Origin of the sequence: Streptomyces sp. NPDC048604, from assembly GCF_043199435.1 — a bacterium.
Taxonomy (GTDB): Bacteria; Actinomycetota; Actinomycetes; order Streptomycetales; family Streptomycetaceae; genus Streptomyces.
The window spans coordinates 246,426-291,690 of the sequence record NZ_JBICVX010000013.1 but is presented as its reverse complement, the minus strand read 5'-3'; the positions used below and the strand labels follow the sequence as shown (position 1 = coordinate 291,690).

39 protein-coding genes and 3 pseudogenes (1 of these 42 running past the window's edge) are annotated in these 45,265 nt (G+C 70.9%); 26 read left to right on the top strand and 16 right to left on the bottom strand.

The window, feature by feature from the left end; genetic code table 11:
• Positions 1–894: pseudogene (locus ACGFMM_RS26630) on the top strand (glycoside hydrolase); the annotation flags it as partial.
• A 73-nt stretch (positions 895–967) separates the two neighbouring features.
• Here ACGFMM_RS26630 and ACGFMM_RS26625 read toward each other — a convergent pair.
• The 3 genes from ACGFMM_RS26625 to ACGFMM_RS26615 form a co-directional block, all read right to left on the bottom strand.
• Positions 968–1,396, bottom strand: coding sequence for a hypothetical protein (locus ACGFMM_RS26625; protein WP_393648950.1), 429 nt, complete (start codon positions 1,394–1,396; stop codon positions 968–970).
• Positions 1,397–1,411: 15 nt separating this feature from the next.
• Positions 1,412–1,921, bottom strand: coding sequence for an ATP-binding protein (locus tag ACGFMM_RS26620; protein ID WP_393648949.1), 510 nt, complete (start codon positions 1,919–1,921; stop codon positions 1,412–1,414).
• 115 nt (positions 1,922–2,036) lie between these two features.
• A complete protein-coding gene (locus ACGFMM_RS26615; protein WP_393648948.1) occupies positions 2,037–4,445 on the bottom strand; it encodes an ATP-binding protein in 2,409 nt (802 codons plus the stop codon).
• 392 nt (positions 4,446–4,837) lie between these two features.
• Between ACGFMM_RS26615 and ACGFMM_RS26610 the strand changes: the two genes are divergently transcribed.
• Positions 4,838–6,130 (top strand): hypothetical protein, encoded by a 1,293-nt coding sequence (locus tag ACGFMM_RS26610; RefSeq protein WP_393648947.1) that lies wholly within the window; start codon positions 4,838–4,840, stop codon positions 6,128–6,130.
• Positions 6,131–6,245: 115 nt separating this feature from the next.
• Positions 6,246–7,427, top strand: a complete 1,182-nt coding sequence (locus ACGFMM_RS26605) for a hypothetical protein (protein WP_393648946.1) — start codon at positions 6,246–6,248, stop codon at positions 7,425–7,427.
• Between the two features lie 69 nt (positions 7,428–7,496).
• On the opposite strand, the gene ACGFMM_RS26600 is transcribed toward ACGFMM_RS26605, so the two are convergent.
• The 3 genes and pseudogenes from ACGFMM_RS26600 to ACGFMM_RS26590 form a co-directional block, all read right to left on the bottom strand.
• On the bottom strand, positions 7,497–8,156 hold the full coding sequence (locus tag ACGFMM_RS26600; RefSeq protein ID WP_393648945.1) for a hypothetical protein: 660 nt from the start codon (positions 8,154–8,156) through the stop codon (positions 7,497–7,499).
• Between the two features lie 134 nt (positions 8,157–8,290).
• Positions 8,291–8,434: pseudogene (locus ACGFMM_RS26595) on the bottom strand (CorA family divalent cation transporter); the annotation flags it as partial.
• Positions 8,435–8,623: 189 nt separating this feature from the next.
• Positions 8,624–10,291 carry an AAA family ATPase gene (locus ACGFMM_RS26590; protein ID WP_393648944.1) on the bottom strand — a complete coding sequence of 556 codons (1,668 nt, stop codon included), beginning with the start codon at positions 10,289–10,291 and terminating at the stop codon, positions 8,624–8,626.
• Between the two features lie 704 nt (positions 10,292–10,995).
• On the opposite strand from ACGFMM_RS26590, the gene ACGFMM_RS26585 reads away from it, so the two are divergent.
• From ACGFMM_RS26585 to ACGFMM_RS26565, 5 genes are all read left to right on the top strand, one after another.
• Positions 10,996–11,760, top strand: coding sequence for a Crp/Fnr family transcriptional regulator (locus ACGFMM_RS26585; protein WP_393648943.1), 765 nt, complete (start codon positions 10,996–10,998; stop codon positions 11,758–11,760).
• Between the two features lie 141 nt (positions 11,761–11,901).
• Positions 11,902–12,789: a hypothetical protein gene (locus ACGFMM_RS26580; protein WP_393648975.1), complete on the top strand. Its 888-nt coding sequence runs from the start codon at positions 11,902–11,904 to the stop codon at positions 12,787–12,789.
• Positions 12,786–14,858 (top strand): hypothetical protein, encoded by a 2,073-nt coding sequence (locus ACGFMM_RS26575; protein WP_393648942.1) that lies wholly within the window; start codon positions 12,786–12,788, stop codon positions 14,856–14,858. The genes ACGFMM_RS26580 and ACGFMM_RS26575 overlap by 4 nt, the downstream gene beginning before the upstream one ends.
• On the top strand, positions 14,855–15,778 hold the full coding sequence (locus ACGFMM_RS26570; protein ID WP_393648941.1) for a hypothetical protein: 924 nt from the start codon (positions 14,855–14,857) through the stop codon (positions 15,776–15,778). The genes ACGFMM_RS26575 and ACGFMM_RS26570 overlap by 4 nt, the downstream gene beginning before the upstream one ends.
• Positions 15,778–16,317, top strand: a complete 540-nt coding sequence (locus ACGFMM_RS26565; RefSeq protein ID WP_393648974.1) for a Pycsar system effector family protein — start codon at positions 15,778–15,780, stop codon at positions 16,315–16,317. The genes ACGFMM_RS26570 and ACGFMM_RS26565 overlap by 1 nt, the downstream gene beginning before the upstream one ends.
• Before the next feature lie 63 nt (positions 16,318–16,380).
• On the opposite strand, the gene ACGFMM_RS26560 is transcribed toward ACGFMM_RS26565, so the two are convergent.
• Both ACGFMM_RS26560 and ACGFMM_RS26555 read right to left on the bottom strand, forming a co-directional pair.
• Entirely contained in the window at positions 16,381–16,806 is a 426-nt protein-coding gene (locus tag ACGFMM_RS26560; RefSeq protein WP_393648940.1) for a hypothetical protein, read from the bottom strand.
• A 746-nt stretch (positions 16,807–17,552) separates the two neighbouring features.
• Positions 17,553–18,707 (bottom strand): magnesium and cobalt transport protein CorA, encoded by a 1,155-nt coding sequence (locus tag ACGFMM_RS26555; RefSeq protein WP_393648939.1) that lies wholly within the window; start codon positions 18,705–18,707, stop codon positions 17,553–17,555.
• 159 nt (positions 18,708–18,866) lie between these two features.
• Here ACGFMM_RS26555 and ACGFMM_RS26550 point away from each other — a divergent pair, with 159 nt between their 5' ends.
• A complete protein-coding gene (locus ACGFMM_RS26550; RefSeq protein WP_393648938.1) occupies positions 18,867–19,976 on the top strand; it encodes a winged helix DNA-binding domain-containing protein in 1,110 nt (369 codons plus the stop codon).
• On the opposite strand, the gene ACGFMM_RS26545 is transcribed toward ACGFMM_RS26550, so the two are convergent.
• The gene (locus ACGFMM_RS26545) at positions 19,969–20,814 is read right to left on the bottom strand and encodes a LuxR C-terminal-related transcriptional regulator (RefSeq protein ID WP_393648937.1); all 846 of its coding nucleotides are present in this window, start codon (positions 20,812–20,814) and stop codon (positions 19,969–19,971) included. The genes ACGFMM_RS26550 and ACGFMM_RS26545 overlap by 8 nt on opposite strands.
• A gap of 116 nt (positions 20,815–20,930) precedes the next feature.
• Here ACGFMM_RS26545 and ACGFMM_RS26540 point away from each other — a divergent pair, with 116 nt between their 5' ends.
• A complete protein-coding gene (locus ACGFMM_RS26540) occupies positions 20,931–22,607 on the top strand; it encodes an AMP-binding protein (protein WP_393648936.1) in 1,677 nt (558 codons plus the stop codon).
• Positions 22,604–24,217, top strand: coding sequence for an AMP-binding protein (locus ACGFMM_RS26535; RefSeq protein WP_393648935.1), 1,614 nt, complete (start codon positions 22,604–22,606; stop codon positions 24,215–24,217). The genes ACGFMM_RS26540 and ACGFMM_RS26535 overlap by 4 nt, the downstream gene beginning before the upstream one ends.
• Before the next feature lie 41 nt (positions 24,218–24,258).
• On the opposite strand, the gene ACGFMM_RS26530 is transcribed toward ACGFMM_RS26535, so the two are convergent.
• The 3 genes from ACGFMM_RS26530 to ACGFMM_RS26520 form a co-directional block, all read right to left on the bottom strand.
• Complete coding sequence (locus ACGFMM_RS26530; protein WP_393648934.1) at positions 24,259–24,822, bottom strand: GNAT family N-acetyltransferase; 564 nt, start codon at positions 24,820–24,822, stop codon at positions 24,259–24,261.
• 119 nt (positions 24,823–24,941) lie between these two features.
• Entirely contained in the window at positions 24,942–25,811 is an 870-nt protein-coding gene (locus ACGFMM_RS26525; RefSeq protein WP_393648933.1) for a TIGR04222 domain-containing membrane protein, read from the bottom strand.
• A gap of 101 nt (positions 25,812–25,912) precedes the next feature.
• Complete coding sequence (locus tag ACGFMM_RS26520) at positions 25,913–26,635, bottom strand: hypothetical protein (RefSeq protein ID WP_393648932.1); 723 nt, start codon at positions 26,633–26,635, stop codon at positions 25,913–25,915.
• Positions 26,636–26,913: 278 nt separating this feature from the next.
• Here ACGFMM_RS26520 and gcl point away from each other — a divergent pair, with 278 nt between their 5' ends.
• Entirely contained in the window at positions 26,914–28,701 is a 1,788-nt protein-coding gene (gene gcl / locus ACGFMM_RS26515; protein ID WP_393648931.1) for a glyoxylate carboligase, read from the top strand.
• A gap of 70 nt (positions 28,702–28,771) precedes the next feature.
• Here the strand turns inward: gcl and ACGFMM_RS26510 are convergent, their stop codons facing one another.
• Positions 28,772–29,743, bottom strand: coding sequence for a transcriptional regulator (locus ACGFMM_RS26510; protein ID WP_393648930.1), 972 nt, complete (start codon positions 29,741–29,743; stop codon positions 28,772–28,774).
• Positions 29,744–29,802: 59 nt separating this feature from the next.
• Between ACGFMM_RS26510 and ACGFMM_RS26505 the strand changes: the two genes are divergently transcribed.
• Entirely contained in the window at positions 29,803–31,065 is a 1,263-nt protein-coding gene (locus ACGFMM_RS26505) for an MFS transporter (RefSeq protein WP_393648929.1), read from the top strand.
• 268 nt (positions 31,066–31,333) lie between these two features.
• Here ACGFMM_RS26505 and ACGFMM_RS26500 read toward each other — a convergent pair whose 3' ends face one another.
• From ACGFMM_RS26500 to ACGFMM_RS26490, 3 genes are all read right to left on the bottom strand, one after another.
• Positions 31,334–32,788: a catalase gene (locus ACGFMM_RS26500; protein WP_393648973.1), complete on the bottom strand. Its 1,455-nt coding sequence runs from the start codon at positions 32,786–32,788 to the stop codon at positions 31,334–31,336.
• A gap of 198 nt (positions 32,789–32,986) precedes the next feature.
• Entirely contained in the window at positions 32,987–33,877 is an 891-nt protein-coding gene (locus tag ACGFMM_RS26495) for a 2-hydroxy-3-oxopropionate reductase (RefSeq protein ID WP_393648928.1), read from the bottom strand.
• 44 nt (positions 33,878–33,921) lie between these two features.
• Positions 33,922–34,755, bottom strand: a complete 834-nt coding sequence (locus ACGFMM_RS26490; RefSeq protein ID WP_393648927.1) for a TIM barrel protein — start codon at positions 34,753–34,755, stop codon at positions 33,922–33,924.
• Positions 34,756–35,207: 452 nt separating this feature from the next.
• On the opposite strand from ACGFMM_RS26490, the gene ACGFMM_RS26485 reads away from it, so the two are divergent.
• The 13 genes and pseudogenes from ACGFMM_RS26485 to ACGFMM_RS26425 form a co-directional block, all read left to right on the top strand.
• Positions 35,208–35,612 (top strand): hypothetical protein, encoded by a 405-nt coding sequence (locus tag ACGFMM_RS26485; protein ID WP_393648926.1) that lies wholly within the window; start codon positions 35,208–35,210, stop codon positions 35,610–35,612.
• Between the two features lie 220 nt (positions 35,613–35,832).
• The gene (locus tag ACGFMM_RS26480; protein ID WP_393648925.1) at positions 35,833–36,330 is read left to right on the top strand and encodes a hypothetical protein; all 498 of its coding nucleotides are present in this window, start codon (positions 35,833–35,835) and stop codon (positions 36,328–36,330) included.
• Positions 36,327–37,550, top strand: coding sequence for a peptidoglycan-binding protein (locus ACGFMM_RS26475; RefSeq protein WP_393648924.1), 1,224 nt, complete (start codon positions 36,327–36,329; stop codon positions 37,548–37,550). The genes ACGFMM_RS26480 and ACGFMM_RS26475 overlap by 4 nt, the downstream gene beginning before the upstream one ends.
• Before the next feature lie 2 nt (positions 37,551–37,552).
• Entirely contained in the window at positions 37,553–38,383 is an 831-nt protein-coding gene (locus ACGFMM_RS26470) for an ABC transporter ATP-binding protein (RefSeq protein ID WP_393648972.1), read from the top strand.
• Positions 38,380–39,588 carry an ABC transporter permease gene (locus ACGFMM_RS26465; RefSeq protein WP_393648923.1) on the top strand — a complete coding sequence of 403 codons (1,209 nt, stop codon included), beginning with the start codon at positions 38,380–38,382 and terminating at the stop codon, positions 39,586–39,588. The genes ACGFMM_RS26470 and ACGFMM_RS26465 overlap by 4 nt, the downstream gene beginning before the upstream one ends.
• 56 nt (positions 39,589–39,644) lie before the next feature.
• Entirely contained in the window at positions 39,645–39,896 is a 252-nt protein-coding gene (locus ACGFMM_RS26460; protein WP_393648971.1) for a thiamine-binding protein, read from the top strand.
• A 44-nt stretch (positions 39,897–39,940) separates the two neighbouring features.
• Entirely contained in the window at positions 39,941–40,279 is a 339-nt protein-coding gene (locus ACGFMM_RS26455) for a helix-turn-helix domain-containing protein (RefSeq protein WP_393648970.1), read from the top strand.
• A 156-nt stretch (positions 40,280–40,435) separates the two neighbouring features.
• Complete coding sequence (gene uraD / locus ACGFMM_RS26450; protein WP_393648922.1) at positions 40,436–40,945, top strand: 2-oxo-4-hydroxy-4-carboxy-5-ureidoimidazoline decarboxylase; 510 nt, start codon at positions 40,436–40,438, stop codon at positions 40,943–40,945.
• Positions 40,945–41,343 carry a hydroxyisourate hydrolase gene (uraH, locus tag ACGFMM_RS26445; RefSeq protein ID WP_393648921.1) on the top strand — a complete coding sequence of 133 codons (399 nt, stop codon included), beginning with the start codon at positions 40,945–40,947 and terminating at the stop codon, positions 41,341–41,343. Before uraD ends, uraH begins: the two co-directional genes overlap by 1 nt.
• 5 nt (positions 41,344–41,348) lie before the next feature.
• Positions 41,349–42,272 carry a factor-independent urate hydroxylase gene (gene pucL / locus ACGFMM_RS26440; protein ID WP_393648920.1) on the top strand — a complete coding sequence of 308 codons (924 nt, stop codon included), beginning with the start codon at positions 41,349–41,351 and terminating at the stop codon, positions 42,270–42,272.
• Positions 42,273–42,509: 237 nt separating this feature from the next.
• Positions 42,510–43,037: pseudogene (locus tag ACGFMM_RS26435) on the top strand (amidohydrolase family protein); the annotation flags it as partial.
• 425 nt (positions 43,038–43,462) lie between these two features.
• Positions 43,463–44,812 carry a nucleobase:cation symporter-2 family protein gene (locus ACGFMM_RS26430; RefSeq protein ID WP_393648969.1) on the top strand — a complete coding sequence of 450 codons (1,350 nt, stop codon included), beginning with the start codon at positions 43,463–43,465 and terminating at the stop codon, positions 44,810–44,812.
• Positions 44,813–44,877: 65 nt separating this feature from the next.
• Positions 44,878–45,265 carry the 5' portion of an aspartate/glutamate racemase family protein gene (locus tag ACGFMM_RS26425; protein WP_393648919.1) on the top strand. Its footprint extends 281 nt past the window's final position, so only the first 388 of its 669 coding nucleotides appear in the window; its start codon is at positions 44,878–44,880; its stop codon lies beyond the right edge, outside the window.

The following is a 45,265-nucleotide window of genomic DNA, read 5'->3' as shown; positions in this document are numbered from 1 at the left end:
AGGGTCGTCAACGACCAGGCCCTGTTCGTCACCCAGTCCGGCCAGCACTTCACGGCGCCGGTGTGGGTCAGCGAGTTCGGCACCGGTGGCCGCGGCCAGACGGACGCCAAGGAGAAGGACTGGTTCAACCGGTTCGTCGACATCCTGGTGGCGAACGACACCGACTTCGCGCAGTGGCCGCTGGTCGGCTGGGAGACGAACGGCAAGATCAACGACAACTGGGCGCTGATCAACTACGACGAGGACGGCAACCGGCAGGCGGTCAACGACGGCGGCGACTGGCGCGCCACCGCCTGGAACAAGCTGGTCAACGCCTCCGGCAAGACCGGCCAGGTCGCCAAGGTCAACCACTGGAACATGCTCAACCTCGACTACGGCGACCAGCAGTTCTCCCGCTTCCTGGGCCGGAACACGGACTGGAGCGTCGGCAACCGCAAGGGCGTCTGCCCCGACGGCCAGCGCGTCGTCGGCCTCGCCCGCAGCAACAACCGCGGCCTGTGCACGGACGCCAACCAGCCCGGCAGGACCGACGAAGAGTGGATCACCGTCGTCGACGAGCGTCACGTCAAGAACGGCGACTGGGCGAGCGGCTACAACAAGCTCGAATGCCCCGAGAACACCTTCGCCGTCGGCTACAGCGTCAACGGCAACGCGATGGCCGCCCTGCTCTGCGAGCCCTCCGCACGGTCGCTGCCCACAACGAACCTGCCTCTGCGCTGGTTCGACCACGGCGACAACCGGCCCGCGTCCGGCGGCTCGGTGAAGAGCGACTGGGCCCCCGGCGCCTACAAGGGCCAGTGCAGGGACGACGAGTACCTCGCCGGCGTCGCCTACACCTGGAAGTGGCAGCACGGCGGAGCCCCCGACGCCCTCCTCTGCCGCCCGCTGAACTGACCGACAGCCCTGCACCGACCCCTGGGAGCACCACGACCTGCCCGGCCGCGACGCGCGGCCGGGCAGGTCCGGTTCAGGGCAGGCGGCCCGGCCGTACCGGGGCCCAGGCGGGCCCGGCGTCGTTGCGTCCCCGGCCGTGGACCGGCCGGACGGGCGGGGGGAGCATGAGGATGCGGCCGCAGCCGGCCGCGGTGAGCAGGCGGATGGCGGCGCGGACGCGGGCCTCCGTGCCGGCGAGCGCCCACGGGCCGGGAAGCAGCAACAGACGGTGGGAGCCGTCCAGCACGGCACGGGTGAGGGCCTCGAACCGGGGCGGGGTCCGGTCGGGGTCGGCGCCGGGGTCGAGGTAGTCCTCGTAGAAGACCGGCGTCGGGACGCCGAGGCGGGCGGCGAAACGCCGCAGGGCCTCGCGCCGGCCGTGCAGGGCCGCCGCCGCGCCGAGCGGACAGCGCAGGTAGGCGGCGGGCGGAAGGGCGTCCGGTCTGCGGGGAGCAGTGGTCATGGTTCTGTCCTCTCCTCAGGTGAGGGGTGCTTCGGCGGCGGACAGCTCGGCCCAGTAGGTCGTACCGGCAGGGCGGCGGTGGCTGCCGTGCGCGGAGGCGATCAGGGCGATGATCGCGATGCCCCGGCCGTGTTCCTCCGGATCGCTGCCGACTGTCCGGGCGCCCTCCCGCTCGGTGGGGCCGCCGTCGTCGACCTCGATCCGCAGCGTGGCATCGTCGAGGTGGTGCAGGCGCAGGGCGAGGGGCGGCCGGGCATGCCGGACGGCGTTGGTGACCAGCTCGGAGACGACGAGCTCGGCCCGGTCGACGGTGTCGTCGTCGGCGCCCCGGCGGCGCAGCGCGGCCCGGACGGTGTGGCGGGCGATGCGGACGGATCGTGGGCAGTGGGGGAGCACCCACGTGCCCGGCCGCTCGGCGGTCGGCACGCCGCGATGGTGCAGCAGGGGCAGGAGAGTCACGAGGGGCGCCGTCGTCGGCTCTTTGAGGCCGGTGTTCGGCGGCGGGACCGTTGCGATGGCGTCCATGGGGGGACTCCCGGGAGCAGTGGTGTGGAGCGGATGCCTCCACATTCCTCGGCCGGGCCCCGGGGAACCACGGGGGAACTACTCAATGCGCTGACAGGCCACTACGTACGCCCGATTACGTACGTCCTGTCGGGTTCTGCGACGCCCACAGGGCGATCTGGGTCCGGGAGGAGAAGCCGAGCTTGGTGAGCAGGTGCTCGACGTGGTTCTCGGCGGTCCGCAGCGAGATCACCAGGGTCGCGGAGATCTCCTTGTTGCTCATGCCCTGGGCGACCAGCCCTGCGACCTGCAGTTCCCGCTGGGTCAGCCGGACCCCGGGTGGAGCGGCGGCGGCCGGAGTCTTCTCGGTCCGCAGGATGTCCTCGACGGTCTGCTCGGGGGTGAGCCGGGCGCCGCGGTCGACGGCCGCCTGGAAGGCCCGCTGACCCAGGGCGCCGCGCACCTGTGCCACGTACCGCTCGTGCGCCTCGATCATGAACGGGACGGACTCCTCCAGTGAGGCGCCGAGCCCTTTCCACAAGGCGTGCAGGACTCCCAGGAGGTGTGCGGCGCGGTCGTGGTCCCCGTCCTCGGCGGCGGTCCAGAAGGTCAGCTCGACGCAGAGCGCCAGCCCCCACCGGTCGTGGAACGACTTCTTGAGCCTGACCGCTTCGCGTACCAGTTCGGTGGCGGTCGCCCGGTCCCCGCTCCGCCAGGTGGCCAGGGCCATGGAGAAGATCGCGTAGGAGCGGACGAACGACTCGCCCGCGCCGTCCGAGATCGACACCGCCTCACGACTCAGGTCCAGTGCCCGGCCGACGTCCCCGATCAGGGACTCGGCGATCGCCTGCATGAAGAGATCCGAGCTGAGCCCCTCCATGTCGCCGAGGTCCCGGTGGCCCGATGCCGCCTCGCCGAAGATCGCGATCGCCCCCGTGTCCGACGGATCCGAGAAACCCAGGGCGGCCCCCACGTACTGCAGCGCCCAGGCCGTCTCGGAGGTGTCGCCCAGCCGCTCGGCACGCTCGTAGTGCTGCCTGAGCAGCGGCTCGGCCTCGGATTCGTTGCCCTGCAGGACCGCGAACCACGCGTTCAGCCCCATGGCCCGGGTGCGCACCGGGGCGTCGTCGTCCGGGGCGGCGGCCAGCAGCCGCGCCAGCCACTGCCGGCCCTCGGAGAGCGAGCCGATGGCGATCCAGTAGTCGCGCGGCCGCCCCACCATCGCCAGCCCGGTGCCCGCCTCGCCCGGCTCGGTGACGCAGAACTCCAGGGCTGCCCGCAGATTGGCGTGGTCGGCGCGCAGCCGGTCGCACCACGCCACCTGATCGGGCCCGAACCAATGAGCGTCGGCCTCTTCGGTCAGCTGCGCGAAGTGGTCCCGGTGCCGTCGGCGCGCCCTCGTACTCCCGTCCAGCCCCTCCAGCCGGTCGTGGCCGTACTCGCGGACCGTCTCCAGCAACTGGTACCGCACATCGCCGGCGGTCTCCTGCCGGATCAGGACGGACTTGTCCACCAGGCCGGCCACCAGCGCGAGGACGGCCGACTCCGGGATGCCGTCGCCGGAGCACACCGCCTCGGCCGCGGCCAGGTCGAAGCCGCCGGAGAACACCGACATCCGTGCCCAGAGCAGCTGCTCCTGCGGCGCGCAGAGCTCGAAACTCCAGTCCATCAGCTCCCGCAGGGTCCGCCGGGCGGGCTGCGGTCCGGCCGGCGTGCCGGTGTCGAGCAGGGCGAACCTGTCGGTCAGGCGGTGCAGCACGTCGTCCACGGGGAGCACCCGCAGCCAGGACGCCGCGAGTTCGATCGCCAGCGGGAGTCCGTCGAGGGCGGCGACCAACCCGGCCACGGAGTCGGCGTTGGAGTCCGTGACGGCGAATCCCGGCAGCACGGCGGCGGCCCGCTGCTCGAACAGGCTCACCGCCTCGTACCGCCCGAGCGCGCGCGGGCCGGGCGACCGGTCCTCGGCCGGCACCCGCATCGGGGGGACGGTGAAGATCTGCTCGCCGACCACGCCCAGGGGCTGCCTGCTGGTGGCGAGGACCGTGAGGCCGGGTGCCGCCCGCAGCAGGGTCTCCACGAGTCGCGCGCTGGGGTCGGCCAGGTGCTCGCAGTTGTCGAGCACCACCAGCACCTCGCGGTCGGCCAGGTGGGCCGCCAGGACGTCGGCCGCCTGCCGGTCGGACCGGTCCTCGATGTCCAGGACGTCGACGACGCTCTGCGCCAGCAGCAGCGGGTCCCGCAGCTGTGCCAGCTCGACGAGCCGGACGCCGTCCGGGAACGACGCCTCCGCGGCGGCCGCCGCGCGCAGGGCCAGCCTGGTCTTGCCGACGCCGCCCGGGCCGACCAGCGTCAACAGCCGCGATGCCGAGAGCAGCCGTCCGATCTCGCTCAGCTCGGCCCGCCGGCCCACGAAGCTGGCCACCTCGGCGGGCAGCCGGGCCGTACCGGCGGAGGGAGCGGCCACGGGGATCGTGGCCTGCCCTCGGCCGGTCGCGGGCCGGTCGGCGGAGGGCGTCGGGTTGCCCATGTCCGGGATCGCCTCCATCGGAACGAGTCATTCCACTTCAGTATGGGCGCCGGACCGGTCTCCGGGACCAGGCCCGGGCCGGGCGTGTCCCGGCGGGCCCGGCCGAGGCGGCAGCTCTCGGCGACCTGGTGCGGGCCGCCTGCCCGGTCGGCTACCGACCGGTAGGCGTAGTGGGTACGCGCACCGATTTCTGCGTAGTCCGCGAAACGGCCTACGGATAGAAACCCTGATCGTTCGCCGCCCATGATGCGCTCGGCGGTGCGACGGACACGGGCGGCGGGCCCGCCCGGCAGTGACGCTCGAAGGCCGGACCGGACGCTCGAAGGCCGGATCGGGAACGTCGATGTGATGAACCGTCAGTTCCCCGCAACGCCGTTTCCCTGCCCCCCACCAGAAGGCGGCCCTACCTCATGTCCATATGCAAGAAGACCGCTTCCGTCCTGGCGGTCACCTCGGTGCTCGCGCTCGGCGGCCTGGGCGCGGCGCCGACGGCGAGCGCCGCCACGGCGGCCCCGATCGTCGCCCCCCTCATCACCGGCGCGGGCGGAATCCAGCTGCTCTCGTACGACGAGGAGACCGGCGACGCCGTGCTCTCCGCCGGCGCCGCGTCCGCCGCCGTCAAGGTCGGCCAGGTGATCGACAGCCTGCCGTGCGACGCGGCTCCGGACGGCGCGCTGCTCGTGGTCACGGGCGTCCGGAAGGCCGCTGACGGCAAGGTGTCCGTCAGCACCCGCCCGGGCGCCATCAACGAGCTGCTGGGCACCAAGACCGCCTCCGTGCGGACTGCGGTGTCCCCGTCGAGCTTCGCCGTCACTCCTGAGGTGTCCGGGCTCCACGTCAGCTACGTGCCCCGGATCGACGGCGCCTCGGCCTCGGCCGGGATGGCCCTGAAGATCAGCGCCGACACCGACATCGAGCTGCCCAACGGCTCGTCGGCCGAATTCTCCGGCTCCATGGAGGTCGCCCCTTCCATCGACTTCGACTACACCGGCGCCGTCTTCGACGTCCAGAAGGCCCACGTCGGCTTCAGCGCCGACACCGAGGCGAACTGGCACGTCAAGGGCCGGTTCACGGCGGACGACACCTCGATCAAGGTTCCGATCGCGTCCCTCAGCGCCTCTCCGGTGGTCAAGGCGGCCGGGCTGCCGGTCGTCGTGAACCTGGACCTCACGCTCTACGCCCACATCACGGCCAACGGCAGGGTCACCGTCGACGTCGAGCAGAGCTACGCCGACGACTGGGGCGTGTACGCCGACTACAAGAAGGGACAGGGCTGGAGCAGGAGCACCGACTCCGGCAGCACCACGGAAGCCCCGGTCACGGGGGCGATCTCCGGTGAGGGCGACATCCGCACCGGCCTCCTCACCGAGGGCACCGTGGCGATCTTCGACAGCCTGGGTGTCAGGGCCGGCATCGAGCCGTACGTGCGCACGGTGGTCAGCGGCAGCGTCGTCTTCGACGGCGAGGGCGGCGTGAAGTCCCAGACCGGTCCGGTCGAGCTGTACGGCGGCCTGGACATCGACGGCGCGCTGATCGCCCGCCTCCGGATCGCGGGCACCACCCTGTTCGAGCGGGACCTGCCGTTCACCATCTACCGCGAGGAGTGGCCGCTGCTGAGCATCCCGGGCACCTCCGTCGAGGAGGAGACCTCCGAGGAGGAGTACGCCGAAGACGAGTCCGGCGACGACGTGTTCCTGGACTGACCGACGCAACGCACCTGTGCGGACCGCTTCCCGAGCGGTCCGCACCCCGTCCCTCCCCCTCCACTTCGTGCCTCGCTGTGTCAGGCAGCCGAGGCGGTTCGCAGGAGCTCCCCCCATGACAGAACGCAAGGCCCGAGCCGCGTCCACCGGCCGATCCAGGCGGCTCTCCGCCGTCGCACTCACCCTCCCCCTCGTCGCCGCAGGCCTGCTGCCGGCGGTGACGTCCGCGGCCCACGCCGCCACAAGCGATGACCCCGGCATCGCCGTGGCGATGGGCGACAGTTACATCTCCGGAGAGGCCGGCCGCTGGATGGGCAACAGCGTCACCTTCACCGGTTCCCGCGCCGGTACCGACCGCGCCTGGACCGGCATCGGCTACAGCACGAGCAAGGTCTACGGCACCAGCGCGAAGAACGGGTGCGACCGTTCCGACTCCTCCGAGGTGATCAGCGCCTTCAGCGTCTACCAGGCCGTGAACATCGCCTGCGCCGGCGCCCACACCGAGGACGTCTTCCGGGCGAGCAGCGGTGGCGAGTCGTTCAAGGGCGAGGCCCCGCAGGCCGATCAGCTCGCCGAGATCGCGGCGCAGGACCGGGTCGGGCTGATCGCGCTCTCCGTCGGCGGCAACGACCTGGGCTTCACCGACCTCATCGCCGACTGCGTGAAGAGCTACGAACTCTCGGGCCCCGACTGCGTCCCCGACGCGCAGGAGGCGATCGACGCGAAGATCGACACGGCGATGGAGAACGTCGGGACGGCCGTCGACGAGATCCGCGCGGTCATGTCCGCCGCCGGCTACTCCGACTCCGACTACCGGATCGTGCTCCAGTCGTACCCGTCGCCCGTACCGCGCAGCTCGGAGGCCCGCTACCCGGAGAGCGGATGGAGCCGCACCAACACCGGGGGATGCCCGGCCACGGACAACGCCCTGGACTGGGCCCGCGACGGCATGGTCCCGCAGGTCGCCGAGCGGCTCTCGAAGGTCGCCGCCGACCGCGGCGTGCAGTTCCTCGACGTCCAGGACCTCCTGCAGGGCCACGAGGTCTGCTCGACGTCGTCCCGCCTGGCCACCTCCTCGCAGAAGCCCTCGGCCGCCACGAGCGAGTGGGCCCGCTTCCTCACCACCGGCCTCACGCAGGGAACCCTGCGGGAGTCCTTCCACCCCAACTACTACGGGCAGTTGGCCCTCGGCCGCTGCCTCAGCCTGATCGCAGACGAGCCCGCCGACCGCAACTACACCTGCCGCAACACGCCGGGCGAGGGCACGTCCGGGGTGTACCTGAACGAGACCTCCTGAGCCCGGATCCCCAACCTGCCGCAGGCGGACGCCTGTTCCGCCTGCGGCAGTTCCCGGTGCCGCGCCGCTCTAGCCGGCGAAGGGCGGCGCCAGGAACTTGGCCGGAGCCAGCTCGAGGAACTTCGACATCGCGAGGTCCAGCCGGGTCGCCTCGGGGGTGCCGGGTTCGGTCGCCAAGCTGCGGAACGTCAGTTCCAGCGCCCGGTCACCGTCGCGGACCAGGAGAGTGGTGATCTGGGCCTGCTGTCCGACCGGACCGGCGAGCATCGTGCGCATCAATGCCTCGTCGCCGAACCTCTGCTCCACCTGGAGCGGCTTGCTCGGGTCATCGGCCGGATCCACCACCTGAACGGGAATCTCCTGATCGCCGAAGCTGATCGTCCAAGCGGCGCACAGGGCGTACACCTCTCGCATCTCGGCCATCCAGACGGCGGCGCCTCCCGCTTCCCGCTCCGAGACCCCCTCGTCCACGACGATCGAGGAGTCGGTGCTCGCGAACGAAGTCCTGACCTCTCTCGCGGGCTTGTCGTTGAACGCCCGGTTCAGAAGAGCCGTGCCCTCCGGGGTCGGGCCGGTCATCGGCGGCGGGTCCTCGTCGGACGAAGGCGAGGCCAGCTCGGTGAAATCGTCCAGGCCCGCCTTGGGCAGATCCGCGGCCCCGACCAGCAGCCGCTCAAGGTCCCCGGACCGGGCGGTCGAGGACGACAGCGAATCCTCAGATGTGCTCACAAGTCTCCCTTTTCAAGCGACAGATCCCAGGCCCGACGCTTCGCGCGTCCAGCACGATGATCAACAAGGTGATCATGGCACTCGGGTAGGCGCGGACGCGCGCCTTCCGCTCGGTGGCGCCGGCCAAGGAGCCTCTAAAGCCAGTCGCGCTTCTTGAAGATCACGTACAGGCTCGTGCACACCACTGCCATCAGCACGATCGCGAACGGATACCCGCCCACCCAGTGCAGCTCCGGCATGTTGTCGAAGTTCATGCCGTAGATCGCAGCGGAAGCTGTAGCGGAATTCCAGGGGTGCCAGGACCGCTGAGCGCACCCGGCCGTACCAAGGGGGACTTTGGCCGGCCCCACGATCGGGGTCCCGCAGCCGCGATGTGCTGCGCTCGAGTCGTATGACCTCGTGGAAGGCCGTGGGGTCCAGCAGCTGCGGTCTCACCGAGATGGATCCGAGCAGGTGAAGTCACGGCGTCACTCCGGTACTGCCACAGCCACTAGCTTTCCGTCGCCGAGATGCAGCCAACCCCGGCCGGGGGCGATGGGCCGGCCGATGACGGAGTCGCCGACCCTGACGCCGATCACATCGCCGGCGCTCCGCTCCTGTGGGGACAACAGAAGGCCACGATGGGCTTTCACCGCTTCTCCGAGCCAGCCGAGGCGGAGACGGCGTGTGTCTTCGCGGACGGCCACGACCAAGGCCGTACCCTCCTGGAATCCGTGCTGCACCATGCTCTCCAGTAGACGCCTCGCTTCGCACTCGGCGAGGACGTCCGCGTCGTCGATCAGCACGACGACCGGTTCATCGAGGGACGCCGACGCCAGAACTTCCTCCAGATCCTCGCTCCCGAGTTCGTCGCGTACCCAGCAAGCCAATACGCCGCTCCGGTCAGCCAGTTCTCGCAAAGGAGATGCTTTGGGTGCAGCCAGTGCGACTCGGGTACCGGCCTCGAGCAGCGAGAGTGCAATGTTCACCAGCGCAGTCGACCGTCCAGATCCCGGCGGTCCTGTCACGACGAAAGCCGGCGCAGTTCCGGTCGCCAGGTCGGGGCCGCAGACTCGTTGCTCTTCTCCCGCGACGCCCGCGAGCACCCATGTTCGCGGGGTCGCCGACTCCCGCATCGACCACGCCTCTTCGAAGCTGACTCGTGTCGGCAGAGCATCGAAGCGACGCTGTGCGTCCAGTGCTTCATGGGCAGCTTCCCAAAGGCCGAGAAGGAGGATGTGGTCTTCAAGCGTCAAGCGCGCTACGTGAGAGAAGGCCACGATCGCGTCACGACGTGGTAGCTCATCGTGGGTGTACCAACGGATCCACTCGTCAGACGAGACAGCAGTCCGATTCCCCAACTCGGTGAACGACAGGCCCAGCTTCATCCTGTGTTCATTGAGAAGACGGTGCAGCATGACAAGCTCGTGTCGTGCCGGAGAGGGATCAACCTCGAACTCCCTGCTCCTGACCCCGTAGAACGTTGCGTTCGCCGGCCGGCGCTCGGCCACTGCGTCAGCCATCCTGACGAACCCCTCACTGCGACGCACGATGCCGAGGAAGACCCGCAATGCATCCTTGTCGTCCCATAGGGCCTGCGCCGCGTTGATGATCAACCCCTTGAGGGACTCCTCGGCGTAGTTGACGCGTGCAGCCGATTCGTCGATGTCAGGAGGCGTCTCCTCATCGGCTGATGCGCCTTGCGTACCTTGCTGATGTGTTCCTTCGGCATCCTGGTCGGGTGCATCCACAGGATCGGTGGGGATTCTCGCTTCGTCGCTGACGCCCGAAGCAGCGGCTTCAGTCGGCGGTTGCACGGATGCTTGCGCGACCGTCTCGTCGCACGCCTGCTTCCATAGCCCCTTGAAGCCTTTGACTTCGCTCTCGGGGTCGTCGCGACCCGCGTCCTCGGACAGGACGGCGACGATGAGCTCTAGGCGGCCCAGCTTGGGGAGGTCCGGCCTCTGGAAGGTGTCCAGCACTGCCTGGTGGTTCACGATCCAGTAGTCCTGCGCGTCCTTCCCGATCCGGTCGCGGATGCTTCGTGCAGACGGGAGCCCAGCGTCCAGTCGTAGGCCGTGCAGGCCGTCGTTGAGCTTCTTGAGCACGGGACGTTCGTGTAGGTCCGGCTTCCTCCAAGACTGGACGCCCGCCATGCGATTCCCCCTGTCGGCCTGTGTCAGATCCTGTCAATCAGACGGGCCGACAGGTATGCACGAGATCTTCGATTCTCGGCCGAGATCATGTCAGGCGTCGGGAAAATTTGGCCGAAGTTGTCAGGTGGCGTCTCAGGTCGTCAAGGTCATCCGTGAGGGACACACGCTGGATGTACATCCCGTTCTCTCTCGTACGGAAGGCGAATGTCCATGGAACCCGCAAGTGTGCGTGTTGCTCTCCTGTTGCTGGTCGGTGTGCTCGTCACCACCCTCGCTCTGTACACACCAGAGGCTGGTGCCGCTGTCGTGGGAGCCGCCACGGTTGTGGCCCTCCTCGCCGAGCTCACAGCCCGCAAGTGAAATCCGGGCCGAGCGATCGGAACGCCCAGGAGTCCTTGTTCCATGGAGCGCCCGGAGACGGCCATGGCGAGCCTTTGGGCCGGATTTCGTGGTCCTCAAGGCAGACACCTCAACCAGTCGGCCCGCGGACGCCCCGGAGCCAGCCGCTGGGCGAGGACGGGTATCCGTCATGAACAGACTTGCCTGGCCGCCGCGCCGGCAGTGTGGTGCGAGCCTCGATTGGGGCAGATTCGGCGCGCGGCCGAAGCTCCGCTCGAGAAGCATGGCGGGTCGCCGGGGGGCTACGACGAGCCGTTTTGGCCTTTATCGAGAACAGGTGCTGGCGCTCGCCGCCAAGCAGCGAGTTGAGCTGGGCCGCCGCGATCGCTTTCGGCCAACGTCACCTGATCGTCGATGCCGCCCGCAACATCGGCGTACAACTCGTGGGTCCGATGTGCACCGGTGTGGTCGTGATGGGAAGGCGACGCGTGCTGTCCGATGACGTCTGGCGCGACCTGCGCAGTCAAGGCGTGACCAGGATGTTTCCGGAGCGCAGCGTGATGCTGCGGCAAGGTTCTCCCGGGACACACCTCCTGGCCCTCACGTCCGGGTTGGCCAAAGTAGTGTGCCGTGAGCCCAACGGTGCCAAGACCTGGCTCGCGTTCCGAGGGCCGGGGGATCTACTTGGCGAGGTCTCGGTCTTCAACGGAACTTCACGCACGGCAGACGTTGTCGCGTTGACGCCCTGTGTAGCGGTCGTCTTGGATGCCGAGCGCTTCGTGCGGTTCGTCGAGGAGCGCGGACTGGTCATCCATCTGATGCGCCAGGCACTCGCCAGGATGCGCGAGTCAGACCTCCACCGAGGTGAACTGCAGACCTTGCCCTTGGTCGTGCGGCTGGCGCGCACGCTGCTGAGGCTGGCCGTGCTCACCGATCAGATGGCGGAGAGCAACGCGGTTCGTCTGACGGGGCTGAACCAGGAAGAGGTGGCGCAGGCGATCGGCGTCACACGCAATGCGGTCATCAGCGGGTTGAGGCAGCTGCGGGCCGTCGGGCTGGTCGAAACGGCGCGGCGGGTGATCGTCATCAGGGACGTGGAGGCTCTGCAGCGCTGGGCGGCGGCCGACTGAGGACGGCGGCCTGCGACCCGCGCCACACCCCATGCGCCCAGCGCTGTGCACTCGGCGGAGCGGCACGGATGGAACCTCGAAGCAGCCCGACTACGGCTGTTTGACGGACCATTCGTGAGGAGATTCCGCGTGCCCGTACCCATGTCCCATCCGTACGCCGAAAGCCGACCGCTCCCGCCGTACCGTGCTCTGTTCGCCGTCGACGCAAAGGACTTCACCGGTCTGCCGGCTGCTCAACACGGCCCGGTCAGCCAGCTCATTCCCCAGCTGGTGGACCAGGCCCTGGAGCGGGCCGGCCTGCACCAGTTGCGCGATGCCCAGCGGTTTCCCGCCAATACGGGGGACGGCGTCGTCTTCGGGTGCGATCCGGTGCACCTGCCCTACGTGCTCTGGCCCTTCCTGGGCGTTCTGGACGACGTGCTCGGTTCGTACAACCGGCAGGCCGTCGGCCCGCGGATCAGGCTCCGGGCCAGCGTCCACGTCGGCCCGCTGCCCGACGGGGGCGAGCCCGGGGACGGCAACGGCACGGCCCGCAACGACATGCACCGACTCCTGGATTCGCGTCCGGTCAAGGCGATCCTTGCCGCGGCGAGCGAGGAGGTGACCCACCTTGCTGCAATTATCTCGGAACGGGTCTTCGAGGACGTCGTGTTGGGCGCCTACACGGGGCTCCACCCCGACCGGTGTGTCGAAGTGTCGGCCACCGTCGAAGGCAAGAACTTCTCGCAGCGGGCCTGGCTGTATGTTCCTTCGCCTTCCGGGAACCTCGTGAAGGCGGGTATCCAGCCGCGTGAGGAACCCGTAGATGCGGTGCCGACGGCACCTGCCGTGGCACCGGACAAGGGTTCCGGCACGGAGTTCAGCGGAAACTCCCAGCATGTCGGGGAAGGCGCCGCGGTGATGGGCAACGTCGGTCGTGACTTCACCTATACCGCGCCCGCGACCACGTACCGCGGAACCAACCAACACTGGGGCAGCGGAGACAACGTTGCGGGTGACAAGCGGGCCGGCGACGGGGACCACCGGTGAACGCCGGACCCGGCCCCGCCGCCCAGCCGGACTTCCAGCCGGACAACGACCAGCCTGATCCGTCGGTTGGCCTGGGGGCCGGTCAGCACAGTTCCCTCCGTGAGGGCCATCAACGGGTGGACAGTGGGGTCGCGTTGATGGGGAACGTCGGCGGCGACTTCACGTACCTGAACATCAGTGCGTGGAACGACGAAGCCACCGAGCGAATTCTCAAGCCGCGCCTGCGTGAGGGGCCTTATCCGGAGGAAGAGGTGCGTGGCCGGCTGTACGGATTCGTCGAACCGCCGTCGTTCGCACGCTGCCGGAAGGCGCTGGACAGCCGGATCGTGCTGCTCAGGGCTAGGGCCGGAACGGGCGCCGGCACGGCGGCGTTCGCCCTTCTCGTCGAAAGGCACGGCGAGAGCGGTGTCACGGGCCTGGACGCGATGGCGGATCTGTCGGCGTGGCGGCCGAAGGCCGGCCGCGGGTACCTCCTACAGGGTTTGCCGGCGGCATCCGCCCGGTCTCTCGACGGCGTGCGGCTGGCGGGCCTGGCCGAGGTCTTGCACGGTGCCGGGGCGCACCTGGTCGTCACCATGGCGCAGGATGCCCGGTTGCCGCCAGACACCAGTCGGTGGGAAGAGGCGCATGCCGCGCCCGGACCGCACGAGGTCGCAGAGAGGCGACTACGGCTCATGGCGGCTGAAGGGAGGCTCGACAACTCACAACTGGATGTTGCACTGGGGCACCTGGCCTCCCCCGAGTTCGCCGAATGCCTCTCGACGCATCCGCTGCCCGGCGACGCCGTCGACCTATCGGACGGGTTGCGGCAGTCTGCGGAGGCGTCGACACCGACCGGGTTCGTGCTCGAGGACCTCTTGACCGGCACCGAGGCCGCCGCCCGGTCCGCGCTCGCTCAGGCCCGGCACAGTGCTGACAAGGTCTCCTTGATGGCGGCCGTCGCTCTGCTCCCTGGACAGGACCGCACGGTGATCGAGCAGTTCGCCACAGCAGCGCGCCGCTTACTCGGTGCGCGTGCTGCCAAGACGGGACAGAACGAGGCCCCGGAGGATCAGTCGCCGGATGTCCTCGGCCCCTCGTTCGAGGACCGACTCGAAGCCATCGGCGCACGCCCGCTGGCACCTCGTAGCTCTTCCGCCGACCGGTACCGTTACCCCGTGCAGCCGATCGTCTTCTCCGGCAGGCACCGCTCGGCGACACTCCTGCGCCACCTGTGGCTGGACTTCGAAGGTGCGCCGGAAGTGCTGTGGGGAGCGCTCGAGCAGTTGCGCTATCAGCCGGGCCTCGATCTGGCCGCCGGAGAGGCGATCGGCAGGGTGCTCGCACACGCCACCGGCCCCGGCGCGCTGACTCAGCTGCAACGCTTCGCCTCCTCAGGCGACCGCTGGCGCCGACGTCTGGTCGCAGTCGCGCTGGGAGAGATCGTCCAGCACCCGCTGGTGTCGGGTGCGGTCAAGGAGCAGATGCGCCGGTGGAGCCGGTCATCTGCCGTTCTCCGCTGCACGGTCGCCGAGACCTGTGCGGGTAGCTACGGTCTCGCCAGGCCGGCAGCGGCCCTCAAGCTTCTGGACACCGTCCTCGACGGCTCCTCTCCGGAGTTGGACGCGAAGCTGCGTGCCGCTGTCTCCTTCGCGCTGGGTGCCCTCCTGACCGAGGAGGCGAACCACATCGAGGTCCTGGACACGGTGACGAGGTGGCTGGAAGCCGGCCGGGGAACACCCCGTCACACGCTGGCGGTGCACGTGATCCACTCCATGTCACTCTCGACGTTCCCCCAGCCGGGCGCACCGGGTGCCGTCCGTATGAGTCTGGCCCGGACTCTGGAGCGCCTTCCCGCGCAGGGCTTCGCACTCGTCGTGCTCGGTCTTGATGACCCGGCCACGTACGACGCGGTGGCCCAGGGGCTTGGGCGGGTCGAAGCCGACCCCGACATGTTCCAGAGGGCGGCCTTCGACCACGTGTTGAGCGAGCTCTCCCGTACCGCTCGCCATCGTCGGGGGGTCATGCGTTTCCTACTGGGGCGCCACCGAGATCACACGAACGCATCGCGAAGGAGGAGTGCGTCATGAGCAGGCCACTGTTTACGCCGGTGAGGTCTTCGCCGGTTCGGCAGCTGCTGAGGCAACGGTTCGGTTCGTCTTCGGATCGCGCGCTCGTCTTCCTCTCGGACGATGAATCGGACCGCCTCGAGCCGCCCCGAGGTGGAGACATCTGGGGATACCCCCGACCGTCGATCGGGGAGGCCTTCCGGAGGGAGTTCGACTCGATCGGGTGGGTCTCGCTGTCGGAGCGCCGGACCGTGGTGGAGGTGTCACGCCGGGGCCCTGCGACATCAACGCCTTCGCGAGCACGCTACGAAGTCGCCTGGAACGTCAGCAACCCGGTGGTCGCGGCGCGCAGCCGCCTCACGGAGGACACCGCGCGCCGGCTGATCGACCAGGCCGTCCGCGGAAGTGCCGCGCTGCCGGGTGTCTCTGATCCCCTTCGACAGCCGCCGATCCTGTACGGGACCGCTCAGATCGAGCCCCCCGGTCAGCCACGGAGCATCGACGGGACGGGCCTGACCTACTGGTTCCTGGACCCTCCAGCCGGCCTTTTGCCGGCTTCAAGCCATCCTGCCGAACTCGTCCTTCCGCCGGGCTTCGGCGAGGCCCACCGCGAGGCGTACCGCTTCTACCGCGAGGTGGTTGCCGGTGGCCCCGTCGGTCTGGCGGCGCTCTGGCTCCTTCACCATCCCGACCAGGGCAGGGAGGTGCTCGACTGGACGGTCGCACACGGCGACCTGCTCACCGAGCGGGACGGATGGGAGCGGACGCTGGCGGCAACGCTTCAGGGACTGACGAAGGAGGACCGGGGCTTCGTCGGGGTGAACCTGGCGCGCCTCCTCAGCGAAGTCGGCGTACCCCAGGGCGATGAGGTCTTGCGCAGGATAGGTGACTCGGGTGTACCGCACAGGCGCATGAACGGTTTCCACGGAGGGGCGCCGTGATGTGGCATCTACCGTCTCGTCTTGCCCAGTTGAGAACCCGGCCCGAACGCCATGCGTCGGACGCGGACCACGTGGTGGTTCTGTCGCGAGAACTCATTGCGCAGAACTATTCGGAGATCGGCCGGGCTGACGGCAAGGCAGCCATTCTTCTGGCTACTGGGGGAACTCTCTTCGGGCTCCTTCTCGTACGGCGTCCCGTCGATGCCTTGTGGGCCGTCCCTTTGTGGTGGACGGCAGCGGCCACGACGACCGGGGCGTTGGTCTTCCTGCTCCTGGCTCTCGCCCCGCGCCGTGGGACACGAGCCAGCGAGAGGCACGGCCTCCTCGCATACTACGAAGACGTGGTGCGTGCAGAGACGCGCGCCGATTTGTCGGCTGGGCTCAGGCGGGACGGCTCGGATCCCCAGCCCCGGCTACTCCGTGCGCTGAGGGAGACCAGCAGGATCGCCCGAGCCAAGAACCGCTGTGTGCGGTACGCCATTGTCATGCTGCTGCCGGCGATCACCGCGGCCTTCCTGGCCATTGCGCTCGGTCGCTGACCGGCTCAGCGACCAGCCTCGAGTGGGAGGTTCGGTGAGTAGGGCAGCCCGTTCAGGCCCGGTTCAGCAGTCGTAGCGGTGGGTGTAGGGGGTGTTTGGGCAGGTGCGGCAGACGAAGAAGTACATGCCACCGAGGTCACCCAGGCCCATGTGGTGCCCGAATGTGTCAAGGGCGGCGGGGTCCGCCTCGGCTCGCCAGGACGGGGTCGCGGCCTGGTCCTGGTTGGGGTTCCGCTCGTCCAGGGGGAGCCATCGGCCCATGCCCGCCTCGGTTGCGGTGACGCTGAGCAGGTGTTCCATGCGTGTGCCGCAGCCGGCGCAGTTGGGCCAGTCCGGCGGCTGGGTCCAGCTCGGATAGCCGCCGACCTTGCTCTGCTGGGTCGTGGCCACCTCGAAGTAGTCGAAGCCGCGTTCCTGCTGCAGGGCCTCGAAGCGTTCGCCGAGCTGCTCCCTGACTTCGTCCGGCAGGTGCCAGTTCGGGTACTCCACGGCTGGTGTGGGGGACACCGTGCACGGCCGGGGGCAGGTAGTCCTCCTCCGCGGTGTGCGGGCGGGGTGGTTTGTCGGCAGAGGCGTCGGAGGCTGTCAGCGCAGTGTTGCGCCAGTGGAGGCGAGGGCTGGCCGCGTACTGATCGTCCTCGTGCCCGAGCGGGCACCACAGGATTTGCAACAGGTCGGTGCCGGTAGGGAAGGCGAGGTCAGGCACGTCGCGTGCGTACAGCTGGACCACCGGGACCATCGCGACCGGCTCGGGCCCGACGGGTCCGTCGAGCGGCTTGTAGCGGTCCGGTTCGGCGCACATCGGCCAGGGTTCGCCACCCGGCCACAGCAGGGGCCCGCCGATGGAGCTGTCGCCGGGGCCCGGTTGCCCGGCCCGGGAGTAGAGAAGGGTGACCTCGCGGGCCGTACCGGCCAGCTCCGGAAAGACCGACTCGACCTCGAAGGGGATCGGCGCCAGCAGCCGCGGTCCGGTCGGCCGAGCCTGAGCGGTGTCCTGCTGTATGTGCCTGACCGCATGGAGTCTCCTACTGCTGGTAGCCGTACGCCGCCGACCCTGGCCCCTGTCCCTGAGCGCGGTCCTGCCCGTCTCTCCCGCCTGGCATCCGGCCAGTGGGCGACGGGCTGCATGCACTCGGATTGCCGGGCGCATTCTTCCCAGAATCTCCCCAGGGGCCCGGCGGGCTACCTCTCGTCGTTCGCGATAGCGAAGTAGATCAACCATCGCGATACGCCCTCTAGAGCCAGTCGCGCTTCTTGAAGATGAGGTACAGGCTCACGCAGACCACTGCCATCAGGAGAATGGCGAAGGGGTAGCCTCCTGCCCACTTCAGCTCCGGCATGTCCTCGAAGTTCATGCCGTAGATGGTTCCCACGAGTGTGGGTGCAAACAAGATGGCGGCCCAGGCGGAGATCTTCTTGATCTCTTCGTTCTGTTCGAAGCCGGCCTCTGCCAGGGCGCGCATTTCGGCGTTCTGTTGCTGGGTGACCAGGGTGGCGTTGACGGTGAGGATTTCGCTGAGGGCCTGGCGGAAGCCGTCGACGCGTTCGCTGGTGTGGGTGACGTGGTCGGCCACGTCGCGGAGGTAGCGCTGGAGTTCCTCGTCCGTGCCGTACTTCGCGAAGCCGGCCATCAGGCCGTGCAGCATGCCCACCAGGGGGCGGGTGGCACGCTGGAACTCGACTATTTCGCGGGATAGTTCGTAGATGCGGCGGGACACCGACGGGTCGCCGCCGAAGACCTCGGTCTCGATCTCGTCGATGTCGTTCTGGACGCCGGCGACCACGGGGGCGTACCCGTCGACGACCGCGTCCAGGATCGCGTACAGGACCGCCTCCGGGCCCAGCGCCAGCAGCTCCGGGGTCTCCTCCATGCGGCGGCGGACCGCGGAGAGGTCGGGGGCCGCGCCGTGTCGGACCGTGATGACGAAGTCGGGGCCGACGAAGACGTGGAGTTCGCCGAAGTCGACCTCCTCCTGGGCGTCCAGGTAGCGGGCCGCGCGCAGGACCACGAACAGGGTCTCCCCGTAGCGCTCCAGCTTCGGGCGCTGGTGCGCCTCCAGGGCGTCCTCGACCGCCAGCTCGTGCAGGTCGAACTCGGCCGCCAGGGAGTGCAGTTCCTCCTCCGTCGGGCGCTGCAGGCCGATCCACGCCATGCCCTCCGGCTGCTCCCGCAGCTGCCGGAACGTCTCCGCGAGCGTCGTCGGGGACGACACCCGGCGGCCGTCGCGGTACAGCGACGCCTGCACCACGCTCTGCTGCGGGCCCTCCTGCGGCTGCTCCTGCTCGGGCTGCTCCTGCGCCTCCGCGTCCGACGGGGGCTCGGCATCCTGCTGGCGGTGCCAGGAGTGCTTCAGGGGGGACAACGAGGCCCGGGGGCGGCGCTCCGACATCGTGGGGTCCACCTCCGCAGGTCCGGTGATCGGCGTCTCGGAGCAGGATAACCGGGGGCCCTTCCCCGTGGCCTCGTACCGGCCCGGCCCCCGGCGCCGCCGTGCCTTTCTTCTCCTTGCGGACTGTACCTGTCCGCGACTGCGCGTAGCTTTTCTTCCATGGCCGCCCACGCCCAGCCTCTCCTCAGCCGTCGCGCCCTCAACCGCGCCACCCTCCACCGGCAGCTCCTGCTGGAGCGTCGGGCCCTGCCCGCCGGGGACGCCGTGCGGCGGCTCGTCGGTCTCCAGGCGCAGAACACCAAGCCGCCGTACTACGCGCTCGCCGCGCGGCTCGACGGGTTCCGGCCCGAGGAGCTGTCCTCGCTCATGGAGTCCCGGGCCGTGGCGCGCCTGGTCACCATGCGGTCCACCATCCACACCCACACCGCCGACGACTGTCTCGCCCTGCGGCCGCTCATGCAGGCCGGCGGGCCCGACCGGGAGCTGAAGATGTTCCGGAAGGGGCTCGTCGGGGTCGACCTCGGCCGGCTCGCCGCCGTCAGCCGGGAGCTCGTCGAGGAGACGCCCCGGTCCGTCAAGGAGCTGCGTACGGAGCTCCTCGCCCGGTGGCCGGACGCCGACCCGCTCGCGCTCACCGTCGCCGCCCGCTGCCTGCTGCCGCTGGTCCAGGTCACGCCGCGCGGGCTCTGGGGGCACGCGGGCCAGGTCGAGCTGACCACCGCCGAGCACTGGTTCGGGCGGCCCGTGGCGGACCCGCCGCCCGCGCCCGACGAGACGGTACGGCGCTACCTCGCCGCCTTCGGGCCCGCCTCCGTCAAGGACCTGCAGACCTGGTCCGGGCTGACCCGGATGCGCGCGGTCTTCGACCGGCTCCGGCCCGGGCTGCTGGTCTTCCGGGACGAGAACGGCACGGAGCTGTTCGACCTGCCCGACGCCCCCCGGCCCGATCCGGACGTCCCGGCCCCGCCGCGTTTCCTCCCCGAGTTCGACAATCTGCTGCTCTCGCACGACGACCGCACCCGCGTCGTCCCGGCCGAGTACCGCGGCCGCACCTGGACGGGGAACCAGGCGCACTGCACGTTCCTGGTCGACGGGTTCCTCGCCGGCGTCTGGCGGCTGGAGACCGAGGACGGCGCCGTCACGCTCGTCGTCGAGCCGTTCCGCGCGCTCTCCCGGTCCGAGCGGGCCGCCGTCGAGGCGGAGGCCCACCACACCCTCGGCGTGCTCGCGCGAGATGTTCCCGAGCACCGCGTGCGGCTCGCTACCTGAGCACCCCGGCCGCCCTCGCCGCCAGCACCGCCTCCAGGCGGGTGTGCGCGCCCAGCTTGCGCATCGCCGACCGCAGGTACGCCTTCACCGTCTCCGGGCGCAGTCCCAGCCGCTCCGCCGCGGCCGCGTTCGTCGCGCCCGTGGCCACCGCCGCCAGCACGTCCCGCTCCCGCGGGGCCAGCGCCACCGCCGGCGGCGCAGTCGGCGGCGAGACCGGCTCCGCCGCCGCCGCGAGCCGGCCGCACACCGCCAGGAGCCGCTCGCGCAGCTCCGGGTCCCCGACCTGCGGGGCAAGGTCCCGCAGCTCCCCGTGGGCCCGCCGCACCTCGTCCCACGACGGGACGCCCACCTCCCGGACAGGGGCCGAGTCCCGTACCGCCAGCGCCTGCTCCACGTCCCGGGCCGCCGCCACCGCCGCGTCGAACGTGCGGTCCCCGATCGGCAGGGCGTCGCGCAGCGCCCCGTACAGCACCCCCCGCACCTTCCGCCGGACGACCACCGGCACCGCGATCACCGAGCGCAGGCCCTCCGCCGAGACCGGTCCGTCGTACTCGTGGGTGATGTGCCGCGCGGACGGATAGTCCGTCACTGCGCACGGCCTCGAGAGCGCCAGACACCTGCCGCCCAGTCCGCTGCCCGTCGAGATCGCCAGTCCGTCCAGGGCCGCCGTCGCCGCGCCGCTCAGCTCGGCGATCCGCAGCCGCCGGCCGTCGGGGTGCAGCAGACCGCCGAAGGCGACGGGGAGCCCGGTCGTGCGGCGCAGCCGTACCAGCGCGGCGCGCAGCTCCGCGGCGCCGTCCCGGGCGTCCCAGCCGGCCGGCCCTTCGCGTTCGATCACGCCGCTTCCTCCAGACGAAGCACCTGAGCACCCCCGAACGGGGGTAGTGAGACCTGGGTCACTGATTACACGATGTTCCGGATCGGCCCCGCAACGGTCCGGAACGAGGAGGACGCATGTCGGAACGCAGCGAGACGACGAGGTTCCGGGCCGCCCGGGACTTCCTGCTGCAGCACCGCGAGGACTACGAGACCGCGTACGAGGGCTTCGCCTGGCCCCGGCTCGGGCGCTTCAACTGGGCGCTGGACTGGTTCGACGTCATCGCCCGGGACAACGACCGCACCGCGCTGCACATCGTCGAGGGGGACGGCAGCGAGGTCCGGCGGAGCTTCGCGGAGCTGTCCGAGACCTCCGACCGGGTCGCGAACTGGCTGCGCGGGCTCGGCGTCCGCCCGGGCGACCGGATCGTCGTCATGCTGGGCAACCAGGTCGAACTGTGGGAGACCGCGCTCGCCGCGATGAAGCTGCGGGCCGTCGTGATCCCCGCGACCCCGCTGCTCGGCCCGGCCGATCTGCGGGACCGTGTGGAGCGCGGCCGGGCCCGGCACGTGATCGTCCGGAGCGAGGACACGGCCAAGTTCGCCGAGGTGCCGGGGAACTACACCCCCATCGCGGTCGGCGAGCGCGTCGCGGACTGGATCGCGTACGAGGAGGCGTACGGCGCCTGCACGCCGTTCGTGCCCACCGGGGTCACCCAGGGCGACGACACGCTGATGCTGTACTTCACCTCCGGCACCACCGCCCGCCCCAAGCTCGTCGAGCACACCCACACCTCGTACCCCGTGGGCCACCTCGCCACCATGTACTGGATCGGGCTCAAGCCCGGCGACGTGCACCTCAACATCTCCTCGCCCGGCTGGGCCAAGCACGCCTGGTCCAACCTCTTCGCCCCCTGGAACGCCGAGGCGACCGTCTTCATCCACAACTACACGCGCTTCGACCCGGCCCGCCTCATGGCCGAGATGGACCGCAACGGCGTCACCAGTTTCTGCGCCCCGCCGACCGTGTGGCGGATGCTGATCCAGGCCGATCTGACGCTGCTCAAGACGCCCCCGCGCGAGGTCGTCGCGGCCGGCGAACCGCTCAACCCCGAGGTCATCGAGGCCGTGCGGCGTTCCTGGGGCGTCACCATCCGGGACGGCTTCGGCCAGACCGAGACGGCCGTGCAGGTCTCCAACAGCCCCGGCCAGCGGCTCAAGGAAGGCTCCATGGGACGGCCCAGCCCCGGCTTCCGGGTCGAACTGCTCGACCCGGTCACCGGCAAGCCGGGCGCGCAGGAGGGCGAGATCTCGCTCGACCTGTCCGCCGACCCGGTCGGTCTGATGACCGGCTATCACGGCGACCCGGAGCGCACGGCCGAGGCGATGGCCGACGGCTACTACCGCACCGGCGACATCGGCTCCCGCGACGCCGACGGCTACATCACGTACATCGGGCGCGCCGACGACGTCTTCAAGGCCTCCGACTACAAGATCTCGCCGTTCGAGCTGGAGAGCGCGCTGCTGGAGCACGAGGCGGTGGCGGAGGCGGCGGTCGTGCCCGCCCCCGATCCGCTGCGGCTCGCGGTGCCGAAGGCGTACGTGGTGCTCGCGGCCGGCTGGGAGCCGGGCCCGGAGACCGCGAAGGCGCTGTTCGCGCACTCGCGCGCGGTGCTCGCCCCGTACAAGCGGATCCGGAAGCTGGAGTTCGCCGAGCTGCCGAAGACCGTCTCCGGCAAGATCCGCCGGATCGAACTGCGCGAGCGCACCGCCAACGGCGAGGGCGCCGAATTCGACGAGGGAGAGCTGCGATGAGCCGGGTTCCTGTGACTCTTTCCTACGCGCACGGCACCGGCGAGACCGCCCTGCTCGCCGACACCATCGGCGCCAACCTCGACCGCGCCGTCGCCGCCTGGCCCGACCGGGAGGCGCTGGTCGACGTGCCGTCCGGACGCCGCTGGACGTACGCGCAATTCGGTGCGGACGTCGACGAGTTGGCGGACGCGCTGCTGGCGAGCGGGGTGGCGAAGGGCGACCGGGTCGGGATCTGGGCGGTCAACTGCCCGGAGTGGGTGCTCTTCCAGTACGCCACCGCCCGCATCGGCGCGATCATGGTGAACATCAACCCGGCCTACCGCGCCCACGAGTTGGCGTATGTGCTCGGGCAGGCCGGGATCACGTTCCTGGTCGCCTCGCTCGCGCACAAGACCAGCGACTACCGGGCGCTGGTCGAGCAGGTGCGCGGCGAATGCCCGCGGTTGCGGGAGGTCGTGTACATCGGCGACCCGACCTGGGAGGCACTCGTGGCCCGCGCGGCCGATGTGGGCGAGCTGCGCCCGGCCGCGCTGAGCTGCGACGAACCGGTCAACATCCAGTACACGTCGGGGACGACCGGCTTCCCGAAGGGAGCCATCCTCTCCCACCACAACATCCTCAACAACGGGTACTTCGTGGGCGAGATGATCGCCTACAGCGAGCAGGACCGGGTCTGCATCCCGGTGCCCTTCTACCACTGTTTCGGCATGGTGATGGGAAACCTGGCGGCCACCTCGCACGGCGCCTGCATGGTCATCCCGGCGCCCTCCTTCGACCCGGCCGCCACGCTGCGCGCCGTCGAGCAGGAGCGCTGCACCTCGCTGTACGGCGTGCCGACGATGTTCATCGCCGAGCTGAACCTGCCCGACTTCGCCTCGTACGACCTGTCCTCGCTGCGCACCGGCATCATGGCGGGCTCGCCGTGCCCGGTGGAGGTCATGAAGCGGGTGGTCGCCGAGATGAACATGGCCGAGGTGTCCATCTGCTACGGCATGACCGAGACCTCGCCGGTCTCCACACAGACCCGGCGCGACGACGACCTGGAGCGCCGCACCGGCACCGTCGGCCGCACGTTGCCGCATGTCGAGGTGAAGATCGTCGACCCGGCCACCGGCATCACCGTCCCGCGCGGCGAGGCGGGGGAGCTGTGCACCCGGGGCTACAGCGTGATGCTGGGCTACTGGGACGAGCCCGAGCGCACCGCCGAGGCGATCGACTCCGGGCGCTGGATGCACACCGGCGACCTCGCGGTGCTGCGCGAGGACGGCTACGTCCAGATCGTCGGCCGGATCAAGGACATGATCATCCGGGGCGGCGAGAACGTGTACCCGCGGGAGATCGAGGAGTTCCTGTACGCCCACGAGAAGATCGCGGACGTGCAGGTGGTGGGCGTGCCGGACGAGAAGTACGGCGAGGAGATCCTCGCCTGCGTGATCCCGCGCGACCCGGCGGACCCGCCCACCCTGGAGGAGCTCACGGCCTTCTGCCGGGACCGGCTCGCGCACTACAAGATCCCGCGGCGGGTGGAGATCCTGACGGCGTTCCCGATGACGGTCAGCGGGAAGGTGCGGAAGATCGAGCTGCGTGAGCGGTACGGGTCGGCCGGATAGGCCGCGGCTAGGGCCCGGCCCGGCGACGCCCCGCGGCCCGGTTACGCCCCTGCCCCGGCCGGGCGCGTCCCGGTGACGCCCCCGGGCGGCGCGGTCGCGAGGTCGCGGCGCATGCAGACGCGCGGCCAGGCGTCCAGGCCGTGCGCGGCCTCGGCGCGGCGGATCTCCCGCAGCCCGTCGGTGAGTTCGGCTTCCGCGAGGGCGCGGAAGCCGAGCCGGGCGTAGTACGGGGCGTTCCACGGCACGTCGGTGAACGTGGTCAGGGTCAGCGCCGTCAGGCCCTGCGCGACGGCGTCCGCGGCCACGTGCTCGATGAGCGCGCGGCCGATGCCGCGCCGGGCCGCCGCCGGGTGGACGGAGACCTGCTCGATGTGCGCCGCGCCGTCCACGGTGTCCACGAGCAGGTACGCCACGGGGTCCGCGGCGCCGTCCGCCTCCGCGACCCAGGCCCGGCCGGCCGCGCGGTAGGTCTCCAGGACGTCCGTGGGCAGGGGATCGTCCTCGGCGATCTCCGTCATCCCGAGCGAGCGGAAGGGCTCGCCTGCGGCGCGTTCGATGTCCTGGAGCAGCGGGAGTTCGGCGGGCGAGGCCGGTCGGATGCGCATACGTCGAGTATCCCGCCGGTGGCCGCCGACGGGCAGCCGTATTCACCGGGGACGGCCGGTCGTCGCCGGTGGCCGTGGCGGGTGGCGTCGTCGGGCAGCCCCTGCCGTGGACGCCGCGGTCAGTCGTTGCCTCCCCCTCCGCCGCCTCCGCAGCCTGCGCTGTAGTCCCCGCCGTCGCCGAACTCCCGGTACACGCGCAGGTTCAGCTTCCCCATCTCGTGGGCGCGCTTCCACGGCAGACCGTCGTCCTGGTTGCCGCGCCCCGGGCCGAGCAGGCCGCCGTCGCGGGCGAAGTGCGGGTAGAAGAGGGCGAGCGCCGCGTCGCCGTACAGGGCCACGTACAGCTGTATCCGCTCCGCCGCCCCGGTCTCGACGGTGAGCGCGCGGCGGTGGGCGGGCAGCGGGTGGCGGGCCCGCTGGTCGGCGAGGGCGCGCCGGGCCTCGCCGGTGGTGCGCGGCACCCGCCACAGGAGGACGGCGACCGGCGCCGTCGCGGCGGCGAGCGCGTACGGGAGCGGGGCGGCGTCGCCGCGCACGGTGATCACGACGAGGCCGGCGGCCAGGGTGACCGGGACCAGGGCGAGCAGGACGCGGGCGGTGCGCCAGCGGCCGGGGGTGCGCAGCAGCCCGGCCAGGCCCAGCTCCGTGCGGAGCGCGTCGACGGCCTGGCGGGTGCGCGGCCGGTTCATCAGGGCGCCGAGGCCGATCGCGCGGTGCAGCGAGGCGTGCACCCCGCGCTGGAGCGGGTCGCGGGTGGCGCCGGGGCCGCCGTTGGCGCGAATCGTGCGGCGCCGGGCGGCCGCGACCGCGCCGCGCTGGTGCAGCGCGACGAGCGCGACGGTGACCGCGGCCCGGGCTCCGCCGCGCAGCAGCGCGAGCGCGGCGGGCGCGAGTTTCGCCGGACTGGCCCGGCCGGCGCGCAGCAGCGCCCCCGCGATCAGCAACTGGACGAACGCCGCTCCGAGGAACCACCACATCTCCGTCGGCATTTCAACCACCCCCAGGAGTGGTGTGCCCGGGGGAGGGGTCCCGTCACCCGCGAATGGCCGGATTCAGAGCAGGATTTGAGGTTGTCCGGCGCGGCGCGCGCTCAGGGCCGCTGCAGCTCCTCGGCGTGTGCGTTGAGCGGCTGCGGGGTCCCGGTGAGGTCGATGACGAAGAGGGCGACGCCGACGTCCTCGGCGCGGGACCGGGCGTCCGGCGCGTACCCGGCGAGCGCGAACACCGCCCCGGCCGACGAGGTGCTCAGCCCGTTGAGCCAGAGGCATTCGACGGCGCGCAGCTCCACCGGCCGGGTGGTGGCGTCGACGTGGGCGACGAGGCCTGGGCCGCGCAGATCGACCCCGTCGGCGAGCCGCTCCTCGGGCTGTACGACGTTCCGGAAGCCGAGCCACCGCAGGTAGTGGGCCGCGGCGGCGACGGCGTCCCGCGCGGTCCTGATGGTCACCGGCCGGTACGGCTCCCGCGCCGCCTCCGGCTCGGGGACCGGGGCGGGCCGGGGGATCCGCCGCGTCGGGCCGGGCTCCGGGGGCGGCGCGGGCTGCCCGGGCGCCGCCGGCCGTACCCGTACCCGCAGCACCGTCCCGCAGGGGCAGCCCAGCTCGGGCCGGGGCCAGTCGGCCTCGCGGCGGCAGGCCCCGCAGCGGACCCGGACCCACTCGTCCGCCCAGCTGCGGTGCGTCACGGGCTCCCCGGGCGCCGCGGCCACGAGCGGCGGCACCACGGGGGAGCCGCAGACACAGGGGTACGCGGGCGGCGTGTACGGGTGTGTCCTGCCGCACTCCGGACACTCCACCCGCACTGTTTCGGACACGCTCACGCAGCCCCGACCCCCCTCGTCCGCCTCCGCCGGCCCGCCCCGGCGTCCTGCTTGCGTCGTCGCAGTCCATGGTCCCCCAGGCGCTCCCCGGGCGGGGCCGCTTCCGTACTCCCTTGACGAGTCTTCGCCAGCCCGCCTAACCTGCTTCCGTATAGCAGAACAATACTTCCGCATTACGGAAACGAAGCGAACGGCGGCCCTCCGGTCCTCCGGCCCACTCAGAGGCCCGCACCCCGCATCCCGTCTCCGCCTGGCCGAAGCAGGAGCACCCCATGCCCCGTATGACCGCCGCCGCAGCGGCCGTTGAGATCCTCAAGCGCGAAGGCGTCACTCAGGCGTTCGGCGTCCCCGGCGCGGCGATCAACCCCTTCTACCGCGAGCTCAAGAACGTCGGCGGCGTCAGCCACACGCTGGCCCGCCACGTCGAGGGCGCGTCCCACATGGCCGAGGGCTACACCCGAGCCAAGGCCGGCAACATCGGCGTCTGCATCGGTACCTCCGGCCCCGCCGGCACCGACATGATCACCGGCCTGTACTCGGCGATCGCCGACTCCATCCCGATCCTGTGCATCACCGGCCAGGCCCCGGTCTCGAAGCTCCACAAGGAGGACTTCCAGGCCGTCGACATCGCCTCGATCGCCAAGCCGGTCACCAAGGCCGCGACGACCGTCCTGGAGGCCGCGCAGGTCCCCGGCGTCTTCCAGCAGGCCTTCCACCTGATGCGCTCCGGCCGTCCCGGCCCGGTCCTCATCGACCTGCCGATCGACGTCCAGCTGACCGAGATCGAGTTCGACCCGGAGACGTACGAGCCGCTGCCGGTCTACAAGCCGTCCGCGACCCGCGCGCAGGCCGAGAAGGCGCTGCGCTTCCTCCTGGAGTCCGAGCGCCCGCTGATCGTCGCCGGTGGCGGCATCATCAACGCCGACGCCTCCGACCTGCTGGTCGAGTTCGCCGAGCTGACGAACATCCCGGTCATCTCCACCCTCATGGGCTGGGGCACCATCCCGGACGACCACGAGCTGTCCGCCGGCATGGTCGGCGTCCAGACCGCGCACCGCTACGGCAACGCGACGTTCCTGGAGTCGGACTTCGTCCTGGGCATCGGCAACCGCTGGGCCAACCGCCACACCGGTTACAACATGGACGCCTACACCAAGGGCCGGAAGTTCGTCCACGTCGACATCGAGCCGACCCAGATCGGCAAGATCTTCGCCCCGGACTACGGCATCGCCTCCGACGCCAAGGTCGCCCTGGAGCTGTTCGTCGAGATCGCCAAGGAGTGGAAGGCCGCGGGCACGCTGCCGGACTTCTCCGCCTGGGCCGCCTCGGCGCAGGAGCGCAAGGCCACCCTGCAGCGCCGTACGCACTTCGACAACGTCCCGATCAAGCCGCAGCGCGTGTACGAGGAGATGAACAAGGCCTTCGGCCCGGAGACGCGCTACGTCACCACCATCGGCCTCTCCCAGATCGCGGCCGCGCAGTTCCTGCACGTCTACAAGCCGCGCCACTGGATCAACTGCGGCCAGGCCGGCCCGCTGGGCTGGACCATCCCGGCCGCGATCGGCGCCGCCACCGCGGACCCGGAGACCCCGGTCGTCGCGCTCTCCGGCGACTACGACTTCCAGTTCATGATCGAGGAGCTGGCGGTCGCCGCCCAGCACAAGGTCCCTTACGTCCACGTCCTCGTGAACAACGCCTACCTGGGCCTGATCCGTCAGGCGCAGGGCAACCTCGGCATCAACTTCGAGGTCAACCTCGAGTTCGAGAACATCAACACCCCGGAGATCGGCGTCTACGGCGTCGACCACGTCAAGGTCGCCGAGGGCCTGGGCGTCAAGGCCATCCGCGTCGAGGACCCGAGCAAGCTGGGCGAGGCGCTGGAGGAGGCCAAGAAGCTGGCCGTCGAGTTCCAGGTCCCGGTCGTCGTCGAGGCCATCCTGGAGCGCATCACCAACATCGCGATGAGCAAGACGGTCGACATGAGCGACGTCACCGAGTTCGAGGAGCTCGCGACCGAGGCCGGCCACGCGCCGACCGCGATCAAGGCCCTCAAGGTCTGATCACCCGTCACCCGGCCGCACGGCAGAGGCCCTCGCCCCGATGAGCACCGGGGCGGGGGCCTCACCCGTCTCACGACTGCGCGCGTACCAGCGTCTCCCCGGCCTCGGTCCAGTAGTAGAGGACGGACCGTCCCGACCGCCGGCGCCGGACCAGCCGGGCGTCGAGGAGCACCTTCAGATGGCGGCCCACCGACCCCAGGCCCTGCCCGGTGAGCGCCACCAACTGGCTGGTGGACTTGGGGGACTCCAGCCGTACGAGCACCCCCGCCCTGGCCGTGCCGAGCAGGACGCCCAGGGCCTCCGGCACCACCGGCGCGTCCGGCTCCGCAAGGGTGCCGGAGCAGGGGTAGACGATCGCGAAGCGCTCCGCGCCCTCCCAGGACACCCAGCCGCGGCCCGGCGTCACGGGCACGAACAGCAGCAGACCGCCTTCTGCCGAACGCGGCGGATAGTCACGGGCGTTGACCTGGAGCCGGCCGTCGCCGAGCCAACTCAGCCTGCCCGGGCACAGCTCGTCGAGCGCCCCCGCCCAGCCGCCCTGGCTCAGCCGCGCGGTCCGGGCGACCACGTCCGCCTCCAGGATGCGCCGCCGGCGCGGCCAGGTGGGCAGGACCGTCTCCCGCCACACCCACGTCAGCACCGCGGCCATCCGCTCCGGCAGATCGACCGCCGAGCGCAGCGGCTCGGGCACGGGCCCGGCCAGTGAGAGCGCGAGATCCGCGACGGCCGTGGCAGGGTCGGCGTCGCGGACGGCGGCGACCTCCTCCTCGAAGCTCTGCTCGCCGCAGCCGAGCGGCGGCGGGGTGAGGAAGTCCGCGTTCCAGGTGTGCCCGAGGGCGGCCCGTACGAGCAGCGCGTCGATCGGGTCGTGCGCCAACCGGGCCCGGTAGCGGGAGAGATGGGCACCGAGCCAGATCCGTTCGCCCGGGTCCGCGGCCGCCGGGCGGTCCAGCGCCATGAGCGCCGCGATCGTCTCCGCGAGCGGCGACACCATGAAGCGGCTCTTCGCCAGGGCGTCCGCGTCGATCTGCCACCAGCCCATGTTTCGCCTCCCCGCGAAACTGTAACGGCATCATGCCGTCCGTTCCCAGACTCGCTCGCATGCGCACCTACCGCGAGCTGTTCCGCACACCCGAGTTCACGCCGTTCTTCGTCGTCCTGTCCACCCAGATCGCCGCGATGACCGTGGCCGGTCTGGGACTTGCCACGCTCGTGTACCGCGACACCGGGTCGCCGCTGCTCTCCGCGCTCGCCCTGTTCGGCCCCTCGCTCGCCCAAGTCATTGGCGCGGCCACCCTGTTGTCCGCCGCGGACCGGCTGCCGCCGCGCGCCGCCATCGTAGGCATCGCGCTGCTCTTCGCGCTCAGCACCGCCGCGCAGGCCCTCCCCGGGCTGCCCCTGGTCGCCGTGTTCTCGATGCTGTTCGCCCAAGGCCTGATCGGCTCGGTGGGCGGCGGGGTGCGCATGGGCCTGCTCCACGACATCCTCGCCCGCGAGGGCTACCTGCTCGGCCGCTCGCTGCTCAACATCGCCGTCGGCGTCTGCCAGATCGCCGGCTACGGCGCCGGCGGACTGCTTGTGGCGCTGCTCTCGCCGCGCGGGGCGCTGGTGACCGGCGCCGTGCTCTACGTCTGCGCCGCGCTGTGCGCCCGCTTCGGGCTCTCCCGCCGCGCGCCCCGGGCCTCGGGACGGCCGTCGGTCGCGGAGAGCTGGCGGGTCAACCGCCGGCTGTGGTCCCTGCCGGCCCGCCGCCGGGTCTATCTGGCGCTGTGGGTGCCGAACGGGCTGATCGTGGGCTGCGAGTCGCTGTTCGTTCCGTACGACCCGGAGCACGCGGCGCTGCTGTTCGGGTGCGCGGCGGCCGGGATGCTGGCGGGCGACCTGACGGTGGGGCGCTTCCTGCCCGAGCGGTGGCGCGGCCGGCTGGCCTCGCCGCTGCAGGTCCTGCTCGCGGCCCCGTTCCTGCTGTTCGCGTTCCGTCCGGGGCTGCCGGTGGCCGCCGTCGCTGTCGCGGTGGCCACGGTGGGGTACGGGGCGAGCCTGCTGTTCCAGGAGCGGCTGATGGCCCTGACACCGCAGGAGCTGAGCGGTCAGGCGCTGGGGCTGCACTCCTCGGGGATGCTCACCCTGCAGGGCGTGAGCGCCACGCTGGCCGGCGTGCTGGCGCAGCGTACGTCGACGCCGACGGCCATGACGGTGCTGGCGGGGCTCTCGCTGGCGGTCACGGCCGCGCTCGCATACGCAGAAGAGCGCGGAACCAGGGACCGTAAACCTGGTTCCGCGCTCTCGCTGGTGACCGCCCGACGGAGCGAGGCTGGCGCGACAGGACGTTCGCACCGCCGGGCGGAGTCAAAGGAGCCGTGAGGCTCGTGTCCCGGGAGGGTTGCCGGGAAAGTGCTGGGAACGTGTTGGGACCGCGGCGGCGGGCGACGGGCTCTCCGGTTCCCCTTCCTTCAGGTCAAGAAGGGGGCTGAAGGGCCCTTACCACCGCACTGGCTCGCACGCCGCCGCGGTCCTCAAGCCGTCCGGTTCCCGACCACCCCTCATCCGGGCCGGGATCCGGACTGCGTACGGGACGCGACCTCCCGTCAGGTCCCGTACGCGGTCTGGGTGTCACTCATGTGACGGGGGGTCAGTCGCGCAGGGCGCGGACCGCCTCCTCGACGCGCTTGCCGTAGTCCGCGTCGGCGGCGGCGAAGTGCGCGAGGTTCTTCTCGATGACGTCGTCGCGGGAGACCTGGGCGAGGCCGCCGGCGATGTTGGCCACCAGGCGCTTCTTCTCGTCCTCGGACATCAGCCGGTAGAGCTCGCCGGCCTGGAAGAAGTCGTCGTCCTTGGTGTGCTGCGGCGCGGCGTGCGTGCCGGTCCAGCCGTGGATCGCGAGCGGCGCGGACAGCGCGGCGTCGGTCTGGGCCGGGCCCTGGTACGAGTTGGGCTCGTAGTTCTTGTCGTGGCGCGAGCCGTTGCGGGTGGCCATGAGGCCGTCCCGGCCGTAGTTCTCGGCGGTCGTGGCCTTGGGGGCGTTGACCGGCAGCTGGGTGTGGTTGACGCCGAGGCGGTAGCGGTGGGCGTCCGCGTAGGCGAACAGGCGGCCCTGGAGCATCTTGTCCGGCGAGGGGCCGATGCCCGGGACGAAGTTGTTCGGGGAGAACGCGGACTGCTCGACCTCGGCGAAGACGTTGTCCGGGTTGCGGTCGAGGACCATCCGGCCGACGCGCTGCAGCGGGTAGTCGGCGTGCGGCCACACCTTGGTGAGGTCGAACGGGTTGAAGCGGTACTCGGCGGCCTCGGCGGCCGGCATGACCTGGACGTACAGGGTCCAGGAGGGGTACACGCCCCGCTCGATGGACTGCAGCAGGTCGGTCTGGTGCGAGTTGCCGTCGCTGCCGACGACCTCGGCGGCCTGCTCGGCGGAGAGCGAGCGGATGCCCTGGTTCGTCTTGAAGTGGTACTTGACGAAGAAGGCCTCGCCCGCCTCGTTGGTCCACTGGTACGTGTGCGAGCCGTAGCCGTTCATGTGGCGGTACGAGGCCGGGATGCCGCGGTCGCCCATGAGCCAGGTGATCTGGTGCGTCGCCTCGGGGGCGTGCGCCCAGAAGTCCCAGACGTTGTCCGGCTCCTGACGGCCCGTGAACGGGTCGCGCTTCTGGGAGTGGATGAAGTCGGGGAACTTGATCGGGTCCTTGATGAAGAACACCGGGGTGTTGTTGCCGACGAGGTCGTAGTTGCCCTCTTCGGTGTAGAACTTCACCGCGAAGCCGCGCGGGTCGCGGACCGCGTCCGCGCCGCCGAGCGAGTCGGCCACGGTGGAGAAGCGGATGAAGAGCTCGGTCTTCCTGCCGACCTCGCCGAGGAAGTCCGCCTTGGTGTAGGCGGTCACGTCGTCGGTGACCTCGAAGTACCCGTACGCGCCGGAGCCGCGGGCGTGCACCACACGCTCCGGGATCCGCTCGCGGTTGAAGCGCGCGAGCTTCTCCAGCAGGTGCTGGTCCTGCAGGAGGAGGGGGCCACCGACGCCGGCGGTGGCGGAGTTCTGGTTGTCGGCGACCGGGGCGCCGGACTCGGTCGTGAGCACGCGCTTCGACATGGTGACCTTCCGTACGGGGAGCTCTGCTGACATCTATGTGACGGTGCGAGGAGCGTAAATACGCCGCGAACGAGACGTCAACAGTTTGTTGAAAATGAAGGTGGGTGTTCCGGACGGCGACGGCGCCTGGGCGCGACAGGACAGGTGTCAGCGCCGCCGCCGCCCGGAAATCTGGGCCCCGTCAGACGGGGTGGCCGGTCAGACCTGCTGGCCGGAGAGGCGCTCGACGGCGCGCAGCAGGGCCGAGTGGTCCAGGCCGCCGTCGCCCTGCGCACGCAGGGAGGCGACGAGCTGGGCGACCACGGCGCCGACCGGGAGGGCCGCGCCGACGTTGCGGGCGGCGTCGGTGACGATGCCCATGTCCTTGTGGTGCAGGTCGATCCGGAAGCCGGGCTTGAAGTCCCGGTTCAGGAAGTTGTCCTTCTTGCGGGTCAGCACGGTCGAGCCGGCCAGACCGCCGTTGAGGACGTCCAGGGCGGCGTTGAGGTCCACGCCGGACTTCTCCAGGAAGACCACGGCCTCGGCGCACGCCTGGATGTTGACCGCGACGATCAGCTGGTTGGCGGCCTTCACCGTCTGGCCGGAGCCGTGCGGGCCACAGAGCACGATGGTCTTGCCGAGGGCCTCGAGGATCGGCTTGGCCGTCTCGAAGTCGGCCGGCTCGCCGCCGACCATGATGGACAGGACGGCCTCGATGGCGCCCGCCTCGCCGCCGGACACCGGGGCGTCGATGACGCGGATGCCCTTCTCGGCGGCGTTCTTGGCCAGGTCCACGGAGGTCTGCGGGGTGATCGACGACATGTCGACGATCAGGGCGCCCTGCTTGGCGTTCTCCAGGATGCCCTCGGGGCCGTAGGAGATCGCCTCGACGTGCGGGGAGGCCGGCACCATCGTGATGACGACGTCGGCGTCCTTGACGGCCTCGGCGATCGAGCCCGCGGCGGAGCCGCCGGCCGCGGCCAGGCGGTCCAGCTTGTCCTGCTCCAGGGTGAAGCCGGTGACGTCGTAACCCGCCTTGATCAGGTTCTCGGACATGGGGGAGCCCATGATGCCGAGGCCGATCCATGCGATCTTGGGGAGGTTGCTCATGAGGGTGCCTCTCAAAACTGGTGGTACGGGGAGGAGTCGAGGGTTCAGCGGGCCGCGCGGGCCTCGGCCGGGAGCCACTCGAAGGACGCGGCGGCGTCGGCGGCCTTGTACTCCAGGCCGACCCAGCCGTCGTAACCGGCCTTCTTGAGCTCGTCGAGCAGCTGCTCCAGCGGGAGCGAGCCGGTGCCCGGCGCGCCGCGGCCCGGGTTGTCCGCGATCTGGACGTGGCCGGTCTTGTCCGCGTACTGCGCGATGACCTGGCTGACGTCCTCGCCGTTCATCGACAGGTGGTAGATGTCGAGGAGGAACTTGGCGTTGCCGAGCCCGGTGGCGGCGTTGACCTTGTCGACGACCTCGATCGCGGCGGGCGCGCTCACCAGCGGGTAGAGCGGCGACTCCGGCTTGTTGAGGGTCTCGACGAGCAGGATCGCACCGACCCGGTCGGCGGCGCGGGCCGCAAGCACCAGGTTCTCCAGCGCGAGGGAGTCCTGGACCTGCGGGTCCACGCCCTCGACGCGGTTGCCGTAGAGCGCGTTGAGCGCCTTGCAGCCGACCGAGGCGGCGAAGTCCGCGGCCACGTCGATGTTGGCGCGGAAGCGGTCCGACTCCTCACCCGGTACGGAGAGGGCGCCGCGGTCCGGGCCCGGGAGCTGTCCCGCGTAGAAGTTCAGGCCCACGAGCTGGGTGCCGGCGTCGTCGAGCGCCTTCTTCAGGGCGTCGAGCTCGCTCTGCTCGGGGGTGGCGGTGTCGATCCAGGGCCACCACAGCTCGACCGCCGTGAAGCCCGCCGCGGCGGCGGCCGCGGGGCGCTCCAGAAGCGGGAGTTCCGTGAAGAGGATCGACAGGTTCACATCGAAGCGCTGGTCCGTGTATCCCATGAGGGGCGGCGCTCCTTCCGTATTGCGGAAGTAACTTTCTGTCTGACGGAATGTTGCACGGGTGGGGCGCGAGGTGTCAAGGGGGGTCCCGCGGGCCGGTCGGCGGCCGGGGTGTCGTAGCGGTGTTGTGCCGGCACACTGAAGGCGCGTCGTACCGACCGGTCGGAAGGTTTCATCTCCCGCTAATGTCCGGTAATCGGGGAAGATCCACAGGGAATGCACAGCTCAACTTGTTCCGTCCCCTGGATGACCGGCGAAGATATGCCTGCGGAATGAGTGGAATCCGGCCGACTCCTTTTCCGTGGAATGGCCGATTCGCCTCGCAGGGCGTGATCATTAAAGCCCGATGAGAATTGACATGCTCTCCGGGGGCTGGAAAGAATCGCGGTGCCCGCTCACCCGGCGGGAAAATGGTCCGAACCATTCGGGCCGGAATTGGGGGAGAAATGAGCATGCGCAAGAGCCTGGCCGTGGCCGGCGCGAGTGCCCTGCTGGCGCTCGGCTCCACCGTCGCGATGGCGCCGACCGCGCAGGCCGGCTCGGGGCAGGCGACCGCCGTCGCCCAGTCCGCCCAGGGTCAGGTCAAGGCCGGCACGGGCGTCGCCAAGTCGCTCGACAAGTCCGCGGGCGCCCCGGCGGCGGCCCAGGGCGACATCAGCGCCCAGGCCAACTGCTGGAACGGCCGCACCTCGGGCCGCAACTTCTACATGACCTGTTCCGGCAGCGGCTACCGGGTCTACGTGGACTGCTCCAACGGCCGGTACACCTTCGGCACGTACTACTACGGCACCTGGAACCACACGCTGACCTGCCCTTCCGGCACCTACGCCATCTGGGGCGGCTCGATCGGCGGCTGATCCAGCCGCCCGTGAGGGCGGTCTGTGCATCCGGGTCGAATTCGTGGACCGTCCGGAAGGTCCGCGAATTCGGCCCTCTTCTTTCTCATCCCTTTCTCATAAAGCTCTCATCGGTGTCTCGTCGGCCCACGGCAATCATGATCTCGCGCACCGTCGGTGCGGAATTCGAGGAGAGCGATTACAGGGGAGTCCGACGTTGAAGATGCAACCTTTAAACCGTGTGGTGCTGACCTCCGCCGCCGCGTTGCTTTCGGTCGGTCTGGTGGCCGGCTGCAGCACCGAGGAGAAGCCCGAGGTCCCGTCCGGCGGCGGCAAGCCCTCCGCCGGTGCGAGCTCCCAGAAGGGCCCCGGCACCGGAGAGCCCGACGCCGACGCGCTGAAGTTCGTGCGCTGCCTGCGCGAGAACGGGCTCAAGGTCGACGACCCGGAGAGCAACGGCAACGTCTCCATCCAGGTCACCGAGACCCAGGACCAGGCCAAGATCGACAAGGCCCAGAAGGCATGCAAGCAGTACGCCGACCAGGGCGGCAGCGGCGGCGCGGCCGACGGGCCGGAGAGCGAGGAGGCGAAGACCTGGCGGCTCAAGGTCGAGGCCTGCATGCGCAAGCAGGGCTTCGAGATGGGGAACGTCAAGCCCGGCCAGGAGAAGAAGCACGAGACGGCGACCCGTGCGTGCTACCAGGAGGCCGGCCCGGTTCCGGGGCAGGGCGGGCAGTGACCGGCACGGAGACCGCGGGCGCGGTGGGCGTGGACGAGGCCGCCGCGGACCAGGGCGCCACGGCCGCCGGCCGGCGCCCCCGCCGGGCCCGCGTGCTGCTGGTGTCCTGCGCGGCCGTCGCCGCCGTGGCCACGGCCGGAGCAGTCGCCCTCGCCGCCCGGGGCGGCGAGGCGCCGCCGGCCGGCGGGCCGGCGCCGCCGGCCACCGCGCCCGTCACCCGCGGCGATCTCGCCGCCTCGGACACCCTGGACGGCACGCTTCAGTACGGGGACGAGGTGTTCCTGCCGAACCGGCTGGCCGGCACGGTGACGTGGGTCGCGGCGCCCGGCACGCAGGTGGCCCGCGGCGGGACCCTGTACCGGCTCGACGAGAAGCCCGTCGTCCTGCTGTACGGCGAGGTGCCCGCGTACCGCGCCTTCCAGGAGGACATGTCCGACGGCGGCGACGTCGAGCAGCTGGAGCGGAACCTGGCCGCACTCGGCTACACCGGCTTCACCGTCGACGAGGAGTTCACCGCCCGTACGGCCGCCGCCGTCAAGCGCTGGCAGAAGGACCTCGGCCTGCCGAAGACCGGCGTCCTGGAGCTGGGGCGGGTGCTGTTCGCCCCGCAGGCGGTACGGGCCGGGGCGCCGGAGCGCCGTCCCGGCACCGAGGCGCAGAGCGGCGGCGCGGTCCTGGCCACCACCAGCGCCGAGCGGTCGGTGACGGTCAAGGCCACCATGGCGCAGCAGCAGCTGCTGACCGCGGGGAAGCGGGTGGACGTGCTGCTGCCCGGCCGCGAGAAGCCGGTTCCCGGCAAGGTCGCCTCCGTCGGCACGGTCGTCGGAGGCGACGGCCAGGGAGACGGGGACGGGAACGGGGACGGAAACGGCGACGGCGGCGGGAACGGCGGCAAGGGGAACGGCGGCGGCGACACCCAGGGCGGCGGCGACCGCACCGTCACCGTGCGGATCACCCTGCTCGACCAGAAGGCCGCCGGCACGCTCACCTACGCGCCCGTGCGCGTCCGCACGGAGAACGAGCGGCGGCGCGGGGTGCTGTCCGTACCGGTCGCCGCGCTCCTCGCGCTGCGCGAGGGCGGGTACGGGGTCCAGGCCGTCGCCGCCGACGGCTCGACCCGCATCCTGCCGGTCACGGCGGGGCTGTTCAGCGGCGGCCGCGTCGAGGTGTCCGGCACGGGCGTCACCGAGGGACTGAAGGTGGGGATTCCGGCGCTGTGAACGTGATCAGTGAGGTGACCGCCGCGGCGGTCACCGGGGCGGACGCCGTCGACCGCCCCGTCATCGAGCTCGCGGGCGTGACCCGCAGCTATCCCGGCAGCCCGCCCGTGCACGCGGTGCGCGACGTCTCGCTGCGGGTCGGCCCCGGCGAGCTGCTCGCCGTGGTGGGCCCGTCCGGCTCGGGGAAGTCCACGCTGCTCAACCTCATCGGGACGCTCGACCGGCCGTCGTCGGGGCGGGTGCGGATCGCCGGCTACGACGTGGACCGGCTGTCCGACCGGGAGCTGTCCGCGCTGCGCTCGGAGCACATCGGCTTCGTCTTCCAGCAGTTCTTCCTCACCCCCGGGGTGAGCGCGGTCGGCAACGTGGCGGAGGGCCTGCTCTACACCGGGCTCTCCCGGCGGGCCCGGATCGCCGCCGCCACCGAGAGCCTGCGCCGGGTCGGCCTCGGCCACCGGCTGACGCACCGCCCGCACGAGCTGTCCGGCGGCGAGCGGCAGCGCGTCGCACTGGCCCGCGCGGTGGCCGGCCGGCCGAGCCTGCTGCTCGCCGACGAGCCCACCGGCTCCCTCGACACCGCGTCCGGGGCGAGCGTGGTCGAGCTGCTGCGCGAGCTCAACGCGGACGGCACCACGGTCGTGGTCATCACCCACGACACCGACCTGGCGGCCCGCCTGCCCCGCCGCGTCACGATGCGCGACGGCGCCCTCGTCGCGGACGACACGGACGCGAGGGACGACACGGACCGCGCGGACGACCCGTACGACACGGACGCGCGCCGCGCCGCGGCCCCCGCGCACGGGCAGGGCCCCACCGAGGAGGACCCCCGATGACCGCCCCCCTTCCGCCGCTGCGTCCCGCCCGACTTCGGCCGGTGGACGTGTTGCGGCTGAGTCTGTCCGGGTTGCGGGCCAAACCGATGCGGGCGGTGCTGTCGGCCGCCGGGATCTCGATCGGGATCGCCGCGATGGTCGCCGTCATGGGCATCTCCACCTCCAGCCGGGCCGAGCTGCAGGCGACCCTGGACACCCTCGGCACCAACCTGCTGCGCGTCGAGGCGGGGGAGTCCCTGACCGGGTCGCGTACGGCCCTGTCGCCGCAGGTCACCGGCATGGTCCGGCGCGTTCCGCCGGTCACCGACGCCAGCGCCGTGGCCGCGCTGGACGCCAAGGTGTACCGCTCCGAGCTGATCCCGAAGCAGGAGACCAACGCCCTGGAGGTGCTGGCGGTCCAGCCCGATCTGCTGGCCACGCTGGGCGTGCGCACCGCGCAGGGGGCCTGGCTCAACCGGGCCACCGGCCGGTACCCGGCGGTGGTGCTGGGCTCCGCGGCTGCGCGCCGGCTCGGCGTGATCCGGCCGGAGCCGGGCTTCCAGATCCTGGTCGGCGGCAAGCAGTTCACGGTGATCGGCGTCCTGGAGCCTGCCGTGCTCGCGCCCGAGCTGAACAGCTCGGTGCTCGTCGGCTTCGAGGCCGCGCAGCGGAACCTGGAGTTCGACGGCCGGCCGACCGCGCTGTACCTGCGCGCCGAGGAGCACGCCGTCGGAGACGTCCGCGCGGTCCTGGCCCGTACGGTCAACCCGGAGCAGCCGGACGCGGTACGGGTGGACCGGCCCTCGGACGCGCTCGCGGCGAAGCTCGCCGCGGACGAGGCGTTCACCGGACTGCTGCTCGGCATCGGGGCCGTCGCCCTGCTGGTCGGCGGGATCGGCGTGGCCAACACGATGGTGATCGCGGTCCTGGAGCGGCGCGGCGAGATCGGACTGCGCCGGGCACTGGGTGCCACCCGCGGCCAGGTGCGGAACCAGTTCTTCACCGAGTCGCTGGTGCTGTCCGGACTCGGCGGCGGTGGAGGCGCCCTGCTGGGGCTGCTGATCACCGCCGGGTACGCGGAACACCGGGGCTGGCCGCTGGCGCTGCCGGCGACGGCCGTGGCGGGCGCGGCCCTGGGCACGCTGGTGATCGGGGCGGTGGCCGGCCTGTACCCGGCGATGCGCGCGGCCCGGGTCTCGCCCACGACGGCCCTGGCCACGGCCTGACGCGGAGGGCGGGAGGCTGCCGCTTCCCGCCCCCCGGCCAGTAGCGTGGGGCCATGGTGCGTTTGAGAGTGGAGTTCACGACCGAGCCGTTCGACCTCGACGAGGCGCCGGCGCACGCGGTCGTGGCCCGGGAAATCATCCAGTCCGCCGAGCTGGACAAGGTCGATGTCGGCCCCTTCGGCAACACCGCGGAAGGCGGCGCCGACGAGGTGCTGACCGCCGTCGACGCGCTGCTGCGCAGGTCGCTGGCGGCCGGCGCGACGCGGGTCTCCCTCCAGGTGAACGTGATCGGGGAGGGGGAGCAGTGACCGAACACCCCCTCGTCACGGCGGTGAAGCCGCTGGTCGACGCCATGGGCGCGGAGATACTGGGCCCCGAGCAGGCCGGCGCGGACGATGTCGTGCTGTCCTGGGAGGGCGAGGACGTCATCGCCGTACGGCTGCCGCAGCTGTCCGAGTCGCTGGATCACATCCTGGCGGCCATGGAGCGGCGGCACGGCAGGCCGCTGGCGGAGCTGGACCGCAAGAGCAAGCAGGAGGTCGTCCGCATTCTGGAGGCACGGGGTGCCTTCTCGGTGCGGCACGGCGTGGAGACGGTGGCCGGGGCGCTGGGCGTCAGCCGGTTCACCGTCTACAACTACCTGAACAGGGAGACGGCTCTGAACAGGGAGAAGTCGCCCAAGCGCGACTAGTCGATCATGTACTGCCACAAGCCGTCGTCCACATGTCGGGACGACGGCTTCTGTGCAAGCAGATTTTCAACAAAGTGTTGACGTGGTGTTGCGGAGGGCGTTAGCTATCCGCAGCCCGTCCGACGCACAGCGAAAAACAGCCACGGAGGCTTTCCCGTGACTTCAGGTACGACACCGGGCCTCAACCGGTTCAACACCTCGGCGGACAGCGACGCCGTCGCCGCCCTGCACGAGGTGTGCTCCAGCTCGGCGTGGGGGAGCAAGCTCCTCGCCCAGCGCCCGTTCGCCACCGCCGAAGCCCTCTTCCTCGCCAGCGACGCCGCCATGGCCGAACTGACCGCGGAGGACCTCGACGAGGCGATGGCGGGCCACCCGCCGATCGGTCGTCCGAAGGCCGGGGACCCGACCTCCTCCCGCGAGCAGAGCGGGATGGCCGGCGCCTCCGAACAGCTCAAGGCCGAGATGCTCGAACTCAACCTGGCCTACCAGGACAAGTTCGGCCACGTCTTCCTCATCTGCGCCACCGGCAAGTCCGGCGAGGAGATGCGCGACGCGGTCCGCGACCGGATCGAGAACTCGCCCGAGCAGGAGCGGGAGATCGTCCGCACCGAGCTGGGCAAGATCAACCGGATCCGGCTGACCCGTCTCGTGGAGGAAGAGAACTGATGAGCACGGCTACCACCGCCTCGGTGTCCACGCACATCCTGGACACCAGCATCGGCCGCCCCGCCGAGGGCGTCGCGATCTCCCTGTCGGCGCGCTCCGGCGCCGACGCGGAGTGGACGGCGCTCGGCGGCTCCGCCACCGATGCCGACGGGCGGTGCAAGGACCTGCCGGCGCTGCCGGAGGGCACCACCCACGTACGCCTCGACTTCGAGACCGAGGCGTATTTCCTGAGCAAGCAAGACAAGCAAGCCGAGGCGCAGCAGGACGCCCCCGCGAATCGGGACAGCGGTGCGTTCTTCCCGGAGGTGGCGATCACGTTCGCCGTCGTCCCGGGCCAGCACTACCACGTACCGCTGCTGCTCAACCCGTTCGGCTACTCCGTTTACCGAGGGAGCTAGCAGACATGCCCACGATTCTCGGCCAGAACCAGTACGGCAAAGCAGAGAACCGCGTCGTCAAGATCACGCGGGACGGCGCCACCCACCACATCAAGGACCTGAACGTCTCGGTCTCCCTCTCCGGCGACCTCGACGACGTCCACCTCACCGGCTCCAACGCCAACTGCCTTCCCACCGACACGACCAAGAACACCGTGTACGCCTTCGCCAAGGAGTACGGGATCGAGTCGGCCGAGCAGTTCGGCATCCACCTGGCCCGGCACTTCGTGACCAGCCAGGAGCCCATCAAGCGGGCCCGGATCCGGATCGAGGAGTACGCCTGGGAGCGGATCTCCACCTCCGAGGCCAACTCCCGCTTCATCGGCGCCGACGAGGTCGCCCACTCCTTCGTCCGCAAGGGCCAGGAGACCCGGGTCACCCAGATCACCTACGACGGTCAGAACTGGGAGGTCGTCTCCGGCCTCAAGGACCTGGTCGTCATGAACTCCACCAACTCGGAGTTCTGGGGCTACATCAAGGACCGGTACACGACGCTCCAGGAGGCGTACGACCGCATCCTGGCCACCCAGGTCTCCGGCCGCTGGCGGTTCAACTGGACCGACGACGAGCAGCGGATGCCCAACTGGGAGAAGTCCTACGCCGAGACGAAGAAGCACATGCTGCAGGCCTTCGCCGAGACGTACTCGCTCTCCCTGCAGCAGACGCTGTACCAGATGGCCACGCGGATCATCAACCACCGCGCGGAGATCGACGAGGTGCGCTTCTCGCTCCCGAACAAGCACCACTTCCTCGTCGACCTCGAGCCGTTCGGCCTGAAGAACGACAACGAGGTGTACTACGCCGCCGACCGGCCGTACGGCCTGATCGAGGCCACCGTGCTGCGCGACGGCGCCACCGCGCAGATCCCGGTCGACATGACCAACCTCTAAGCGGCACCGAGCAGCGGCCCCGCCCGCCCGCAGTACGGCGGGGCCGCACACGCTCAACCTGTTCTTCCGTCATCTCGGCACCCGGGGCCGGCTCACGGTCCCGGCACTCAAATCCTCCAGGGTCCTGCCGTGCCCGTCGCCCTCCCGGAACGAAGGAAGCACCGCCATGGCAGCACCTTCGGCAGCACCCCGGCGCATCGTCGCCGAGAACGCGGCGATCGCCACCGTCGACGCACCTTCGCCCGCACCGGGACCGGCGTGGCGCACTGCCCGTCGTCCAACGCCCGCCCGGCCGCCGGGATCGCCCGCGTGCCCGACATGCTGAAGGCCGGCGTGCCCGTCGGCCTCGGCGTCGACGGCACCGCGTCCAACGAGTCCGGCGAGCTGCACACCGAACTGCGCAACGCGCTCCTGGTCAACCGGCTCGGCGCGCACCGCGAGGCCGCGCTCACCGCCCGCCAGGCGCTGCGTCTGGGCACCTACGGCGGAGCGCGGGTCCTAGGCCGCGCGGACAGCATCGGGTCCCTGGAACCGGGCAAGCTGGCCGACTTCGTGCTCTGGAAGGTCGACGGCCTCGCCCACTCCTCGATCGCCGACCCGGTCTCCGCGCTCGTGCTCGGCGCGGCGGCCCCGGTGACGGCCTCGTTCGTCGACGGCCGGCAGATCGTCGAGCACGGCCGGCTGCTGTTCGCGGACGAGGAGCAGATCGCCCGCGACGCCCGCGCCGAGGCCCGGCGCCTCGCCCGGATCACGGCCCAGGCCTGATCCGCGCCCGCGCAGTACCCATGACTTCCACGGCCCTCCTCGGGTCGTGGAGACAGAGTCCGGTCGAGGGGGACGGCCCTCGACCGGTCTGCCGCGGTCCCGAGCGGGGATCGCGACAGCCGGACGGGGAGCGTTCGTGCCGCCAGTGGTACGGCGCTCCCCGGACGGTCCCCCCACATCCGCCCCTCGCCCCACCCTCCGTGTGCACCCCCTCGTCACGCGGACCGCTGTACACCTCATGAGCCCGCACCCGTGAGGCGCACCACTGCATGCGCACCACCCTCCCTGACACTCTCGTCACCGCCGACGTTTAATCGACCGGAGGAACCGCCGTGGCCGCTGAGCCCCAGGTTCACTACGCAGACAGCGCCGAACCCGACGACCGGAGCAAGCATCCGGTCGACGAGACCCTGCCCCCTTTGAAGATGCTCACCAGCGGCCTCCAGCACGTGGCCGCGATGTACGCGGGCGTGGTGGCCCCGCCGCTCATCGTCGGCGCGGCCGTGGGCCTGTCCGGCACCGAGCTGACGTTCCTCACCGGCGCCAGCCTCTTCACCGCCGGACTCGCCACCTTCCTGCAGACGCTCGGCGTCTGGAAGATCGGCGCCCGGCTGCCGTTCGTCAACGGCGTCACCTTCGCCGGCGTCGCGCCGATGCTGGCGATCGTCGACACCACCGACGACAAGGCCGACGCCCTCCCGATCATCTTCGGCGCGATCATCGTCGCCGGACTGCTCGGCTTCATAGCCGCCCCCTACTTCTCGAAACTGGTCCGCTTCTTCCCGCCGGTCGTGACCGGCACGGTGATCACGCTGATCGGCGTCTCGCTGCTGCCCGTCGCCTTCGGCTGGGCCCAGGGGCCCAACCCCAAGGCCGAGGACTACGGTTCGACCACGTATCTGACGCTCGCCGCGATCACCCTCGTGGTGGTGCTGGTGCTGCGCCGCTTCACCACCGGCTTCCTGAAGCAGATCGCCGTGCTCGTCGGCCTGGTCATCGGCACCGTCATCGCCGTCCCCTTCGGCGTCACCGACTTCAGCCCGGTCACCGAGGCGGACATCGTCGGCTTCCCGACCCCGTTCCACTTCGGCGCCCCGCAGTTCGCGCTCGCCGCGATCATCTCGATGTGCGTCGTGATGCTCGTGTCGATGACCGAGTCGACCGCGGACATGCTCGCCCTCGGCGAGATCGTCGACCGGCCCGCCGACGAGAAGACCATCGCCGCCGGACTGCGCGCCGACACCCTCGGCTCCGCGATCAGCCCGCTGTTCAACGGCTTCATGTGCAGTGCGTTCGCGCAGAACATCGGCCTGGTCGCGATGACGAAGATCCGCAGCCGGTTCGTGGTCGCCTGCGGCGGCGGCTTCCTGCTCCTGATGGGCCTGTCGCCGGTGGCGGCCTCGCTGATCTCGGTCGTGCCGCGGCCGGTGCTCGGCGGCGCGGGCATCGTCCTGTTCGGCTCGGTCGCCGCCAGCGGCATCCAGACGCTGGTGAAGGCCGGCCTGGAGAAGGACAACAACGTCCTGATCGTGGCCGTCTCGCTCGCGGTCGGCATCATCCCGATCACGGCGCCGGAGTTCTACCACGCGTTCCCGGAGACCGCGAAGATCATCCTGGACTCGGGCATCTCCACCGGCTGTGTCGCGGCCGTGCTGCTGAACCTGATCTTCAACCACATCGGCAGCAACCGTGACGACGACCAGGTCACCGCGCCCATGGAGCCGGGCGAGGAGATCTCCGGCACCGCGGCCGCGAAGGCGGCGCACGCGCATTGAGCATGAGGACTCCTTCCTCTTCCCCGGAGCCGGTCCCCGCCGCTGTCGCGGCAGGGGCCGGCGTCGTGCTGATCAACCCGAACACCTCGGCGGCGACGACGGCGACGATGGTCGCGCTGGCCCGCCGCGAACTGGCCCCGTCCGGCCTCCCCGTCCGCGGGGTGACCGTCCCCCGCGGCCCCCGCACCCTCACCGACCCGGTCGCCCTCGCGGCCGCCGCACCCCAGGTCGTCACGGCGGGCCTGCGGGCCGTGGCGGCGGGGGACTGCGCGGCCCTGATCGTCGGCGCCTTCGGCGATCCGGGCCTGGCGGAACTCCGTGCCCGGGCAGGCGTCCCGGTCGTGGGCCTGGCGGAGGCGTCCCTGAGGGAGGCCGCCGAGGGCGGCGCGCGCTTCGGCGTGGCGACGACCACCCCCCGGCTGGCCGGGTCGATCGGGGCGCGCGTGGCGGAGC

Excerpts from the sequence above, each read along its gene's own strand:
- ACGFMM_RS26610 (WP_393648947.1), top strand. The coding sequence starts at position 4,838 with ATGTCCATATGCAAGAAGACCGCTTCCGTCCTGGCGGTCACCTCGGTG.
- ACGFMM_RS26550 (WP_393648938.1), top strand. The coding sequence starts at position 18,867 with ATGGCCGCCCACGCCCAGCCTCTCCTCAGCCGTCGCGCCCTCAACCGC.
- ACGFMM_RS26580 (WP_393648975.1), top strand. The coding sequence starts at position 11,902 with ATGTCCCATCCGTACGCCGAAAGCCGACCGCTCCCGCCGTACCGTGCT.
- ACGFMM_RS26530 (WP_393648934.1), bottom strand. The coding sequence starts at position 24,822 with ATGCGCATCCGACCGGCCTCGCCCGCCGAACTCCCGCTGCTCCAGGAC.
- ACGFMM_RS26535 (WP_393648935.1), top strand. The coding sequence starts at position 22,604 with ATGAGCCGGGTTCCTGTGACTCTTTCCTACGCGCACGGCACCGGCGAG.
- ACGFMM_RS26570 (WP_393648941.1), top strand. The coding sequence starts at position 14,855 with ATGAGCAGGCCACTGTTTACGCCGGTGAGGTCTTCGCCGGTTCGGCAG.
- ACGFMM_RS26510 (WP_393648930.1), bottom strand. The coding sequence starts at position 29,743 with ATGGGCTGGTGGCAGATCGACGCGGACGCCCTGGCGAAGAGCCGCTTC.
- ACGFMM_RS26490 (WP_393648927.1), bottom strand. The coding sequence starts at position 34,755 with ATGGGATACACGGACCAGCGCTTCGATGTGAACCTGTCGATCCTCTTC.
- ACGFMM_RS26620 (WP_393648949.1), bottom strand. The coding sequence starts at position 1,921 with ATGGACGCCATCGCAACGGTCCCGCCGCCGAACACCGGCCTCAAAGAG.
- pucL (WP_393648920.1), top strand. The coding sequence starts at position 41,349 with ATGCCCACGATTCTCGGCCAGAACCAGTACGGCAAAGCAGAGAACCGC.
- ACGFMM_RS26555 (WP_393648939.1), bottom strand. The coding sequence starts at position 18,707 with ATGTCGGAGCGCCGCCCCCGGGCCTCGTTGTCCCCCCTGAAGCACTCC.
- ACGFMM_RS26625 (WP_393648950.1), bottom strand. The coding sequence starts at position 1,396 with ATGACCACTGCTCCCCGCAGACCGGACGCCCTTCCGCCCGCCGCCTAC.
- ACGFMM_RS26590 (WP_393648944.1), bottom strand. The coding sequence starts at position 10,291 with ATGGCGGGCGTCCAGTCTTGGAGGAAGCCGGACCTACACGAACGTCCC.
- ACGFMM_RS26605 (WP_393648946.1), top strand. The coding sequence starts at position 6,246 with ATGACAGAACGCAAGGCCCGAGCCGCGTCCACCGGCCGATCCAGGCGG.
- ACGFMM_RS26430 (WP_393648969.1), top strand. The coding sequence starts at position 43,463 with ATGCTCACCAGCGGCCTCCAGCACGTGGCCGCGATGTACGCGGGCGTG.
- ACGFMM_RS26465 (WP_393648923.1), top strand. The coding sequence starts at position 38,380 with ATGACCGCCCCCCTTCCGCCGCTGCGTCCCGCCCGACTTCGGCCGGTG.
- ACGFMM_RS26500 (WP_393648973.1), bottom strand. The coding sequence starts at position 32,788 with ATGTCGAAGCGCGTGCTCACGACCGAGTCCGGCGCCCCGGTCGCCGAC.
- ACGFMM_RS26565 (WP_393648974.1), top strand. The coding sequence starts at position 15,778 with ATGTGGCATCTACCGTCTCGTCTTGCCCAGTTGAGAACCCGGCCCGAA.
- uraH (WP_393648921.1), top strand. The coding sequence starts at position 40,945 with ATGAGCACGGCTACCACCGCCTCGGTGTCCACGCACATCCTGGACACC.
- ACGFMM_RS26525 (WP_393648933.1), bottom strand. The coding sequence starts at position 25,811 with ATGCCGACGGAGATGTGGTGGTTCCTCGGAGCGGCGTTCGTCCAGTTG.
- ACGFMM_RS26455 (WP_393648970.1), top strand. The coding sequence starts at position 39,941 with ATGGGCGCGGAGATACTGGGCCCCGAGCAGGCCGGCGCGGACGATGTC.
- ACGFMM_RS26485 (WP_393648926.1), top strand. The coding sequence starts at position 35,208 with ATGCGCAAGAGCCTGGCCGTGGCCGGCGCGAGTGCCCTGCTGGCGCTC.
- ACGFMM_RS26505 (WP_393648929.1), top strand. The coding sequence starts at position 29,803 with ATGCGCACCTACCGCGAGCTGTTCCGCACACCCGAGTTCACGCCGTTC.
- ACGFMM_RS26615 (WP_393648948.1), bottom strand. The coding sequence starts at position 4,445 with ATGGAGGCGATCCCGGACATGGGCAACCCGACGCCCTCCGCCGACCGG.
- ACGFMM_RS26540 (WP_393648936.1), top strand. The coding sequence starts at position 20,931 with ATGTCGGAACGCAGCGAGACGACGAGGTTCCGGGCCGCCCGGGACTTC.
- ACGFMM_RS26495 (WP_393648928.1), bottom strand. The coding sequence starts at position 33,877 with ATGAGCAACCTCCCCAAGATCGCATGGATCGGCCTCGGCATCATGGGC.
- gcl (WP_393648931.1), top strand. The coding sequence starts at position 26,914 with ATGCCCCGTATGACCGCCGCCGCAGCGGCCGTTGAGATCCTCAAGCGC.